54 protein-coding genes and 5 pseudogenes are annotated in these 45,958 nt (G+C 43.0%); 16 read left to right on the top strand and 43 right to left on the bottom strand.

Annotated elements, in window-relative coordinates:
- Positions 1-191: 191 nt before the first annotated feature.
- The 12 genes from LKD36_RS14865 to LKD36_RS14810 all read right to left on the bottom strand — a co-directional run bounded on the left by LKD36_RS14865 (position 192) and on the right by LKD36_RS14810 (position 11,474).
- Positions 192-1,238, bottom strand: coding sequence for an FUSC family protein (locus LKD36_RS14865; RefSeq protein WP_308460077.1), 1,047 nt, complete (start codon positions 1,236-1,238; stop codon positions 192-194).
- A 31-nt stretch (positions 1,239-1,269) separates the two neighbouring features.
- Positions 1,270-2,313 carry a HAMP domain-containing sensor histidine kinase gene (locus tag LKD36_RS14860; protein WP_117499876.1) on the bottom strand — a complete coding sequence of 348 codons (1,044 nt, stop codon included), beginning with the start codon at positions 2,311-2,313 and terminating at the stop codon, positions 1,270-1,272.
- Complete coding sequence (locus LKD36_RS14855; RefSeq protein ID WP_044905051.1) at positions 2,313-3,023, bottom strand: response regulator transcription factor; 711 nt, start codon at positions 3,021-3,023, stop codon at positions 2,313-2,315. Before LKD36_RS14855 ends, LKD36_RS14860 begins: the two co-directional genes overlap by 1 nt.
- Positions 3,002-4,435: a phospholipase D family protein gene (locus tag LKD36_RS14850; RefSeq protein ID WP_055053946.1), complete on the bottom strand. Its 1,434-nt coding sequence runs from the start codon at positions 4,433-4,435 to the stop codon at positions 3,002-3,004. Before LKD36_RS14850 ends, LKD36_RS14855 begins: the two co-directional genes overlap by 22 nt.
- A 290-nt stretch (positions 4,436-4,725) precedes the next feature.
- Entirely contained in the window at positions 4,726-6,285 is a 1,560-nt protein-coding gene (gene cls, locus LKD36_RS14845; RefSeq protein ID WP_118771654.1) for a cardiolipin synthase, read from the bottom strand.
- 35 nt (positions 6,286-6,320) lie between these two features.
- Positions 6,321-7,001 carry a GTP pyrophosphokinase gene (locus tag LKD36_RS14840; protein WP_118771655.1) on the bottom strand — a complete coding sequence of 227 codons (681 nt, stop codon included), beginning with the start codon at positions 6,999-7,001 and terminating at the stop codon, positions 6,321-6,323.
- A gap of 38 nt (positions 7,002-7,039) precedes the next feature.
- A complete protein-coding gene (gene bsh / locus LKD36_RS14835; protein ID WP_118771656.1) occupies positions 7,040-8,017 on the bottom strand; it encodes a choloylglycine hydrolase in 978 nt (325 codons plus the stop codon).
- Positions 8,018-8,161: 144 nt separating this feature from the next.
- Positions 8,162-8,524: a tyrosine-type recombinase/integrase gene (locus tag LKD36_RS14830; RefSeq protein WP_308460076.1), complete on the bottom strand. Its 363-nt coding sequence runs from the start codon at positions 8,522-8,524 to the stop codon at positions 8,162-8,164.
- A 121-nt stretch (positions 8,525-8,645) separates the two neighbouring features.
- Positions 8,646-8,813, bottom strand: coding sequence for a hypothetical protein (locus LKD36_RS14825; protein ID WP_287084646.1), 168 nt, complete (start codon positions 8,811-8,813; stop codon positions 8,646-8,648).
- Between the two features lie 111 nt (positions 8,814-8,924).
- Positions 8,925-9,572: an ATP-binding cassette domain-containing protein gene (locus LKD36_RS14820; RefSeq protein ID WP_118771658.1), complete on the bottom strand. Its 648-nt coding sequence runs from the start codon at positions 9,570-9,572 to the stop codon at positions 8,925-8,927.
- A complete protein-coding gene (locus LKD36_RS14815) occupies positions 9,569-10,255 on the bottom strand; it encodes an ABC transporter permease (protein WP_118771659.1) in 687 nt (228 codons plus the stop codon). The genes LKD36_RS14820 and LKD36_RS14815 overlap by 4 nt, the downstream gene beginning before the upstream one ends.
- Before the next feature lie 139 nt (positions 10,256-10,394).
- On the bottom strand, positions 10,395-11,474 hold the full coding sequence (locus tag LKD36_RS14810; RefSeq protein WP_308460075.1) for a substrate-binding domain-containing protein: 1,080 nt from the start codon (positions 11,472-11,474) through the stop codon (positions 10,395-10,397).
- A 312-nt stretch (positions 11,475-11,786) separates the two neighbouring features.
- Between LKD36_RS14810 and LKD36_RS14805 the strand changes: the two genes are divergently transcribed.
- Both LKD36_RS14805 and LKD36_RS14800 read left to right on the top strand, forming a co-directional pair.
- Complete coding sequence (locus tag LKD36_RS14805; RefSeq protein ID WP_308460074.1) at positions 11,787-12,038, top strand: hypothetical protein; 252 nt, start codon at positions 11,787-11,789, stop codon at positions 12,036-12,038.
- 18 nt (positions 12,039-12,056) lie between these two features.
- Positions 12,057-12,452, top strand: coding sequence for a molybdenum cofactor biosynthesis protein MoaE (locus LKD36_RS14800; protein WP_118771662.1), 396 nt, complete (start codon positions 12,057-12,059; stop codon positions 12,450-12,452).
- Between the two features lie 90 nt (positions 12,453-12,542).
- On the opposite strand, the gene LKD36_RS14795 is transcribed toward LKD36_RS14800, so the two are convergent.
- The 8 genes from LKD36_RS14795 to LKD36_RS14760 are packed head-to-tail and all read right to left on the bottom strand — an operon-like array spanning position 12,543 to position 20,707.
- The gene (locus LKD36_RS14795; protein ID WP_118771663.1) at positions 12,543-13,037 is read right to left on the bottom strand and encodes a MogA/MoaB family molybdenum cofactor biosynthesis protein; all 495 of its coding nucleotides are present in this window, start codon (positions 13,035-13,037) and stop codon (positions 12,543-12,545) included.
- Positions 13,016-13,519, bottom strand: coding sequence for a cyclic pyranopterin monophosphate synthase MoaC (gene moaC / locus LKD36_RS14790; RefSeq protein ID WP_118771664.1), 504 nt, complete (start codon positions 13,517-13,519; stop codon positions 13,016-13,018). The genes LKD36_RS14795 and moaC overlap by 22 nt, the downstream gene beginning before the upstream one ends.
- 2 nt (positions 13,520-13,521) lie before the next feature.
- Positions 13,522-14,475, bottom strand: coding sequence for a GTP 3',8-cyclase MoaA (gene moaA, locus LKD36_RS14785; RefSeq protein ID WP_308460073.1), 954 nt, complete (start codon positions 14,473-14,475; stop codon positions 13,522-13,524).
- Positions 14,472-15,326 (bottom strand): NAD(P)/FAD-dependent oxidoreductase, encoded by an 855-nt coding sequence (locus tag LKD36_RS14780; RefSeq protein WP_308460072.1) that lies wholly within the window; start codon positions 15,324-15,326, stop codon positions 14,472-14,474. Before LKD36_RS14780 ends, moaA begins: the two co-directional genes overlap by 4 nt.
- A complete protein-coding gene (locus LKD36_RS14775) occupies positions 15,313-16,641 on the bottom strand; it encodes an NAD(P)/FAD-dependent oxidoreductase (protein WP_308460071.1) in 1,329 nt (442 codons plus the stop codon). The genes LKD36_RS14780 and LKD36_RS14775 overlap by 14 nt, the downstream gene beginning before the upstream one ends.
- Positions 16,638-18,545 (bottom strand): molybdopterin biosynthesis protein, encoded by a 1,908-nt coding sequence (locus LKD36_RS14770; RefSeq protein ID WP_308460070.1) that lies wholly within the window; start codon positions 18,543-18,545, stop codon positions 16,638-16,640. Before LKD36_RS14770 ends, LKD36_RS14775 begins: the two co-directional genes overlap by 4 nt.
- A 4-nt stretch (positions 18,546-18,549) precedes the next feature.
- Complete coding sequence (locus tag LKD36_RS14765) at positions 18,550-19,770, bottom strand: molybdopterin molybdotransferase MoeA (RefSeq protein WP_308460069.1); 1,221 nt, start codon at positions 19,768-19,770, stop codon at positions 18,550-18,552.
- A 1-nt stretch (position 19,771) separates the two neighbouring features.
- On the bottom strand, positions 19,772-20,707 hold the full coding sequence (locus LKD36_RS14760) for a helix-turn-helix transcriptional regulator (protein ID WP_308460068.1): 936 nt from the start codon (positions 20,705-20,707) through the stop codon (positions 19,772-19,774).
- 274 nt (positions 20,708-20,981) lie between these two features.
- Between LKD36_RS14760 and LKD36_RS14755 the strand changes: the two genes are divergently transcribed.
- The 3 genes from LKD36_RS14755 (at position 20,982) to LKD36_RS14745 (ending at position 23,761) form a co-directional block, all read left to right on the top strand.
- Entirely contained in the window at positions 20,982-22,799 is a 1,818-nt protein-coding gene (locus tag LKD36_RS14755) for an aldehyde ferredoxin oxidoreductase family protein (RefSeq protein WP_308460067.1), read from the top strand.
- A gap of 65 nt (positions 22,800-22,864) precedes the next feature.
- Positions 22,865-23,086: a MoaD/ThiS family protein gene (locus LKD36_RS14750; RefSeq protein ID WP_118586105.1), complete on the top strand. Its 222-nt coding sequence runs from the start codon at positions 22,865-22,867 to the stop codon at positions 23,084-23,086.
- A gap of 3 nt (positions 23,087-23,089) precedes the next feature.
- Positions 23,090-23,761, top strand: a complete 672-nt coding sequence (locus LKD36_RS14745; protein WP_118771672.1) for a HesA/MoeB/ThiF family protein — start codon at positions 23,090-23,092, stop codon at positions 23,759-23,761.
- A 287-nt stretch (positions 23,762-24,048) separates the two neighbouring features.
- Here LKD36_RS14745 and LKD36_RS14740 read toward each other — a convergent pair whose 3' ends face one another.
- The 4 genes and pseudogenes from LKD36_RS14740 to LKD36_RS14725 all read right to left on the bottom strand — a co-directional run.
- Positions 24,049-24,522 (bottom strand): IS5 family transposase, encoded by a 474-nt coding sequence (locus LKD36_RS14740; protein WP_308460066.1) that lies wholly within the window; start codon positions 24,520-24,522, stop codon positions 24,049-24,051.
- A gap of 260 nt (positions 24,523-24,782) precedes the next feature.
- Complete coding sequence (locus LKD36_RS14735) at positions 24,783-26,027, bottom strand: ATP-binding protein (protein ID WP_308460065.1); 1,245 nt, start codon at positions 26,025-26,027, stop codon at positions 24,783-24,785.
- Positions 26,000-26,212: a hypothetical protein gene (locus LKD36_RS14730; protein ID WP_308460064.1), complete on the bottom strand. Its 213-nt coding sequence runs from the start codon at positions 26,210-26,212 to the stop codon at positions 26,000-26,002. The genes LKD36_RS14735 and LKD36_RS14730 overlap by 28 nt, the downstream gene beginning before the upstream one ends.
- A 254-nt stretch (positions 26,213-26,466) precedes the next feature.
- Positions 26,467-26,841: pseudogene (locus tag LKD36_RS14725) on the bottom strand (toprim domain-containing protein); the annotation flags it as partial.
- A 109-nt stretch (positions 26,842-26,950) separates the two neighbouring features.
- On the opposite strand from LKD36_RS14725, the gene LKD36_RS14720 reads away from it, so the two are divergent.
- Together LKD36_RS14720 and LKD36_RS14715 are read left to right on the top strand one after the other, a co-directional pair.
- Positions 26,951-27,223: a type II toxin-antitoxin system RelE/ParE family toxin gene (locus tag LKD36_RS14720; RefSeq protein ID WP_331465251.1), complete on the top strand. Its 273-nt coding sequence runs from the start codon at positions 26,951-26,953 to the stop codon at positions 27,221-27,223.
- Between the two features lie 95 nt (positions 27,224-27,318).
- Complete coding sequence (locus LKD36_RS14715) at positions 27,319-27,606, top strand: helix-turn-helix domain-containing protein (protein ID WP_308460063.1); 288 nt, start codon at positions 27,319-27,321, stop codon at positions 27,604-27,606.
- 51 nt (positions 27,607-27,657) lie between these two features.
- On the opposite strand, the gene LKD36_RS14710 is transcribed toward LKD36_RS14715, so the two are convergent.
- The 8 genes and pseudogenes from LKD36_RS14710 to LKD36_RS14675 form a co-directional block, all read right to left on the bottom strand.
- Entirely contained in the window at positions 27,658-28,062 is a 405-nt protein-coding gene (locus LKD36_RS14710; RefSeq protein WP_308460062.1) for a dUTP diphosphatase, read from the bottom strand.
- On the bottom strand, positions 28,059-28,769 hold the full coding sequence (locus LKD36_RS14705; RefSeq protein ID WP_308460078.1) for an FAD-dependent thymidylate synthase: 711 nt from the start codon (positions 28,767-28,769) through the stop codon (positions 28,059-28,061). The genes LKD36_RS14710 and LKD36_RS14705 overlap by 4 nt, the downstream gene beginning before the upstream one ends.
- 48 nt (positions 28,770-28,817) lie before the next feature.
- Positions 28,818-29,086 (bottom strand): annotated as a pseudogene (locus tag LKD36_RS17600) (ParB/RepB/Spo0J family partition protein); the annotation flags it as partial.
- Positions 29,087-29,443: 357 nt separating this feature from the next.
- On the bottom strand, positions 29,444-30,238 hold the full coding sequence (locus tag LKD36_RS14695) for a hypothetical protein (RefSeq protein WP_308460061.1): 795 nt from the start codon (positions 30,236-30,238) through the stop codon (positions 29,444-29,446).
- A complete protein-coding gene (locus tag LKD36_RS14690) occupies positions 30,228-31,298 on the bottom strand; it encodes an ABC transporter permease subunit (protein ID WP_308460060.1) in 1,071 nt (356 codons plus the stop codon). Before LKD36_RS14690 ends, LKD36_RS14695 begins: the two co-directional genes overlap by 11 nt.
- 4 nt (positions 31,299-31,302) lie before the next feature.
- Positions 31,303-32,169 carry an ABC transporter ATP-binding protein gene (locus LKD36_RS14685; protein WP_005334760.1) on the bottom strand — a complete coding sequence of 289 codons (867 nt, stop codon included), beginning with the start codon at positions 32,167-32,169 and terminating at the stop codon, positions 31,303-31,305.
- On the bottom strand, positions 32,160-32,915 hold the full coding sequence (locus LKD36_RS14680) for a hypothetical protein (protein WP_005334761.1): 756 nt from the start codon (positions 32,913-32,915) through the stop codon (positions 32,160-32,162). Before LKD36_RS14680 ends, LKD36_RS14685 begins: the two co-directional genes overlap by 10 nt.
- Entirely contained in the window at positions 32,905-33,459 is a 555-nt protein-coding gene (locus LKD36_RS14675; RefSeq protein ID WP_005334762.1) for an RNA polymerase sigma factor, read from the bottom strand. Before LKD36_RS14675 ends, LKD36_RS14680 begins: the two co-directional genes overlap by 11 nt.
- A 389-nt stretch (positions 33,460-33,848) precedes the next feature.
- On the opposite strand from LKD36_RS14675, the gene LKD36_RS14670 reads away from it, so the two are divergent.
- The 4 genes and pseudogenes from LKD36_RS14670 (at position 33,849) to LKD36_RS14655 (ending at position 35,633) form a co-directional block, all read left to right on the top strand.
- On the top strand, positions 33,849-34,157 hold the full coding sequence (locus tag LKD36_RS14670; protein WP_029471590.1) for a type II toxin-antitoxin system RelB/DinJ family antitoxin: 309 nt from the start codon (positions 33,849-33,851) through the stop codon (positions 34,155-34,157).
- Positions 34,154-34,483, top strand: coding sequence for a type II toxin-antitoxin system RelE/ParE family toxin (locus LKD36_RS14665; RefSeq protein WP_005334765.1), 330 nt, complete (start codon positions 34,154-34,156; stop codon positions 34,481-34,483). Before LKD36_RS14670 ends, LKD36_RS14665 begins: the two co-directional genes overlap by 4 nt.
- A gap of 132 nt (positions 34,484-34,615) precedes the next feature.
- Positions 34,616-34,945, top strand: a pseudogene (locus LKD36_RS14660) (MobA/MobL family protein); the annotation flags it as partial.
- A complete protein-coding gene (locus tag LKD36_RS14655; protein ID WP_008369915.1) occupies positions 34,923-35,633 on the top strand; it encodes a DUF6040 family protein in 711 nt (236 codons plus the stop codon). The pseudogene LKD36_RS14660 and the gene LKD36_RS14655, both read left to right, overlap by 23 nt.
- Positions 35,634-35,852: 219 nt before the next feature.
- Here the strand turns inward: LKD36_RS14655 and LKD36_RS14650 are convergent, their stop codons facing one another.
- Positions 35,853-36,584, bottom strand: a complete 732-nt coding sequence (locus LKD36_RS14650; RefSeq protein ID WP_005334769.1) for a hypothetical protein — start codon at positions 36,582-36,584, stop codon at positions 35,853-35,855.
- On the opposite strand from LKD36_RS14650, the gene LKD36_RS14645 reads away from it, so the two are divergent.
- The 5 genes from LKD36_RS14645 to LKD36_RS14625 are packed head-to-tail and all read left to right on the top strand — an operon-like array spanning position 36,573 to position 38,728.
- A complete protein-coding gene (locus LKD36_RS14645) occupies positions 36,573-36,920 on the top strand; it encodes a hypothetical protein (protein ID WP_308460059.1) in 348 nt (115 codons plus the stop codon). The two genes, LKD36_RS14650 and LKD36_RS14645, sit on opposite strands and share 12 nt — an antisense overlap.
- Positions 36,921-36,949: 29 nt before the next feature.
- Positions 36,950-37,276 carry a hypothetical protein gene (locus tag LKD36_RS14640; protein ID WP_029471619.1) on the top strand — a complete coding sequence of 109 codons (327 nt, stop codon included), beginning with the start codon at positions 36,950-36,952 and terminating at the stop codon, positions 37,274-37,276.
- A complete protein-coding gene (locus LKD36_RS14635; protein WP_308460058.1) occupies positions 37,263-38,042 on the top strand; it encodes an FAD-dependent thymidylate synthase in 780 nt (259 codons plus the stop codon). The genes LKD36_RS14640 and LKD36_RS14635 overlap by 14 nt, the downstream gene beginning before the upstream one ends.
- Positions 38,032-38,445: a dUTP diphosphatase gene (locus LKD36_RS14630; RefSeq protein ID WP_118001296.1), complete on the top strand. Its 414-nt coding sequence runs from the start codon at positions 38,032-38,034 to the stop codon at positions 38,443-38,445. Before LKD36_RS14635 ends, LKD36_RS14630 begins: the two co-directional genes overlap by 11 nt.
- A 4-nt stretch (positions 38,446-38,449) precedes the next feature.
- The gene (locus LKD36_RS14625) at positions 38,450-38,728 is read left to right on the top strand and encodes a helix-turn-helix domain-containing protein (RefSeq protein WP_308460057.1); all 279 of its coding nucleotides are present in this window, start codon (positions 38,450-38,452) and stop codon (positions 38,726-38,728) included.
- 130 nt (positions 38,729-38,858) lie between these two features.
- On the opposite strand, the gene LKD36_RS14620 is transcribed toward LKD36_RS14625, so the two are convergent.
- From LKD36_RS14620 to LKD36_RS14575, 10 genes and pseudogenes are all read right to left on the bottom strand, one after another.
- Positions 38,859-39,287: a hypothetical protein gene (locus LKD36_RS14620; RefSeq protein ID WP_003864549.1), complete on the bottom strand. Its 429-nt coding sequence runs from the start codon at positions 39,285-39,287 to the stop codon at positions 38,859-38,861.
- A gap of 115 nt (positions 39,288-39,402) precedes the next feature.
- Positions 39,403-39,717: a helix-turn-helix domain-containing protein gene (locus tag LKD36_RS14615; RefSeq protein WP_005334796.1), complete on the bottom strand. Its 315-nt coding sequence runs from the start codon at positions 39,715-39,717 to the stop codon at positions 39,403-39,405.
- A gap of 224 nt (positions 39,718-39,941) precedes the next feature.
- Positions 39,942-40,232, bottom strand: a complete 291-nt coding sequence (locus tag LKD36_RS14610; protein WP_005334797.1) for a hypothetical protein — start codon at positions 40,230-40,232, stop codon at positions 39,942-39,944.
- Between the two features lie 3 nt (positions 40,233-40,235).
- Positions 40,236-41,120, bottom strand: a complete 885-nt coding sequence (locus tag LKD36_RS14605; RefSeq protein WP_005334798.1) for a YodL domain-containing protein — start codon at positions 41,118-41,120, stop codon at positions 40,236-40,238.
- Positions 41,110-41,370, bottom strand: a complete 261-nt coding sequence (locus tag LKD36_RS14600) for a transposon-transfer assisting family protein (RefSeq protein ID WP_003864553.1) — start codon at positions 41,368-41,370, stop codon at positions 41,110-41,112. Before LKD36_RS14600 ends, LKD36_RS14605 begins: the two co-directional genes overlap by 11 nt.
- Positions 41,367-43,439, bottom strand: a complete 2,073-nt coding sequence (gene topB, locus LKD36_RS14595; protein WP_308460056.1) for a DNA topoisomerase III — start codon at positions 43,437-43,439, stop codon at positions 41,367-41,369. The genes LKD36_RS14600 and topB overlap by 4 nt, the downstream gene beginning before the upstream one ends.
- 72 nt (positions 43,440-43,511) lie before the next feature.
- Positions 43,512-44,246, bottom strand: coding sequence for a CD1107 family mobile element protein (locus LKD36_RS14590; protein WP_005334804.1), 735 nt, complete (start codon positions 44,244-44,246; stop codon positions 43,512-43,514).
- Complete coding sequence (locus LKD36_RS14585) at positions 44,221-44,529, bottom strand: DUF4315 family protein (protein WP_005334805.1); 309 nt, start codon at positions 44,527-44,529, stop codon at positions 44,221-44,223. The genes LKD36_RS14590 and LKD36_RS14585 overlap by 26 nt, the downstream gene beginning before the upstream one ends.
- A gap of 26 nt (positions 44,530-44,555) precedes the next feature.
- Positions 44,556-45,557 (bottom strand): annotated as a pseudogene (locus LKD36_RS17595) (C40 family peptidase); the annotation flags it as partial.
- A pseudogene (locus tag LKD36_RS14575) lies at positions 45,554-45,883 on the bottom strand (VirB4-like conjugal transfer ATPase, CD1110 family); the annotation flags it as partial. The pseudogenes LKD36_RS14575 and LKD36_RS17595, both read right to left, overlap by 4 nt.
- Between the last annotated feature and the right edge of the window lie 75 nt (positions 45,884-45,958).

Genomic DNA, 45,958 nt, shown 5'->3' with positions numbered 1-45,958 from the left:
CCATAATAAAAGGCCCTCCTAATGATAATTATTTTATCATAGAAGGACCTTGCCTAGATTATTTTACAGAAAAAGTTTCACAGACTCCATTTTCCCTTACATCTTTATACTCTTTGCCAGACTCGTCAGCAAAGCTGCCATCTCCGGATTAACCTTTTTTCTTTCTAACCCACGTTATTTTGCAGCCACGGTTACCACTGTTTCCTTTTTTTCGACATAAGCCAATAAAACATAGAACAAAATATTAATGCAAATACAACGCCAAAAACATTCTGAATCACTCTAAGACCAACTGCTCCTTTTAGTCCATAACTCTCTGTAGCAATGGCCAAAGCACCAAATGTGTTAAATACTGCCTGCCAGCCATATTTTGCAGAAAGTCCTACACCAATTCCGCCAAGGATTCCTATGTATGTATAGATGGATGACGGAAGCAGAAAATATAGTACTGTAAAGCATATTACACCTGCAATATTTCCGACAATCCTTTTGCGGACTCTGTATTGCATGTCCTCCATAAATGGTAAGATTGCTGACATTGCCGCAATTCCAGCCCACATTGCCCGTGGCATATTGCAGAGTTCCGCAATGCAGAGTACTGCCGGTACGCATATGATCTGACATAACTGCCACTTTGTTCTGGAAGAAGATATATCAAATTCCTGTACTAAATCATTCAAATTTCTTTTATACGTTCTGTTTTTATGATTTCGATAAAATACGAAGCAGGTAAGTGCTGCACCTAATGCCATCCCGGTTAATCGCATCTGATAACTTTTTCCTGTTACATCATATCCATACAATAACAGATAACCAAGAACCAATGTGGATTGGTTAAACATGAATGGGTTATGACATCCGAACAGAATCAGCACTGCCAGTGCAGCAATGTTTAACAGCATTCCAAGTACCGGTGAAAGCTGGTTTGCTAAATGCGGACATACAGTCATAATTACAAAGAACAAAGCCAAAAGCATCGTAGATTGTCCGGTGTGGATCCCCAGATCCGCATTCCGAAATACCATAAGGCATAATAAAACTACTACACCCACAATACTATTCTCATTTCCAAATAAGATACTGAAAATAGTAACAAATAAAAAACAAAATGCCATTGTAACAGCTATCTTTACCAAATATACCAGTATATGATATGATTTTTCTTTCACTGTTTCACTCTTTTTCAACAGATTTTTAGAACCTGCCTGATTTAACTGCAATTCCTGATAAAATGTCATGTAATTCCTCCTCTATCTGTTTTTCTTAAACTTATATGGCCTCATCTTTCTGTATTGGAAGCTCTACAACAAATCTGCATCCACCATATTCCCGGTTTTCTGCCTTGATTGTCCCGCCAGCACTATCTACGATCCGTTTCACAAGTGCAAGGCCGAGACCATTTCCTTCTGCTTTGTGAGAACCGTCTGCCTGATAAAATTTATCAAATATTCTGGTTTTCACATCATCCTCTATTCCCGGTCCTTCATCTTCCAGAATAAACATTACAGAATCCTTTTCCTGCTTCAGAAACATCATAATTGTCCCCTTTGCAGGACTGAACTTAATCGCATTATCTAAAAGATTCATCCATATGTGCATAAAAAGTCCTTCATTCCCAGTATATTTAACTTCCTCCAGCTCTACCTGGAAACCAATTTCTTTTTCTGTCCATTTTGTCTCCAGGGAAAGAAATGCCTGACGGATCTGTTCATCCAAGCGATATTCTGTTTTTTTCATTGGTATGTTCTGATTCTCTAACTTGGATAACAGCAAAATATTTCCAACCAATCCGGAAAGCCTTTGGGTATTAAACAGGATTTTTTCTACATATTCCTCTTGCTCCTGAGACAGTTCTTCTCCCTGAAGAAGCATTGTATACCCTTCAATGGCATTGATCGGGGTCTTAAACTCATGAGAAACATTAGAGACAAAATCCATCTGCAGTACTTCTGTTGCACGAAGCTCTTTTGTCATCACATTAAAACTCTGGTAAGATTCTCCAACTTCTGCGATACGGCTATTCGTTTCCAAGTGCTGTTCAAAATCCCCCTGCGAAACTTCCTTCATTGCTTTACTGAGTCTGGTAATTGGTTCCAGCAACCTTGCATTGATAAAGGAAGTAATCAGCCCTGCAATCAATGTATTAAAAATCAAAAGCCAGCCAAGCGCAGGTATGCTACCAGGCAGATTAAAAAAATGATTCAAAAAAGCAAATAATAACGCAGATATGACTGTTGAAAATACAAGTGCCAGCCAGATTGCACCAGTCAGACAGGATCGGATCCGCAATCCTTTTTCTTTCTTTTGTTCCATTATTTTTTCACCACCTTGTATCCAATTCCACGCATTGTTACGATTTCAAAATCAGGGTTATCTTTCAAACGCTCCCTGATTCTTCCTATATGTACCTCTATCGTATGTGGGTCTGCCTCCGTCTCGTATCCCCATACTTCATCCATCAACTGTTGTTTTGTAAATATTCTGCCTGGCGAAGCTGCAAGCTTATATAAAAGTAGGAATTCTTTTTTAGGCAAAACAAGACTTTCCTTATCAGTTGTAACCGTCATTGCATCATAATCAAACTCTGTTGAACCGATCACAATTTTGTGTTCATTCAGTATCTGTGCACGGCGAAGCAGTGCTCCGACTCTTAAAACCATTTCATTCACATTTACCGGTTTTACCATATAATCGTCACTTCCCGAAAGAAATCCCTGGCGCATATCATCAAAGGAACCTTTCGCAGTGATCATAAGTACCGGTATCTGATATCCTGCTGAACGGAGTTCCGACACCAGTTCATAACCATCCATAACCGGCATCATAATATCGGAAATGATCAGATCAATATACTCTTTATCCAATATTTCTAATGCCAGTGCTCCATCCGATGCACTTTTGACCTGATATCCATTCTTCTCAAGCACTTTTTGGAATAGCTGGCTTAATTCTTTATCATCTTCTACAATTAATATTTGAAACACGTTTTCCTTCCTCCTTATTAAAACAGATACCTTGCCCATCCAAGCAGATGCTGTACCAAAAATATTTTTCTCTGACGTTTCTTTGTTAATTCGATTGGCTCTACATGATATGGATCATTATAAGTTCCGCCTTCTAATATCTGGCGGGACACTTTTTCATATTCCATCATGCCCTCTTCCAACTGTTTATTAATATCTTTACTGCGAATTACAAGCATCAGTTCCGTATCCAGATATGCACTTCTCATGTCCATATTAAAGGAACCGATTACAGACAGATCATCGTCAATCAGAATACTTTTTCCGTGGTATGAATAACCACCTTCATATTCCCAGATATTAATTCCTGTACTTAAGATTCTATTTCTGTTTTTCGCATAATCGGCAGCCCCAAATGGATTCCCATTATTCGCAACTGAATTTGTCATGATAGAAAAATCTGAAACGTTCTCTGCAATCTCCTCCCATGTATTATACATCATATCATTACAGATAATATATGGCGTGTGGATCTTCACACGATTTTTTGCATTTTTCATCAATTCTCCCAACTGATACCACACTACTGGTTCTTTGGAACCTGTGTGAATAGGATTTGACACTAATGTAATCTTTTCTGTCTCAAAAGTTTCGTCCGTATAATCGGTCTCGCAGATTCTTTCCTTATTCTCTTCAAAATATTTCTGATAGCTGTTCTGCAGCTCTAAAACTGCGTTCTTTACAGATTTTCTATTTGCCAGTTTTTTATTGTTATGAAAATAACCACTGTCTTCCTGATTCCATATGGTTTCAAAATACTCTGACAACTGGTTAACTGAATTTTCTTTCTCAGGTTCATCGCAAACCACTAACACGTCTCTGTCATAGTTCTTATGTCCCGGAAAATCACCCAGGAAATAATTGTATGTATTTCTTCCCCCAAGAATATATCTCTTTCCATCTGCAATCAAATATTTATCATGCATTCTACCCATCATTTTCCACGGTTTCAACGGATTGGCCTTATTATACAGTTTAATTTCAACATTCTCATGGGATGATAATCCATAGAAATACGGATTTCCTTCCATATCAATCCAGCTCTCCATTCCATCTACTAACAGACGAATATGTACACCTCTGTCTGCCGCATCATGCAGTGCTCCTAAAATCAATTTTCCACTTTCATCGGATTGAAATGCAAAAGTAGAAAGAATAATTTCCTTTTTTGCATTCTTGATCAGACGCACTCTTTGTAAAAGCGCTTCTGGATTCTTTTCTATGATTACTGCCCGTTCTGTATTTTCACTGCATTCGTTCCATGACCCATTTTTTGTTTCTTTTTTGGTTGTATTGGACACTTCCGGCTGTTTTTTATATGCAACGCAGATTCCGAGCAATTCATAAAAAGCCACACATAAAAAAATTGCCAGTATAACAAGAAGGATTTTACATATTTTATGCTTTTTCATTGTACATCACCTGATTCCTTTTTATTTCATACTTATACAATACAAAGTCAATCTCAATTTAACCTCAACAAAATTTATTTTTCATAAAAAAATATGACCGGCTTCTTTTTAAAGAAACAGTCATATTTTTATTCTAATATATGAAGGAGCTTTTCTTACTCCGTTGTATTAATCACTATCCATGCAAAATCTTCTTTGTACAACAGACTGTTAGATATAGCAAAAACGGCCTTTCAAAAACAGTTAACTTCTAAATCAACTGTTTTTTGAAAGGTCGTTTCATCAGATTCTTATAGCAATCCAGCAAATAATCTCATAAATAATTGTCCCAGTCGCAAATATGCACTTCGTCCGGTTTGATATTGGTCTGTCACATCACGACATTCTCCCATCGTTCTTATCAGATCATTTTTTATTTCCACAACTGCCTGACAATCTGCCATAAAACAGCCGTTTTCAAAATGGTGATATAAACTTCGATAATCCAGATTAATTGTTCCACAAGTTGCCATACAGTCATCTGCCACACTCATTTTTGCATGACAGAAACCAGGAGTCCACTCATAAACACGAACACCATGTTTAACTAATCCATGATAAAAAGAACGAGTTATATTATAAATGAATTTTTTATCAGGGATACCAGGTGTGATAATTCTTACGTCTACCCCTCTCTTAGCAGCCAGACATAACGCATGCGTCATTTCATCTGTTATGATTAGATATGGAGTCATAAACCAACAATATTTTTCAGCTTTATTTATCATACTGATATAAACTTCTTCTCCTACTTGTTCATTATCCATAGGGCTGTCTGCATAAGGTTGAACAAACCCAGTTTGCTGTGCCGCATAATCATAGTGGAAAAGGTATTTACTAAAATCAGAATCATTAGCAGCCTTATCACTTACTGCATTCCACATTTCCAAAAATGTCACCGTAAGCGACTGAACAGCATCTCCTTCTAAACGAATACCTGTATCTTTCCACTGTCCATACGGGTGTGTGTAATTAAAATATTCGTTTGCTAGATTATATCCACCTGTAAATCCGACTTTTCCATCAATAACTGTTATTTTTCTATGATCACGATTGTTCAAAAACAGATTTAAACCTGGCATAAACGGATTGAATACACGGCAATGAATTCCTATTGCCTCCATCTTTTTCACAAAATCTGTGTTAATAAAGCCTATAGAACCCATATCATCGTAGAATACTCTAACTTCCACACCTGCTTTTACTCGCTCTTCCAGAACATCTTGAATCTTATGCCATGCTTCAGCGTCTTCTATCGCATGATATTCCATAAAGATAAACTTCTGTGCTTTCGCCAAATCCTTAAGCTGTGCCTCTAATCCTTTCACTGCTTCATCAAAATACACAATATCCGTATTCTGATAGATTGGATACTGCGAATTTCTTTTTATGTAACTTGCTATATTTCCTGCTTTCGGAATTGTTTCTTTTATTTTGCTCAAACACTCCTGACTGTCCGGAAGCATTGGTAACAATTTGCTATCAATTTCTGCATATCGCTCACGCATTTTATGCGTGCCACCATTCAAGCCAATCAATAAATACAGGCCTACACCCATAATTGGGAAAATCAGAATTAAAATGACCCAAGGCATTTTCATAGAAGATGTCTTATCTGACGCATACAATCTCAAAACTAAGATTCCACTTAAAATTCTGGTAAATAAATTTATGATTTCTGCATATTCATTCAAGCGTGTTACGATAGTAATAATAAAAATCACTTCCAGAAGAATGCAGATTATGGAAAAACACAGCCGTTTTACCCCATTTTTTGTTTTTGCTTTGCCCTCTAAAGTATCTTGTTTCATATATATTCCACCTTCCTACTTGCTCAGTTTTCTCCCTAAATTTCGTGGAACATACCAATTTTGTCTTTTATTCTCTGCATTTCATTATCTGCTTCAATGATAGCTCTTGCAGAATGAAGTAATTCTTCACTTATCTCATTATAGCCAGGCATTTCCTCAATTCCTTTTTTATAGCGAAGTTGATGTTCCAATGTTGCCCAGAAATCCATACCATTGGTTCGAATCTGTAATTCTACACGCATAGGTGTTTTACCCTTAGCAAAAAATACTGGTATTTCAACAATCATATGATAGCTTCGATAACCATTCGATTTTGGATTTTTTATATAATCTTTTATTTCAATAACTTTAATATCATCCTGTTGGGTAATCAAATCTGATATCATATAAATATCGTCAATAAACGCACAAACTATTCGAACGCCTGCTACATCATTGAGATATGTCTGTATATTTTCTGTTGTAAATTCATATCCCATCTTCTGCAGTTTATCGTAAATACTATTGGGCTTCTTAATTCTCGTTTTTATAAAAGAAATAGGATTTCGATTGTTCTCAGCTGAAAATTCATCATCCAAAACCTCAAGTTTAGTTTGTATCTCCCGAATAGCACAACGATACATCATCATTAAATTATAAAATTTTGTAGCATTATTTAAAAACTGTAGTGATTCCGGACTGTCCATCCTGAGTTTTTTTACTTCATCTTTTGTCATGGAACTTTCCTTTCTACCTCATCCCTGATTTCAAAACATTATTTATTTTGATAGTTGATTCGTTCTCCTTGAATTACTGGATAACAAATCATTTTATCACTATCCAGATTTTCTACATACATATCTACTGCACTGATCTGATGGTTTTCATAAGTATTGTAATAATAAATACCTTTTGTAACATTACAACACGACGTATACAATGTGATTTCATATTTTCCATCCGCTACTTCGCAACATCCTCGTTGCTGATCCACAGATCCGAGAATGTGGAAGAATTGGCTAACGCTTTCTTCCTCTGATTCACCTGAAATTGCATTTACCTTTGTAAAAGCTACACGTACAAAGCGTGAGGAAGATGAGAGATCTCCCGGAAGACCTAATCCTCCCATACCTCTACTATATGCATCAAGAGCCAAATTCTCGCAGAAAGTATTTCTGGGCTGTTTAGGAGATAAATACATATAATTATTTAGTTGAAACATCTGCTGTGGAAATGGCGGATTATTCGTAAGCACTCCTACTGGATTGTCATAAATATGTAAACCATCTGACATAGATTCTACCGTAATTGACTCATTCTCATCAGAAATGATCCAGTGTAATTGTGCTAATGGGAATTGCTCGCTGAAAGGAGTATTAACAATATTAATTCGTTCAAGAAGCTCGCGAACTTCAACTAAAGAAGAACACTGACTTAAAATCCACGGAATAAATTCAAACTGTGCAATATTTTCCACATCTGGCTTAATCGCGGCATAAACAGCATTTCCGACAAAATTCAGTCCTGCCATTGCCACTCCTTTTTCATTCATAGCATCATAATACAAAGGATAATCCTCTGCAACATGAGCCATTCCAATAATTGCATAATGATTTTTCATATCGCCAACATGGCGAAAATTAAACGCATAATTACGTGGTGTAATTACTATCTGATCACCATAAGAGAATTCATAATCGAGGGTTCGTCCAAAGTAAAAATCTTTTGTTTTATAAGTTGCTGCTGTACACATGATCGTTTATCCTCCTAAATAGATTGAAATATGTCAATGAGTTTTTTTCTTGAACAATAGTATAGCACAATCTTTATTTTGTTCCAACTTCATACATGATCATAACATGTAAACTTTAAACTATTTTCCTAGATTATTTCTCCATCAGTTTTTCAAACCAAGTATCCATAATGGATATTTTGTGGAACTCATAGATCCTCTGGTGTATTCTTTCATACATCCATTACAAGGATTTTTTCTAATTATGTCATTATCTACAGCCATTTGAAATGCGGGAAATAATATATTTTGATATAATTGTATTGTTCCTCTGCAAAAATTTCTTTTAGTAAATAAATAGGCGTAAAAAGCTTGAATATCCATTTTTTTTATGTCTTTTACTTTAGATTTACCCAATTTGGTATCCTTAATATTTTTTTCGTATATATGGGTATAATTTTCTTTTGTTGATACAGCTAAATTGGTTTTTAAATCTAAATACTGTTCTATTAATTTATTAACAGTCATATCATCGGATTTTATCATGTAGTGATAACAGGTGTTTGACGGGGCTGCCTTAGCATCGGCCTGAAGGCTAATTGGTTATAAATAAACTCAATATTTCACCCGTATTTAGGTGCCTATATGGTTAGATATCGTCCAAGACTTCCAGACTGCACAGCAGATAGTAGGAACTGTCATCCGAGAACGCCAGCCGGTTTCCTTTGGAGTTGATCAGTCCATACTTTGCAGAGAAGGAATCATACAGTTTATCCAGCTCTGCCTGTTTTGCGGTGATTTCATGGTCGGGTGTCATGGCTTTTGCGTGAGCCTGTCCAAGTTAACACTGCTTGCGGCTACTATTATAAAGAACAAAACAGCCATCTTCAGCACAAAAGCAACGAAGACAGCTGTTTTCGAAGTGTCATCAGTTTCCGTAGAACTCCAGGAATCTCTTCAATTCCACACGTGTGGGGGAATACAGCAGACTTTCTGCAGGACCATACTCCAGTACTTCCCCTTTTTGAAAAAACATCGCTTCATCAGCGATTCGCCTTGCCTGCTGCAGGGAGTGGGTGACCAAAATCAAAATACAATTGGTCTGGCGCACATAGGACTGAATCAAAGTTTCCGCGGCAGCGGTGGTTTCCATATCCATGGCTGCCGTTGGTTCATCGAGAATCACCACATCGTATGTTCCCATCATCAATCTTGCCATCGCCATGCGTGCCGTCTCACCGCCGGAGAGACGATCCGCCCGTTTATGTTCCAGTTCTGTCAGAGACAATGCTTTCGCGAGGGACTCCGCTTTCTGGATATCCCTGCCGCCCAGCAGGATGTTTTTTCTGACAGACATACGAAAGGCATAGGGCTTCTGAGGAAGATAGCCAATGCTTGGTTCCAAGCGGATTTTCCGGTCTGCCGGAAGGACATCTGCCAGAATCTTTGAAAATGTGGATTTTCCGCTTCCGTTTGCTCCGAGAATCGCATATATGTTTCCAGGCTGCAATTCCATTCCCGGAAAATCCAGCACTTTTTTCTGCCCATAGGTTTTGGAAAAGGCGGGAATTATCATTGACTGAGCCTCCTTTGCAGCAGAGATATCACAACATTCACCAGCAGGGAAACCGCCAGCAGAATCATGCCCAAGGCAATGCCCAGAGAGAAATTTCCCTGATTGGTGTACTGCATAATGGCTGTGGTCATCACATTCGTTTTCCAGGCAATGGCACCGCCCACCATGGACACTGCCCCGACCTCTGCAATAGATCTGGAAAACGCCAGCAGATAGGAAGAGATGATACAGTACTGGCACTCATTGCACAGCAGCAAAAACGTCCTTCCTCTTCCCAGCCCCAAGCCCCTGGCTGTTTCCCGAATCGCCGGAGACACTCCCGCCACATAAGTCTCCATAGCCCCCACAACAATGGGAGTGATCAGCGCCACCTGGGCAAGAATCATGATTTTAACCGTGAACAGCAGCTTCATGTGTCGCAGAGGGCCGACCCCGGAGAAAAGGATGTAAAACAGTAGGCCGCATACCACAGGGGGCATCCCCATAAGCGTTCGGTTGAGGATAATCAGAAGCCCTCTCCCGGGGAATTTGCTATTGCCCAGACAGATTCCCAGCGGAACACCCAGCAGCAGTGCAAGCAAAGAGCTTTTGAGGCTCATTTGCGCTGTGACTTTCAAAATGTTCAGAAGTTCTGCATCGGAAGACAGGATAAGAGAAATCGCCTTTTGAAGGGCCGTTCCCACGGTGCAGCCTCCTTTCTTTTTGTAAAATCCCGTGGGGAAATTCCCCACGGGATACAGTTTACGCAGATTTTTTCAAAAAAGCAAGTTTTTGAAAACTGTACATATAGCGTCAGCCGCAGAAAATGAACCCAGAGTTTCCTTAGTTTATGATGCCATCGTTGGCAACGAAAGTCAAGAAGGTTGCCTTATCGGTCAGGATGTAAGCATGCATCTGCTCTGCCATCACCAGACATGCGCCCATACCGGCGTTTGCAGAGGTGTACCACTGCGTGTAGGGAGCGAAGGACTCTGCCTCCTTCGTGATACCCAGAGTCTCAGGCCACAGGGACAGCTCCTTGGTGTGGGTGCCGGAACCGTCGCCACGGGAGATGAAGGGATACTCGCCCTCCGCAATGGCTGCAAACGCATCCAGAACGGAAGCTGCCTCCTTAACACCGGCAGGGTCCGCAGAAGGTCCGCACAGGACGAAATAGTTATACAGGAAGGAAATGCGCTCTGCTTCGAAGCCATCTACAGTGCGGGCGAAGCCCTCTTCAACAAAGGCTTCTTCCTGGCTCTTGGCATGGACCAGAATCAGGTCGGCATTGCCGAACTTGGCGGCAGAGATTGCCTTGCCGGTACCGGCAGACTGGACTTCCACAGTGTAGCCATAAGTGCTCTCGAAGATGGGCAGCAGATAGCCCAGCAAACCAGAGTCTTTCACAGAAGTGGTGGTGGAAAGGCGGATGACCTTTGTCTCTTCGGTAGCGGGCGCAATCTCACCTGTATAAACAGGGGCACCGTCCTTGACGTAGAACAGAGACTCACCGTACTCTTTAAAGCCATAGTTTGCGGCCAGGTCCAACGTTTCCTGGGTCAGGAACCACTGGATGAGGGCATCCGCACCGGCGGTATTCACCGCAACGTCAGCGACAGAGTTGCCGTCAGCATCCACAAAAGGCGCCTCGGGATTTACGGCGATAACGGTGTAGGTGTTGAGCATCTTGTCGTCGGCTTCCTTCAGAATGCAGGTATCCACCACAAGACCGGCCTGGGTGGGAACCTCAGCGGCGGCTTCCGTCGGGACAGCCGTTGTGGCGGGAGCCTCAGTGGGAGCCTCAGTGGAAGCCTCAGTGGAAGCCTCAGTGGAAGCCTGCGTCTCAGCAGGCTTGCTTGCGCCGCAAGCAAGAAGACCAAACATCATGGCAAAAACCAGCAGCATGGACAGAATCTTTTTCATTGTCTTACCTCCTAAATATAAAGAAATATAAAAAAGACCAGCCAGTTTCCGCAACACCAAAAGCACAGCCGAAAGCTGCACCCGATCATGGCGTCTGGAAAGAGGCTCGTCCACCGCTTTGCAAACTTTGGAAATCAGTCAATTTCACGAAAACTGACCAATCAATTTATGATATTATATCACATTTGGACAAATAATACAAGCCACCCTTTTCAGAGACTGTGCGAAATGATACGAAATTATATGAAATGATTCAAAACAGTTCTTTCACTATTCTCCATAGTATGATAAGATCAAACAGGAGGGGATCGCATGTTCAAAGAAGAAGTGTGGGCTTTGGAACCAGAGCGTATAGAAACCTTTTTCCTTCATCATAGGGAGGTTCATGCCACTGCGGATGGTTACCGGTTCCGTGATTGCCGGATTACCGTGACCGTCCTTCCCCCCCGCAGGATCGCCGGTTTGGCACTGCCTCAGACCAGAGTCATCTTTGAAGGTTCCGATGATTCCGCGCTTCTGATTTACAGGCAGTTTCAATTACGATTTCTATCCGCAGGCGGATAAGAATTGGAGGTTTATAATATGAGCAAGAAAACAAGTCCTTCCATGGATTCCTGGCTGAAAGAGGCCAAGGCCCACGAAAGCGCCCCTAAGATTGGCATGTATCTGACCCATAACGGCATTGTCCGGGAAAGTGCCAAGGCAAAAGTACGCCAGGGTGCCGCCGATACCAGGCCCGTTGTGGGGATGCAGTTTTCCTACAATCAGGAGGCTGTGGATGCCATCATCGCAGAAACCTATAAGTTGGACGGTATTTTCTACATCAAGGTCTGGCTGAACGAAGGGGAACTGAGCGTTGGTGACGACATCATGTATGTGCTCATCGGTGGCGATATCCGCCCCCATGTGGTGGATGCTCTGCAATATCTGGTGGGTCGCATCAAAAACGAGTGTGTCACGGAAATAGAGCTTTACTGATACGAGAAATCCGGAAAAATGTGCGGAATTTCATGTAACCTTTTCGATGTATAAAAAATCCCATTTCCTGCTCGGAAATGGGATTTCCTTTTATTTTGCACAGTCCGCACTGCCCTCGCTGTAGAGCATATCCAGGCCATGGGCCACCGGGTCGATGACCGCCAGAATATTCTCTGCCGATGCCTTTTGGCTGCCTGGCAGGGTAATGATCAGGGTGCGTGCCCGAATGCCCGCAACACTGCGGCTCAGGCAGCCTTTGGGTGTGATCTTCATGGATTCTGCCCGCATAGCCTCCGGGATACCGGGAGTCAGACGCTGGATTACCTCCATAGCGGCTTCCGGGGTAATATCCCGGGGTGAGAAGCCGGTGCCGCCGGTGGTGAGCACCAGGGCAATCTTCTTTTCATCTGCACACTTCAAAAGCTCCGATTGGATCATCTCCGCCTCATCGGGAACGATGGCGGTATAGGTCACGTCGAACCCCTTCTCCGTCAGAATCTTCACCAGGTTGGGGCCGCTGGTGTCCTCCCGCTCGCCCCGATATCCCTTATCGCTGATGGTAATCACTGCTGCTGTATACGCCATGATTCGTCCTCCCGTTTGTAATCGCCGTGGATTCCGCCGGTTTTGGAAAGCAGGCGGATGTCCGTGATCGTCATATCCTTTTGCACCGCTTTGCACATATCGTACACTGTCAGAGCGGCGGTGCTGACAGCGGTAAGTGCCTCCATTTCCACGCCGGTTCTTCCGTCACAGGAAACGGTGGCCTTGATTTCTACGCTGGATCTGTGTTCATCCAGAGAAAGCTCCAGGTTGATGCCATCCATCAAAATGGGGTGACACATAGGAATGATATCCGGTGTGCGCTTGGCACCCATGACCCCCGCAATCTGGGCAACGGTCAGCACATCTCCTTTTTTCATGCCGCCGCTTTGAATGAGCGCGAATGTGTGTTCATTCACCAACACCCGGCCTGCCGCAACGGCCACGCGCTGAGAAATGGGCTTTCCCCCCACATCTACCATTTTGGCCCGTCCCTGGTCATTAAAATGGGTAAAATCTGCCATACTCAACCTCCGATTTGATTCATATTCCGACCGGCGCCCGATTTGTGCGCAACATCCAGATCCCCATGCCATTGGGGTTTTCCAAAAATCGCTGCTTCCAGCTGTGCTTTCATGCCATCGAAATCCAGCCCTTTCAGGGGATACTCCGCATTGGAATGCAGACAGGGCTTCACTTTTCCGTCTGCAGTCAGTCGGATGCGGTTGCACTCCCCGCAAAAATGGGCGCTCACCGGGCTGATAAGGCCAATATTGCCCAGTGCGCCAGGCAGGTGGAAGAGTTTGGCAACACCGCCATCTTTGGCAGCCGGTACCGCTTCCGGCAGAGCCTCCAAAACCCTTGTAAATGGAATATACGCTTCCGGGCCAAAGCCGGAGCTGTCGCACATGGGCATCATTTCAATAAAACGCACATCCACAGGATACTTCCGGGTAAGCTCCGCCAGCGGAAGGATCTCATCATCGTTAAATCCGCCAATGAGCACGGCATTGAGTTTGATCTTCTGAAAGTCAGCATCCAAGGCCGCATGAAACCCCTTCCAGAAGTCATCCAGACTGCCTCTGCGGGTAATGTGGGCATACTTCTGAGGATCCAGGGTATCCAGGCTCAGGTTTAACCGGCTGACCCCCGCCTCCTTGAGGGGCCTTGCCAACTCCGGGAGCAGGATGCCATTTGTTGTCAGGCAAACCTCCCGAATTTCAGGAACTCTGGATGCTCTGCGGCAGATAGACACGATATTCTTTTTAACAAGTGGTTCTCCACCTGTAATGCGCAACTTGGTAATGCCCAGAGCCGCGGCTGCTTCCACGGCCTGAATAAGCTCATCTTCCGTGAGCATGTCGGCATGCTCTTTCTTGCAGACACCATCCTCCGGCATACAGTACCGGCAGCGAAGATTGCACAATTCCGTCACAGAAACACGCAAATAGGTGATGCTGCGTCCAAATGTATCAATCATAGTTTACCTCGTATCTTTTGAAATGCGGCAATGCCCGCTTTTCTTCCGTCGGCTGTCACGCCCTCTGCCATGGGGTACACCGTGTTGCAGTTGCCGCACATCTGAAGCCAGGACGGCATTCCCAATTCCGCCAGCAGCCCACGCTCCGGGACAAGTCCCGCGGCAATCAGAAGCGTTCTGCAGGCTATCTTCTCTCCGCCGGACAGGCAGCAGCCTGTGAGTGCGGGAGAGCCCTCAACGGCGTCAATGGTCTGGCTGCAAATAAGGCGGATAGAATTATCTTTTAGGCAGCGCCGGTTTCTCGCCAAGCCGCCGCAGTTTTCCTTCTGCTCCACCAGAGTAACAGAAATCCCCATTGCCGCAATCTGGGATGCCATGATAAGGCCAATGTCACCACTGCCCAAAATGACCACCGGACCTTGGGGAACAAAGCCATGGAGGTTCATCATCTCCTGCATCTGACCGGCTGTATAGACACCCTTTGGACGGGTTCCCGCAATCGGCAGCGCCCCCAGTGGAATCTCCCGGCTGCCCGTTGCCAGAATCAGCTGAGAAAACGAGATCTGCCGGTCACCGGACAGATGCGCCGTTTTATTGGGTTCTACCGAAAGTACCGTTGTCCCAAAAAACAGAGTAACCGTTTCCGGGAAATCCTGCACAAGCGCAGCGGTGTATTCCCCTCCGGTAAGTCCGGCGCCAAAACCGGGATGGCTGCATTGCAGGAGAATGCCGCCCAGCTTTTGTTTTCTCTCCACCAGCGCAATGCTTTTGCATCCGGCATCCGCAGCGGCTCTGGCTGCAGCAATTCCCGCTGCACCACCGCCGATAATCAGGATATCAAAGTGCCCCATGCCTGACCTCCCGGAGTATCTGCTCGATGGCAAAGCTGCATCGGCTGCCCTGGCAGACGCCCATACCGCTTCCCACTCTCCGCTTGACCCCATCCACCGTGGAAGCTCCCCTTCGGATTGCTTCCAGAATCTCTCCGCGGCTGATGCCTTCGCACAGGCAAATGATTTCGGGGTCATTTGTTTTGGCAATGGCCTGCCTATGGGGCGTGAAGCGTGGATTCGGGTGTGCATCCAGAAACGCCGCCGTTTTCTCCGCAAGGTACCTGCCCAGTTCGTTGGCACAGGTCAGCCCCGGGGTTTTGATTCCGATCAGACTGAAAAATCCAGGAGCCGGGTACTCAATGGAGAAATCGTGAATGCTCTCGCCGTCATCCCGCTGAGGATTTGGCCGTGCGGCGGCGAATGAGCGGATTACCTGCTGCATATTCAGATTCGGAAACAGCGATACCGCACTTGTCTTCAACTCCGATATTCCCTCTTTTGTTGTGGCAAAGGGTTCTCCAACGGGCTTGCGTACCCCGCTGAGCAGCAGATTCCCTTCCACACACGGGATAGCAGTGATGCCTTTTCCGCAGGACTGTGCCTGCTGAAAGATGACCCGCTTCGGCTTCCGCGCCTGTTTGTCCAGGACCAGGTATTCTGCTCCATCTATCAGAAGATGCGTGTCGGAGGGAAAGCACAGCTCCTGTATCCGATCTGCGGAAAGTCCTGCACAGTTGATGACAGCCCTGCAGCGCAGTTCGCTGCGATCTGTTTCCACCAGATAGCCAAACTTGGTTTTCCGGATTCCCACCACAGTGGTTCCCAGCATGGGTTCCATCTCATTGGCAGCAGCGTTTTCAAAGGCGGCAATGCCCAATTGCCAGGGGTTCACCGTTCCGGTGGTCGGGGCATAGAGCGCGCCTGCCACACCCGGTGCCAGCATAGGCTCCATTGCCTCTGCCTCTCCCCCGGTCAGAAGCTCCAGACCCGGCACGCCATTGCGGATACCCTGCTCCCATTTTCTCCGGAGCTGGGCCAGGCTCTCCTTGTCATAGGTCACCAGCAAGGAGCCGCAGCGGGAAAAGGGAACTTCCAGTTCACGGCACAAATCATCAAAAGAGGCATTTCCACGAACCGTCAATTCCGCCTTCCGGGAACCGGTTTTGTTGTCATATCCCGCATAGACGATGGCAGAGTTTGCCCGGGTAATGCCTGTACAGATATCCAATTCCTTTTCAATCAGCACGACAGACAAATTCCAGCGCATCAGATTCCGGGCCGCAAAGCAGCCCAGAATTCCTCCCCCAATAACCGCAACATCTACGCTTTTCATAGGGGGATAATCTGTCCGGGGTTATCCACGGTATAGCCGCCGAGGGACAGGATTTTTTCCCGGAACGCATCGCTCTTCAGGATGTGCAAAAGCGCCTGAACCATAGGGGTATCCCAAGCATGGTCAGGGACAATGAGGTCATACTCCTCAATACAGATGGGGATAAAGTCCAGATCATAGAGCTTTGCCGCGGAGTAGATGCCCATACCGACATCAGCACTGCCGCTGGCGATCTGGGCAGCAACAGAAGTGTGGGTCAGTTCTTCCCGATCGTAGCCGTAGACAGAAGCAGTATCCACATTCTCCCGCATACACAAATAGTCCGCAAGGATCCGGGTGCCGGATCCCTTCTGGCGATTTACATAACGCACGCCATCCTTTGCAATATCTGCGAATTTCCGGATCTGGAGGGGATTGCCCTTTGCCACCATCAATCCCTGCTGACGACCGACACAGGAAACCAGCTTCACACCGCCTTTGGGGAAATACTTGCGAATAAATGCCTTGTTATAGCTGCCGTCAGCCGTATCCAGCAGGTGGCAGCCAGCCATGTGCGCCTCACCACGGCGGATTGCCATTATACCGCCCATGGAACCCACATGGGAGGAGCTGATATACAAGGCAGAGTCCTCCAAATGGAGCATATCTGCCAGCTCGTCCAGCAGCGGATCATGGCTGCCGATAATCACCAGCGTATTGTGCAGCTTTTCTAAGGGGCTCAGCAGGCGGACACTCACTTCCTCCCCCGCCTCGTAGCCCTCCAGTCCCTGGGGTACTTCCAGAATGCCATCGGCCTTCATAAAAGAAGAAACCACGCCGCTGCCCCGGCTCAGGGGGCTGGCCATCAGCCTGCCGCCTACGCAGCCCATGCGAACACGGACAAACTCCTGATATTTCAGACCGCTGACAACAGGCCGGGTAAGGGTTGCGTTCACATATGTGTCAGTGGCTGCCGGTGCTTTCAGCCAGTGGTCAATCAGGGGCTTCAGCAGCTGCTCAATGACGATGATGCCAGACACCGGATAACCGGGCACTCCAAGAATGACCTTCTCTCCCCGGCAGCCCAGAATGGCAGGCTTGCCGGGCTTGATGGCGATGCCATGGTACAGCACCTCACCCAGTTCCCGGATGACCCGAGCCGAGAAATCCTCCCGTCCGGCAGAAGAACCGGCATTGAGAATTACCATATCGCACTCGTCTGCCGCTTTGGCAACCATTTCTTTGATCTGGTCAAATTTATCCGGTACAATGGGATAGACCACCGCCTCTGCGCCCCATGAACGCACCATTGCGGAAAAAATGGAGCCATTGAATTCCAGAATATCCCCGGGCTTCGGGTCTGTACAGGGCGGGATAATCTCGTCCCCTGTGGGGATGATGCCCACCACAGGTTTGCGAATCACTTCAATTTCCAGCACACCGCCGGCAATCATCGCACCAATGGCAGCTGGGGAAACGGTCATATGGCTGGGCAAAATCATTTCCCCGGCGCATACATCCTCGCCGATCTGGCGGATATGCTGCCACGGGGCTGCGGCTGCGTGAATGGTGATGGAACCATCTCCATTCTTCACAATGTCCTCCACCATGATGACTGCATCTTTGTCCTCCGGAATCGGGTCGCCGGTGTCCAGCACAAGAAACTGGTCCGGCTTTAGAGTAACAGGGGTCGTTTCCGTCGCGCTGAAGGTTTCTTTTGCGGAAACCGCCACACCATCCATGGCACTGGCGGCATAGTGCGGGGCGCAGATGTGGGCATAGACTGCCTTTGCCGTCACCCTACCGCAGCTTTCAAAGACAGGAATGGTTTCTGTCTTTGAGCCAAAACCGCCGCTTACCAGCCGCTCCAGATATTCCTTCCGTGCCTGCGCAAGCGGCACATTGGTCAAATATTCAAATCCCATAAAATTACACTCCTGAAGTAATCGTTACCTGAATTTCCGCTCCCTGGGGTAAGCCTTCACAATCCCGACTGATGCAGAAATAACCGTCGGTCCCTGCCAGAGTGGTGATAAGGCCGGATTTTCCCCGAATGGGTTGGGCATAAAGCTCGCCGCCTGTTCCTGTCAGCCGGCAGCAGTGATACTGGGCTCTGCCATGATTGGCACTGATGCTCTCTGTAACCCTGGCAGTAACGGTATAGACAGTCATGTCCCGATCCATCAGCCGTCCCAGCAGGGGCTGTACAAAAAGTTTTGTGATAAAGTAGGCAGCCACCGGATGCCCGGGCAGACCCACAATGGGCTTTTTCCCGGCTTTTCCCAGAATGGTTGGTTTTCCGGGCTTAATGGCAATGCCGTGAAGCAGAAGCTGGCCTGCGGATTCAATGATGCGGCAGGCGGCATCCTTCACTCCGACACTGCTGCCTCCGGACAGCAGCACGGCGTCACATTCCGCAATGGCCTGATTGACCTTTTGAGAAAGCAGCGCCTCATCATCCACCACAATCCCATAGTTGACAACATGGCACCCAAATGTGGAGAGCATTGCCTCCAGCATGGGACTGTTCACGTCCCGCACCTGTCCGGGGCCGGGCTGCGCCTCCGGAGGAACCAGCTCGTCACCGGTAGAAATGACGCCCACGGTCACTTTTTTCACCACCGGCACCTGCACCCGGCCAATGGCAGCCAGCGCACCAATGTCGGCAGAAGACAGGGAGCGGCCTTTGTGCAGAATCACCTTTCCGGGATACACATCATCCCCCCGGAAAATCAGATTCATGCCCGGCGCCGCAGGTTTGGCAACACCGATGGTGCCGTCGCCGTAGTCCTCCGTGTATTCCACCATCACCACACCGTCAGTACCCCTGGGCACTGCGCCGCCGGTGGGAACGGCTACACATTTCCCCTCATTCAGCAGATAGTCGGCACCTTCGCCCATCAGCACCGTGGCCTGCAGGGGCAGGATCGCCGGGATGGCATCGCTGCAGCCGAAGGTGTCACTGGCGCGAACCGCAAAGCCATCCACTGTGGAGCGGTCAAAATCCGGCACATATTCCCGCGCCGCAATATCCTCTGCCAGAACTCTGCCCACAGCCTCAGACAGAGCTACAAATTCTGCCTGTTCAAGCGGGGAAAACTCCGATTCTATCAGCGCAAGAACTTCTTCTGGCGTTTTTACATACAGCATACTAGACCTCCATAATGATCTTACCCAGGTCCCGGTAGTCATTGCCGGAGAAGTGGGTCACCTCCCTGCGGAACACAGGTGAGGACAGGATTGCAAGCATTTTGACTACAGCCGGATTTTCCAGCGATTCCTTCTGCAAAACAAGATCGAATCGTTCCTCCAGCAGTGGGATGAAGTCAAGCCCCTCCAGCTGATGCGTTATCCGCTCCGTGCCAATGGCAAGATCCGCATCTCCTGCGGCAACGGCAGATGCCATCGTAAGGTGAGAACTCATAATTTTGTCGTAGCCCTTTAGCTGTCCGGAGGGGATTTCCAGTTTTTTTAGCTGGGTATCCAGCAGGATCCTGGATGAGGAACCAACCCGGCGGTTGAGGATGGAGATATCAGCCCGGCGCAGATCCTCCCACCCAGTTATGTGCTTGGGATTGCTTTTGCGAACATAAAAGCCCTGGGTGCGGTAGGACAGGTTCACCAGCACTGCGGACACCCCGGGCATCAGGCTTCGCACAAAGGAGGCATTGCACTCTTTTCCATCATACAGATGGCAGGCCGCAGCGTCCACCTTTCCCTGATACAGTGCCAGCAGACCTTCAAAGCTAGATAGATATGTACGACCGGCGTTGATATCCTCCTGATGAAGATAATTTGCCAAAATGTCCAGCACAACATCCTGCCCGGAGATGATCATCTCCGGCGCCTTTTCCTCAGCAGGTGTCAGCAACGTGGAGTGGGTATCGATACGCTGCACCGGGGCAGTGGAATGCTCATGCCGGGAGCGGGCAATATAGGCATCCACGTCCTCCTGCGTAAAACGAACCTTTCGCCCGATTTTATAGGAATGGATTTCTCCCTTGCGAATCAGGTCGTAAATGGTGGACTTGCTGACATGGAGAATGTCTGCAACCTCCTGGGTAGACAGGGACTGATTCTGCGCCATACTGCCTCCTCCTTGCAATCGTTTTCTATTGATTATACTTCATCTTTCCAAATTGCACAATCGCTTGGCGCAATATTTCAAGTATTTTGTGCGATTTCACGTCATTTTGTACGTCATCTCGTCGAAATACTAAAATCTCTTCGCATAAAATGATACAGTTTCATGCGGTTTCACACAAAAATGCACATCCGCTCTTGATACCCCTGTTATTTCCACTATAATAAATATATACAAATTGTAAGCTCAATTTCAAATTTTTATGGAGGTATTGCATATGGCTGACGCATACTACGAAAAAATTGCCCGCATCAATCTGACCACCGGCAAGATCAAAGTGGAACCTCTGGATCTGGAACTTGCCCACAAGTTCATTGGCGGCCGTGGTCTTGGCACCAAGATGCTCTATGACGAGGGCATTGCCACAGTCGATCCCCTGTCCCCGGAAAACAAGCTGATCTACATCACCGGTCCTATGACCGGCGCTGCCGCCCCTTCCACAGGCCGCTACATGGTCTGCACAAAGTCCCCCCTTACCGGCATGATTGCCTGCTCCAACTCCGGCGGTATCTGGGGTGCCAAGCTGAAGTACGCCGGTTGGGATGCCATCATTGTGGAAGGTGAAGCTCCCGACTGGACCTACATCAACATTGACGACGATAAGATTGAGCTGCTGGATGCCCGGGAATATGTAGGTGTCATGAGCGAAGCCATTGACGAGCAGCTCAAGGCAAAGCACGGTGCTGACGTTTCCGTTCTGAACATCGGCCCCGCCGGTGAGAAGAAGGTTCTGCTTGCCGCCATTATGAACGATAAGGACCGTGCCGCCGGTCGTTCCGGTGTCGGTGCTGTCATGGGCAGCAAGAAGCTGAAAGCCATCGTGGTCAAGGCAACCCGCAAAAAACTGGACAACATTGCAGACCTGGATGCCCTGAAGGTGGCAGCCAAAAACGCTATGGATGTTCTGAAGGCCAACCCCGTTACCGGTTCCGGCCTGCGGCAACTGGGTACCGCTGTTCTCGTGAACATTGTCAACAACATCGGTGCTTTCCCCACCAAGAACTGGCAGGAAAGCTATTACGACAAGGGTGACGATATCTCCGGCGAAACTCTGGCTGAGAAATACCTGGTCAAGCCCGGTGCCTGCCATCGCTGCCCCATCGCCTGCGGCCGCGTGGTCAATGTCAATGGCAAGGTCGTCGGCGGTCCTGAATACGAGCCCCTGTGGGCCTATGGCGGCAACTGCGGCAACAATGATCTGAACGTCATCGATGAGTGCAATATGCTCTGCAACGAGTATGGTCTGGATGCTATTTCCGTCCCCTGCACCATCGCCGCTGCCATGGAGCTGTACCAGAGAGGCTACATCAAGGAGGAAGAGTGCGCCGGTGTACCTCTGGAATGGGGTTCCACCAGGGCATTGGTGGAGTGGACCAAGCGTATGGGCAATCCTGAAACCGAGCTTGACTGGCTGATGAGCTCCGGCTCCGCCCGCCTGTGTGAGCACTATGGCCATCCCGAATACTCCATGAGCGTTAAGAAGCAGGAAATGCCCGCTTACGACGCCCGTGCCATTCAGGGCATCGGCATTACCTACGCCACCTCTAACCGTGGCGGCTGCCATGTCCGTGGCTACATGATCTCTCCCGAAGTTCTGGGTCTGCCCCAGCAGCTGGATCGTACCGTTACCAACGAAAAGGCAGCTTGGGTCAAGACCTTCCAGGATCTGACAGCTGTCATCGACTCCATGGGTCACTGTCTGTTTACCTCCTTCGCCATGGGCGCCAAGGAGTACACCGACCTGCTGAATGCCGCCACCGGCACCAACTGGACCATCGAACAGGTTCTGGAGATTGGCGACCGTATCTACAACATCGAGAGAATGTTCAATAAGGCTGCCGGTATGAAGCCTGAGGACGATCGTCTGCCCAAGCGGCTGCTGGAAGAGCCCGTTGTAAACGGCCCATCCACCGGTATGACCTCCAAGCTGCCTCTGACTCTGCCCGAATACTACGAAGCTCGTGGCTGGGTCAACGCATTCCCCACCGATGAAACCCTGAAGAAACTGGGTCTGGACGAGTGTGTTGGCAAATGATACAATATAATTAATGGGGAGGGGGCAAGTCCCCTCCCCGATTTCTTTTGCAAAGGAGAATTTTCATGATTGAAGTTCGCGTTTTTGCAACTTTGCGCCAAGGCAGGGATAAAGTCACGCTGCTATCGCCGGAGGGTATCGCCTGTGCTGGAGATATCCTTGACCGGATGAACATTCCCCAAGAAGAAGTGTCTATTCTGCTCATCAACGGTTTTCATCACAAGCCGGAATCGGAAGTGAAGGACGGGGACATCGTGGCTCTGTTTCCCCCGGTGGGAGGTGGCTGAACGATGGATCCCAGATATGCGCGCAATGTCCCCGCCCTGAGCGAAGCGGAATGCGAGCTGCTTCAGCGCAAACGTGTTCTGGTGGTTGGCTGCGGCGGTCTGGGCGGGCATCTCATCGATATGCTTGCCCGCATTGGCATAGGCTCTCTGCGGGTGGTGGACGGTGATGCATTTGAGCCCTCCAATCTGAACCGTCAGCTGTTATCCGAAGTTTCCTTGCTGGGCGTTGGGAAAGCACAGACCGCCGCGGAAAGAGTCCGGCGTGTGAATCCCAATGTTGCGGTTCATGCCGTGGGGGAATTTCTTACGGAAGAAAACGCAGCCGCCCTTCTTACAGACTGTGATGCGGTTCTGGACGGTCTGGACAATATCCAGTCACGGCAAATCCTCGCGAATGCCTGTGAACATGCTGGAATTCCCCTGATCTACGGTGCCGTCAACGGCTGGGTCGCCCAGGCCGCAATCTCCTGCCCCGGCGATCATTTGATAGACTTACTGTACCCCGACGGGGCTGCACTCAAAAATAAGAGCGTTCTGAGCTTCACTCCCGCCCTGTGCGCCTCTATGCAGGTTTCCCTGTGCGTAAAGTTTCTCACCGACCGCCCCGTCAGAACCGGAACACTGTATTTTTTTGACTTACTGAATCAGGAATTTGAGGTCATCCCCATGACATAAGCGCCAGACAGAACACTGCTTCCAGGATTCTATGGTTGGTTGCAGCGTTCATCTAACACTTCTGCATACGGATATCTCTGTAACGTACTGATTGGAAAATAGAACGACAGAGTGTTATGAAACCCACCTCTCCCTTTTCTCCTTCGCTGCGGCTATGGAAACCGTCGCATTTTGCTGCTTAGCGTGAAAATGTACTGTTCCACAAAATCCTACGCACAGAAGCATACCGCGTACACTCTATCGTGCTTTGCTTTCTAGCGCCTATCTGAAAACAAAGTATTCTTGTACTATTTCAACAAAATCCAAATGGAAGCAAGATGGACAAAAACAAGAAAGGACACAGCAAGCTTATCATAGCGTGTAGCGACCCTACGGAAAACTTTAAGTTTCTTGAAGAAACACTCAATCAGGTGGCGTTCCTTATAGGTGTAGAAATCGCAGAACCAAGGCTCTATCACATTACTTTTGGGTGGGATCGTATACGATGCTCTCTGCTCTGTGATGTAAATGCGAATGGAATTTGTTCCGTATGCTTTATCACCCAGAATGTTGCTTCCGGAAATTTTCACTTCCGAAAGCAGATCGACGGCGACACTGGCATCAAAGATGTTTCCGCCGGTAAGCAGAAAGTGGGCGGGATTTCCCAATGCATCCACAACAGCATGGATTTTTGTAGTCTTTCCACCATGACTTACACCGATAGCAGCAAGCATATATCCTTGCATGGTTGCTGGCAAAGTAACAGAATCTACTATGTCCACTCGATAGAAGCATTCTGATAATATATTATCTAAAATTGATAAAGTTGTACGATCTAACCATATTTACATTCATTGACACCCCAATCCTTATCCCACGCTGTAGTTATCTCCGTTCGGTGCCAGGATTGAATTATTGCATTGGTGCCCGTTAAGAAATTTCGGTGCTCAATATCTGCTTTTTCTTGCTTTTACAGTACATCCATTATTCTTAATTCAATTCTAACTCGTTTTTAACTCGTTTCTTTTTGAGTTAAAACGAGTTAAGAATTAACAACTTTGTACTTAGAATATTTTCCCCCACATAACAATTTCAAACGACCTTCTCCTTGAAGTTTTTTTATAACTGTATATGCCTGTGAAGGAGATACTTTCAACAATTCAATTACATCTTGCTTTGTGATAATTCCGTTCTGAGTATTTGCCAGCTTCATTACTAATTCAGGATATCTAATACTGTCTATGTCTGTTTGTCTAACATACTGTATTGCTTTCTTATTCTCACGATAAATCTTTTTTCCCAGAATGCAAGTGCGATTTTTTCCTTTTCCGGATGCTTCCACCAATCCAGATTCAATCATAAACTCGATTGCCGATCTGATCTTATTTTCTCCCAGATTTGTCAACTCAACAATCCGTTCAACAGTACATCTTCTTTCGTTATTAAGAACCGACAAAATCATTAACACATATATTGATAACGGTTTCCCCTGTCTGTTTTGCTCATCCGCAACAAATTTTGCAAACGGTAAATCTGCTTTTGCTCTTTGAATAAATAATTTAACAGATCTACTGGTGGACTCAGAATAGTCTGGCCATGGTCTTCCAAAAATGATAGATCCTTCATAAATTCTATCAATTCCTCTTCCCGTTTTCTCAGCTAAGCCAATTCGTTTCATTGCATCTGCAAGTGCCGGATTACGTCCATGTGGTTCTACTGTAAGAAGATTTTTTAAATTAACCCCATCTATAAATCCGCCAGGATTACTAATAGTCATTCCTTCATCATCTATCAAAACCCTTACTGAGCCAAGCATAGTATAATCCCTATGGCAAAATGCATTTACCAAACCTTCTCGAAAAGCAGCCCAGTCAAACTCCGGGATTGGAATTCTAAATAAGCCATACTCGGTCTCTCTTTCCGGATTCCATGCTTTGACATATGTCTCATAGTTCTCGAACAATTCAAGAAGAGGTTTATTACTATCCTCATTTACACGGACAGCTGTTCCCTCTAAAACCTGAAATGCAGCTTTCGCTGTTGGTAGCAACTCTGCAATGCGTTCCTCCTTACCAATTAATAGCATACCTGTAACTGTTGGAACATAGTTACCAGCAACATTTGTAACAAGACGCAATGCAATATCCAATTCCTCATCCGGTAAAGAAAGTAAAGTTTTTTCGCCTCCAGATCTATTCTGGATGATTCGCCGAAGTCTTACTCTCTGATTTGGGTCCAAGTCATCTAAAGTAGCTCCTGCTAAAGGCTGAGCGGAATAATCAAGCATCCCAACGGATCTTTTGAAGTATCAATTCTCATTCCATCCTTCAACCAATCCGCTTTACTATAGCCAGTTCCTGTCAATTCAAATATTTCGCCTTTATAGCCTACAGCTTTAACCCATCCCCATTCTATAAGTCGGTCTAATGCTTCTACCCATCTTACTGATTCTCTTTTTGAGTCATCTGCCATGACCTGTTTACCAGACACAATAATCTGAGTAGAGCGGTTGCTAACGGTATGCTTTATACCCAAAGAAAATTATACGAGGAGTGAATTATTAAAAGTCAATGAAAAATAACAATAAAAAAACACTAAAGAAATTGGCAATCCTTGTAATAGGTTCTATAATTGCGGCTTATGGAATTACGAGTGTATGTTCCTTATGAAATGTTAGCTAAGGAACTTATTAAACGTATGAATGAATTTCAAATGATGGAAATAATGTATGGCTTTTTGCATTTTGCCTGATGATATACAAGACGAAAGATCAGTTCTCCTTCACGTCCCGCATCGGTGGCTTCCACTAATCCTGTGACATCCTCTCTTTCCATCAGTTTTTTCAAGATACCGAACTGGTTTCTGGTTGTATTTGAAATTTGATACTTCCACTCCGACGGCAGAATCGGCAGATCTGAATATCTCCATTTTTCATACTTCTCATCATAAGCCTCTGGCGGTGCAAGTTCTACCAGATGGCCCACGCACCAGCTGACCAGATACCCATTTCCTTCCAGGTATCCGTCCTCTCTTTTATCTGCTCCAATCACCTTTGCAATAGACTGTGCTACAGAAGGCTTCTCAGCGATCACTAACTTCATTTTCTTTTCCAAAATTTATTTCCTTCCTTCAATTTTTTATTTGCTTTTTGATAGCATCAATGCTATCATATATGTAGAATAAATATTTCTATTCGGAGAACATATACTAATGTACAACATTGAATTTTACGAAGATTCCAATGGCAAATCAGAACTTTGGGAATTTCTTGAATCCCTTCGAATTAAAGCTGCCACAAACAAAGATGCGCGAATCCAATACAAACAAATAAGTTTGTATATCCAGCTTCTCGAAGATAATGGTACACGGCTTAACGAAAATATCACAAAACACCTTGATGATGATATCTGGGAGTTACGACCAGGCAACAACCGTGTTTTATACTTCTATTTCAAAGATGATACGTTTGTGCTTTTACATTAATTTCGCAAAAAAACTCAAAAAACTCCAAAACGCGAGCTTGATAGAGCAAAGGCTGAACGCGACGATTATCTTGCCCGAAAGGAGGCTAAATAATTATGAAAACCTGGAATGACTATAAGCAACATGTAAGAACCGTTGATCCTGAAATGATAAAAGAAATGGATGAGGTTGAAAATATCTCAGCCATTGTGAGTGCCATGGTTGAACAGCGCACTTCTCTAGGACTCAGTCAAAGAGATCTTGCTGCTATGTGTGGTATTCCACAATCATCTGTAGCACGCATTGAGTCCTGTAAAACAACTCCAAATCTTGGAACTTTGCTTAATATTTTTCAGCATCTTGGTCTGCAACTTACTGTAAGTCCAATAAAGCCTACCATATAAAGTCAAGGAGAATCTCCACAAAGAGGTTCTCCTTTTTATGTATCCCCACCTTTATCTTCCTGTCGAACCGAAAGCTCCCGTTCCACGTTCTTTCCAGTTTTCAAAAGTAAAGTCTGGTATCAGAACTGGCATGATCACAAGCTGTCCCACCTTATCACCCATCTTGATTTTATATTCCTTGTTTCCGATATTGGAGATGATTGCATGAATCTCTCCTGTATAACCGGAATCGATGGGAGGCAATTCACACACAATTCCCTGAGCGCTTAATCCGCTTTTAGGAAATACAAAACCCGCATATCCATCAGGAACCAAAAGTCCAAATTCCAAAGGTATCTTGCAAATTTCTCCCGGTCGGATCACTGCATCCCTGGGACTGAATACATCAGCCCCTGCATCATTCGCATGTGCCCTTTCCGGGCACCTGCCACCATAATCAAGCAACCGTATCTTCATCTAACACTCCTTCCCCCCAATCCCACATCACATACTTTTGGAAAGTCCGTCCGAATAATATCTGTCGGTAACATCATGTTCGGAATATTTTTACCACAGGTCATCTTTCCTTCCTCACAGCCACCATTCATACAGAATGGACCACAATCAGAAAACAGCTCTCCGTTCTGCTTCAAAAGTTCTTCCCAGATTTTCATCATCACATATCTGGTTTCCCTGGTGTTTCTCCTGCATGTTCTCTGTCGAATCATGTGCTTCCACTGATACGGTGTTGCACTGATCAGAAGAATATTTCTCATTCCCTGCGGTGCGCAGTATCCGGCTGAATCATTATCAACTCCGGCAGCAATCATCTTCTGGTAATTTTTCATTGCCATACTGCACTGTTTTAAATATTCTTTTTCCGAACCTGTCCCCATCAGATCATAGGGAATGACAAAATCCTCTACCCCTGAATAGTCGCTATATTGCAGGCTTGCCGACATATACTTCACTTCATTCTGGTGTCTGGTGATCTGTGCCAGGAATCGCCTGGATGCTCCAACGATCACCACATTACTGATTCCAAATTTCTGAATGGTCGGATAAGGCAGCTTTACGAGATTTGCTACAGTAGATCTCTGGTAGGTCTTTTCATAAAGATCCATAAAATCACTCAGACAGGAAATCTGATGTCCTCTCTGTGTCAGCCTTGCTGCGCAGACCATCATCTTTTCTGCCTGATCAATAGATTCCGGATTTAAGATTTTTATCGTAAATCCCATTGTTCCATCATCCACTTTTTCAAGCAGCTCTGGAATCAGTTTGGTAAGTTTCAAATATCTCTGTACCTGCTTTGGACTGTCCCCACATTCTTCGCTTATGACTTCCACGCTTTTTTACCAGTTAAATAGTCAACCTGGCTACATTTCCTTCTTCCTGCCTTTCGCTTGAGTACATCATATTTCATCTTATAAGCAAATGCTTTTTCGCTCGGTGAAATCCGCTCCCTCTGTAAATTAGCATCTATCATTGAAATAATATTCTTTTGATATTCCTGGTCTTTATCGTTATCGTTCGACATATTACTCCTTCCATTTCATCCATAATAGAATACTATTTTCTTCTATAAATCAGAACCGAGTAATATGTGGAAGATTTTGGACATATTAGCGTGATTTTTTCCAGATAAAACCAGACACCCAACACATATCAATATTTTTTATTATTTGTACCAAGGACAGATTATGGGGATATTTTCCTATATTCTGTACCTTTTCTGTATGTTATTACTACGGACACAACAGCCGCAAGATATCCTGCGACTACTATATTGATGACCGGATGCTGCTGCCGGAAAATGCAAAGGCATAGAACCTAATGGGTGCTCTATGCCTTTTATTTATTCATTTTCTGGAAAATTAAGTTTTCCTTTTAACCCACTGTCTTCAATAATGATACTCTCCTTTATATCTTCAGGTAACTTACTTGCATTTATTATATTTTCAACATCTTTACGCAAATTTCCCTCATCCCATGGGCTTAATATTATAGTTAATCCTCTAAATATTTCTGGTTTCAATCGTAAATCTATATACTCCCATCCTGGATTCTGATTTCCTGAAAGTGCACAAAGAATCCTTGTTTCCTTTTCATACTCCCACGGATTAGACTTTTTCTTCCCTAGTACCGTTGGATCACATCCTTTTATACTTATGGGTGGAATGCTGGCATTCACAATTTTTCCAAAATCAACATTTGTATTTCCAACATATGAAGAAGTAAAAGTATCATCTTTGCATGGCACATATTCTATATCAAACATAAGCAATACATCAATAAACCCTCTCAAATCATAATCACTACTATTTGAACTATGACTGGAATTTATTATATTGTCTAACTCATCTGAGATAAAAGCACATTTTTTGTTACCCTCTACTAACGCATAATCAGTATATATACAATTTTCAAAATTAGATGCAAAATTATTAAACCGCATCATAATCTTATTTTTTCTAATTTTTTTCCCATAGTACATCCAAAAAGGAACTAACTCATGATCCGATTGACAAAAACATGTAATAAACCTGCTCTTGGCAAATTCGGTGATACCAATTCTTTCCTTTTCTACAGGATCATTCAAATTTGCATTTGAAAGGCTGCTACTTCTTAGCGTCATATTTTCAAATATCAATTTGAATGTCTCTATTTCTGTTGTATATACCTAATATATTTTGTACATTCAAATTATTTATTGGAAACAAATACAAAATTTTGTTACCTACCCCTGTTTTTATCATTTGCACCAGCAATAATGGTAATATATATACCCCTAATGAAACAGCTAATACTGACATAGATGAATGCATAAGAGCTGATATTAACAATGTTACACTCTCAACAAATCCAATACCAACTAATTGCATGACAAGAATTAAAAAGTATATTTGAATATGGTTATATTGCAAAGGGAAGTCAAATAATCCCAACGACAAATTTGTTTGTATGTCTGAATTCCATCCGCTCATATCATACATTGTAGAGAAAACACCTATGTTGACCAATTGAAAAATAATAAATAAACTCACTGTAATAATACTTGTCGCAATCAATTTAGCAAATATCATTTTGTTTCTTCCATATTTTGTAACTAACAGAATCTGATTGATATTTTTAGAATTATCATCTGAAAACACTATGGAAGATACCAATATTGTAATTATGGACAAAAGAGCATATATATATCCAAGTACTCGATATAAGTCTGTCCATGGAACATAATTTCCTAATGTCAAAGGAGTATCAAATTTTTTAAATCCAACCTCGTCCAATGAATATAAATCCACGTCTTCTATTGTTAATCTTTGGCCTTTATTAACCTGTTCAATCATTTCTGAATAAACATTTTCGGCATCTTTTGAAAAAAAAGTATCTCCCATTTCCCAATAAAATGGATAAAAAGGCTTATTAACAACTTTTTGCTCTTCATTCTCTTGGAAATTATTCATAGAATCAGACAGAATCATTTTAACTTTTTCATCTGTAAACTCTCCAGAATATTTTTCATCTATTATTACATCGAGGCTCTTTTCAAACCCCTTTTTCTTATTACTCGCTTCACTCATTGATAGCTGTGAATAGTGATACCCAACAAAAAAAATCCCCAGAAGGACTAAGCATCCTACAACAATCCCACCAAATACAGTTCGGTTTCTCAATATTTTCCCAAGTTCAAACTTAATTAGCGATGTCATACTCTCATTCCCCCTCTCTAAAATAAAACAAATACAAATCTTCTAAAACCGGATCAACTTGTTTCGCATTTGCAAAAGGTTTTTCCCTTGAAATAAGTCGAAGAACAACTCCGTCTTCTCCATATTTACGATTACTTACTGTATATACTTGCTCAATTCGATTTACTTCTTTTTCTGGAACCAGGCATTCCCATACACACTTGTTAATATCTTTCAACAAATATCTTATTGTGCCTGTATTTTCAATTCTACCTTTTTTTAGAATAATGATTTCATCTGCTATATATTCTATATCTGATACAATATGTGTAGACAATAATACTATTTTTTCTGATGCAAACGAACTTATCAGTTTTCTAAATTTAACTCGCTCTTTGGGATCGAGCCCTACCGTAGGTTCATCTAATATTAAAATTTCCGGATTATTAATCATTGCTTGAGCGATACCTAGTCTCTGTTTCATTCCGCCAGAATACTTTCTGATTTTTTTATTTTTCACATCATCTAAGCCAACCTGAATCAATAAATCTAAACATCTCTTTTTTGCTATTTTCCCATTTAAGCCTTTCAATGAAGCGATATACATCATAAAATTTAATCCTGTAAAATCAGGATAGTATCGAAAATCTTGTGGTAAGAATCCAAGAATCGAGCGATAATATTCTGCTTGCAGAGCAATATCTTTATGGTCATATTGTATATTTCCACAATTTGCTCTCATCAGTCCACAAATAATACGAAATAAAGTTGTTTTACCCGCCCCATTAGCACCTAATATTCCGTAAATTCCAGGAGTAAATCGATACGACACATCATCAAGCACAGTTACATTCCCATATTGTTTTGTTATATTATTAATAGTTAATTCCATACTGAAGCTACCTCCCATTTGATTATTTTAGTTTGAGAATATAAGATAATCCCTAATATTGTCGTTGTAATGAAATATGCTATTCCCCAATAAAGCATTCGGATTTCATATATTTTAAAGATATTTGCAATTAAAATAACTGCGACACAAATACTTCCCGATATACACCATAGGAAATAATTATGTAATTGCTTTCTCCATATAGTTATAAGCGAAAATAAAATAATGCAAACAATATTGTATGGAACAAGTACATAGACTAATATCTGATACAAAGGCAAAGATACTATAGATTTAGTCATAAGAGAAAGCAAAATAACAATTACCATATCAATAATGCCAAAAATCAATAATTTCATCATAATATGTTGTCGCAAATCATATTTGAATGTCTGTTCCAATTCCCACATTCCTGTAGTAAAACTTTTGAATAATTCATCTAAAAAAAATAAAGCCGAAATGAATATTACACCTGTAATGCATAACATTATTTCACTTATCGGCTGTAAATTTTTAAAATTTAATGCCATAGTTATCCCTGATAGAAAGATGAATAATTGAATTATCCAAGTATGAACATGTATGAAGCGAAAAGTTGACAGGAATAGCTCAAAGTAAGAATGTCGACTCATTTCAAGTCTAATCATTATTTCATATCCTAATTCGATGGTTTTTTCACGTCCTTCTATATCACCTTCTAATTTATAACCAGCCAATTTCGATATAATATCTTTTTTATCCATCATAAAATTCCTCTCTTTCTAAAACTTTTTCTAATTTTCTAAGGCCTTGATAAATACGTGACTGTACAGTAGATACCCCCACGCCAGTAATTGTCGCAATATCTTTTACCTTTAAATCGTGATAATACCGTAGTATCACAACCTCTCGTTGTATTTCAGGAAGTAAATCAAGTGCTTTTTGAACCGTTTCTTTTCTCTCATCATGTAATATTTCATCAATCAATGAAGTGTCTAAATCAGTTGTAAAATTATCTGTGAGTTCTATTTGCTCAATATGTCTTTTTTTCAAATAATTATTGCAAGTATTGACAGCCATAGTGTATAGATAATTTTGAAATTTTCCTATGAATCGGTATCTAGGTAAACTTTCTACCAATTTTAAAAAAATATCCTGTGTTAAATCAGAAGCTATATCGCAGTCTCCATAACATCTGCGAACACAATAAAAATACACACTATCATAATATTTATGTACTAAAATATCCCATGCATCAGGATCTCCCATCTTAATTTTGTTTATTATCATCCAGTCTTGTATCATATCCATCACTTTTCTCTTAATTATTCTTCTCTATATATAAACAACTAACCTTAACAAATCATTTAAAAACACAAAAACTTTTTATATTTTTTTATATTTTTTTACAATATGATAAACTATTCTTCCCCTCATGAGCAAGGGATTAGGAGTTCCCTGTGGCGGTTAGTATGCAGTAGTTCGATTATCCTGTAAGCGTGAGTTTTCCAAACTTATCGGATTCTTGGTAGTTGCCTTAGTAGCCGTTGGTCTTGTATTCAATGCGTCCGGCGTAAAAGATGTATTGTTACAGTTATTCAATAAGATTATTGGAGCATAAAATTAGTATTGCTATTGTGCGGACATTTGCATATAATAAAGATAGATGGAAATACTACTCACGAAAGGAGATGTTTTATATGGCTACAAAATCAGCAAATTTATATGCAAGGATTGAACCAGATGTCAAAGAAAAAGCAGAAAGTATCCTGTCTACACTTGGTATCCCTGCTTCCAGTGCTATCAATATGTTTTATAAACAGATTATCTTACAGAGAGGACTTCCGTTTGAAGTAAAAATACCATCTGACAGACCTGTTGATATCAGCACATTATCAGAAGCAGAGTTCAATGAAGAATTGGAGAAAGGATATGCGGATATGCAGGCTGGACGGACAAAAAATGCGAAGAAAGCATTTGCTGACATTCGCAAGGATTATGGCTTATGATATATGAAGTAGAATTATCCGAACAGGCTGACAGTGATTTGAGAGGGATTTTTGAATATATTTCTTTTGAATTACAATCGCCGGAAAATGCAAGCGGACAGCTTGACCGTCTGGAAGAACAGATATTAAGTCTGGATACGATGCCGGAGCGTTATCGAAAATATGAAAAAGAACCGTGGAAAAGTCGTGGACTTCGTGTATTACCAGTAGACAATTATGTGGTACTTTATATTCCAGACAGCGATAAAAAAGTTGTAACAATACTTAGAGTAATGTATGCCGGACGGGACATAGACAATCAGTTAAATCTCCACACAAAGCAATAAAGGATATGATTTAAAGCAGCCTTTCATTTATGATCGACTGCTTTTTTCATATTCAAAATTAAAAAGAAAGGGCTGAATTACGATGGAAGAATGTAGCGTATTGATTGAAACGACCAAATCAGCAGAGGATAACACCGAATTGCTGAACTGGAACAGCAGATAGAGAAAGGACGTGATATAGATGAACGAATCCAGAGAATTAAAGAACGCCGAACAGTTGGAAGAGCTTCTGCTCCTGACCGAGGAGATACAAGAAGAACTGGAACAGAAAGACCAGCTTATCGTGGAACTGAAGACGCAGCTCAACGAATCTCTGATCTTGAACGAGAAATTAAACAAAGAGAACAGAGCCGGGAATATTCAAGCATTAAAGAACGACTTGAAGCTGGCAGACAGAGCATTGCGGAACGAGAAAGAGAAGCTGCGAAGCGCAAACGTCATGATCGGGGAATATCAAAATAAAATACGCTGTTTAACACAACAACGGGATTATGCCCGGACACATCAGAAAATCGTAGAGATACCGGTAGAAAAGCCGGTACTCTATGAAAAATGTGAATCCTGTGACCGGACAGCCTATCAGAATGAAAAAGCGAAATACGGAACACAAAAAGAGCGACTTGCCGGACAGTATAAAGCAAAAACGGTAATGTTCCAAACAACCTTGTTCCTTCTTGCATGGTATTCGCTGACAACCACTCTTTTTCAGGCAGTACAGTCCGATGTGTTCCTTTCCGATTGTAAATCATTCTTCCATGATGCAGCGTCATTCCTACAAACTTTTATCGGTTGGACAATTGATGCCGGGCAATCTGTGGCACAGATTAGCACAAAAATTCCAAATCCTTTTATAGCCGGAATGGTATATTGGTTATTTCTGATATTGGTTGTCGGAATATGTGTGGCAGGGACAGGGATACTGGCGATACTGATAGAAATAAAGGTTATAGAATTATATAAGAAAAACTGTTGGGATGTTATTACTCTACTGATGATACTGACAAGTACTGCTGTCATCATTTATTTTGGAGAAGCAATTAAAAAAGCACTTTCCGTAAATCTTCTATTGCTTTTCGTACTTTCTCAGGGAGTATATCTTGGAATCAGATGTTATTTGAAAAATCGGTTAGGTACCAAGCAATATTGGTGAAAACATGCTAAAAAACGTATAATAGCAGGGGATAAAACATCGTCCCCTACTATTATATAAACAGCGAAGTTTTACCCATCTCTCTCTTTTGAAAGATTCGCTACTTGTGGAACCGAGATATAAGGTTTCGCCTGTGTTCTTTGGTGTATCACTACCACATTTCTCTGTACCGATGTAATCTTTCTGCATACGGAAGCAAGAGATACAATATTCCTTATTTTAAAACATAATTACAATTCCTGTTTGACAAGAACGATCATCATAGAAGGATTGTATTTGTCCCCACTCATAATAATATTCGACGCCTGTCATACTCTTTTTACTGGGAGTACCTAAGCATTTCCTTAAAAACCTATTATTTTCTTCTTGCAACTTTTCTAAGACTGTACCATTCATTGTCTCATATTTCGTAGAATACTTTTTGTCTGCTCGAACCAATTCAATCTTTTTTACTTTTCCATGTCTTCCATAGATTGTAACATAAAACTTCTTATAAAGCCATTTTAAAGGTTTCTTAGAAATCAATATTGTATAAGAATACTCTGTTTGAGCAATCTTAAAATCAATTTCTTTAAATAGGGAAATACTTCCTTTGGGAGTAATTTTATATCCCCCTATTTTTAACATATCTTCCTTTAGCTCATCCTTTATTTGGATAATCTCCATACTTACTATAAAAACAACATAGCCTTCACACACTACAACGGTAACTATTTTTGCCCATAGCACATCTGGAACAAACATGTTCCAAGCTATAACAGGAAGCAAAGCTACTCCTACCGCAGTCACCAGTAGAAGCACCCTCCAAATATAATTTTTCTTTCTTTTTCCTTCATTAGTTAAATTTTCATCATAATAAAGATGACCTGGGGCTTCGAATGAGTTTAATAGAAATTCCTTTAAAAATGACACCAGAACCGCTCCCCAAGAAGATTTCTTTTGTTCCTTCATATTACCCAATCTCCTCTGCTATATGATTATTTTTCATTCTATTTTTTACTTAACTTATACATTAGCAAGATTTTTAGTTATTCTTCTAACAATATTTTTATCCCCGCTTTTTCTGCTTTATGCGAAAAGTCAACAGCAAATCCCCATCCCATCTCTGCAAATTGCCATTTACAAAAAGAAAAACTGCAACAGCAGATAGCTTCCGAAGAAGAAGCAATAAGCAGCTTGAAAGAAAAATTAAAAGATCTGGATACTGCCGATCAGAATGTTGATGCCATCCTTCAGATGCAGATTCCGGAACCAGTAAGATCAAAAACCAAGGATCTCGAACGATAACTATTACAAAACAAAGGAGGAACTATCACATGACACAAGAAGAATTTAATGTTGTATTTGAACTTCAGATGAGAAAGTGTGCCGATATTCTGGCACATAAAAAGAAAGAATATACCGGTGATAATATTGACCGTCTCAGTGCATTCAAGATTGCTGCCGCTTTACAGAACTGCGATCCAAAAGCAGCACTGGCCGGTATGATGTCGAAACATGTCGTATCCCTTTACGATATGTGTTATTCCACTCTGTTACATTTTGACATGGAACAGTGGGATGAAAAAATCACAGACTGCATCAATTATCTGATCCTTTTAAAAGCTCTGGTAAAGGAGGAACAGGCCTATGGATCACATTGAAACAGCTATCTTAAACTGCTATGGAATCCGGGAAGCAGAACAAAATATGGTCTTTGCTGCCAGACTCACACAACACGGTCATACGATCCAGAACATGGCAGATCTGATGGATCTTTACCGTCAATCCTACAGTCAGAAGACTGTAGAAAACATTGCAGGGCTTCCGCATCCAACCGTGCAGAAATTCATGGTCATTACCGTAGCTGTTGTTGGTGCAAGCAGACGCTTCCTGGCACAGATCACAAGACATCAGAACGAAGTAAAGTACATGAGTGCATCTCTGCAGTACAGCAATTATTCCGGTCATGCTGCATTTGCTATTCCATATGGAATCATGAAAGCAGATAAAGAAATCCAAGATATTTACAAGAAAAGCTGTCAGTCAGATCTGGATCATTATGCAGAGCTTTGTGCCTCAGGCATTGATCATGATTCAGCCGGATATGCCACACCTCAGGGACTTCGAAACGTACTGATCATCAGCGCGACACCTTACCAGTGGAAGCATATGATTGGCCAAAGAACCTGCCGAAGAAATACGGATGAAACAAGGATTGTGATGCTACAGATCTGGCAAAGATTGTACAAATTGAGCCCAATCCTTTTTGCACCGGATCTTACCGGTCCATTCTGTCAGAGAGGAAGCTGCATAGAAAAACAGATGTCCTGCCAGAATCCTATTTCAAAGTTTTGGATACCGTCAGATATCTTAAAAGCAGATTATCCATTGCTCATCAGGAAGGAGGTGAGCAGCCATAAAGATTAAACTGATTGACTTTGGTCTGAAAGCAGATCATCATCCCTTCCGGCCACATGAAAATGATGCCGGTGCGGATGTATTCATGCCTTATGATTGCGTATTAAAGCCAGGCGAAGTTGCGAGAATTCCGCTTGGATTTGGTCTCATCATCCCGGATGGATTTGCCGGATATGTCTTTCCACGAAGCAGCATGGCTGCAAAAGGACTGGTATGCGAACTTCCACCGATTGACTCCGGTTACCGTGGTGAGATCCATGCCATTATCAGCAACGTGAGCACATCTTCTCAGATCATTCATAAAGACACACGCGTCGGTCAGCTGGTGATCACACCGGTTGTGATTGCAGACTTTGTCCTGGATCTCGGTGAAGAACGAGGAACTGGGGCTTTTGGAAGCACAGGAGAATAATACTATGATTACATTTGGAAGAAAATTAAAACACTTAAGACAGAAAAATCATTTCACCCAGAAAGAACTTGGCATGGCTGTTGGATTTCCCGACAGCTGTGCTGATGTCCGGATTGCTCAGTATGAAAGCGATGTCCGAACACCAAAAGAGGATCTTATGAAAATCTTTGCATCAACACTCGGTGTTCCGGTTGAACTCTTTACTGTACCGGTACTCTCAGAACCTAGGGAATATGAGGCGGCGGAGTATTGGAGGTATGAGTTAGGGGCGGAACTAGATTAATTGTCATAATACTGATATGAGGCAACGGATTTTCCGCTGCCTCGCTTTTATCATTTTGAGGGTAATTGAAAATATCCTCCTGTGTTGAGCAATCCTCTTTTTCTGCGCTTTATCTGCATATCTATATATTTCATTTTATTTCTGTTCCATCGATAAAAAGCACATATTTATCCGGATTATGAACAATATCATAATCTTTTCCATATTCAATCGGTCTAAATTCTATCTGCATAATGGATTTTCCATTTTCGATATCTTCTTTCCAAGAATATACGGTCATATCAAGGCTGGTTGCATATCCATGATCTGTAGAAAATTTTATTGAATGAAATGAATTCTCTTTGTACATTTTTAAAAGCAGTCTTGTAAATGCTTCTTTATCAGAAATATTTTTTCTGTTAGCAACTACTGTAAGATTCTCATCTCTATTCATAGAAAAACTGCCAACTACATCTGGCTCACCTTCTTTATGCTTTAATAAGCTTTTCCCAATTATCATTCCAACAATAATCGAAAAAACGATAGCAACAAATACAAGTGTTATATTTTTTTTCTTCATTTTATCAAGTTCCTTAGAATTATATATAAGTCTTTAGAACTACTATATCATATTTTCACGTTAAACCAAATAAAAAAGAAGAGCAATAAGCCCTTCCATCTTCTTATTCACGTATTTATTCCACCAATGCTCTCACTGCATTGATAATTCTCTGTTGCTTTTCTTTCGGTAGTTTCTCTATCATTTCAGATAATTCATTCGTAACGCCGCTAACCGAATGTGTCACAACATCAATCAATAGTGTATCTGCTGAAACATCTAATGCATTTGCAATCGCAATAAAAGTATCAAGTTTTGTTACTTTCAGTCCTCTCTCTATAACACTTACATGAGTTGGACTCAAGTTTACCAGTCCTGCCAATTCTTCTTGTGTAAGATTCTTAGCTTCCCTTGCAGCTTTTATTCTCTGACCAACCGCCTTTAAATCCATTGTGACACCTCCTTTAGAACGATAATTCGGTCTAAAATTAGTATAACGATTGATCTTTAAAACATACAGAATCTACAGATTGTTAACTTGTTCTTTAGAACTATTTTAAATTAAAAAGGCCCAAAAGGGCACTTTCCCTTTTGAGCCTATACACTTTATCAGCTAACGTATTTTGCTTTCATTTTTTCTCATGGTCATGAGGCTTTTTTCTCTTAAATCGCATTCTATGAATCCTTCGATTGCTCTTTCTGTTCTTCAATAATTCGTTCGGTTGCTTTATGAATTCTATCCTTGGAATAGGGTGGTCTTAAATTCAATGATAACCGCCCTTTTTTAATCATATACGTTTCACTACCATCCTCCGAAGATCCTTTCAACCAGCAATCATCCGGATACTTCTCCGCAAAAGACCTCAACCGTTTCTGCAAGCTCTGATTGAAGGTATACACATCATAGAATCCATCATCTTCATTAGTCAGAATAATCGTTTCTTTTTCACACTTTAACCTTCGCATATTCTATCCCCGCTTTCTTTCCATTTCCTGATCCAGGTACTTTGGTATCGGCTTTCCGGACCGGCGAGCAATGGCAATCTGTTTTTGATGCAGTCGTTTGATTACGGACCTTCGTTTCTTAGGTTTATTATTTTGTTGATTTCGGGACGTCTGTTTGTTGTTGCGTGCATCAGAAATTTTTTCCAGGTTCTTCTTCTGATTATTCACCAGACCGTCCACCATATCATAGTTAGCTTCTGTACCAGATTCTCTGCTTCGTTCATAAGTGCCGTTCTGGTAGAATTTCTGGTAATGTTCCAGACGGATTTTACCATCTTGTTTTAGCTGTTCGACCGGATTTAGCGGTACCTGCTGTTGGATGTAATCATGAATCTTTTGTTTTGTCTTTTCATCGAATTTCTTACATTCTTCGACAACCATTTTTCCATAAGCATCCAGGATAACACCCTGGGCCTGATCTCGGTATACCTGATGTTCCATCAAATAAAACTGTTTTCCATCAATAATGACGGTGTCTGTTGCAATCCAGTTCCCCTTTTTCCCATCAATCTGATAATTCTCAGTTTCCATAGTGATCAGTGCACCGGATGTGTTGATACGAATAAATCCGGCCAGATACTGTGGATAGTTCTCATCTACATAGTAGCAGCTGATTTCTCCATTCTTGTTCAATACGAGCACGTCACTGACTTCGCATTGATTTTTCGTCCGTTTCCAGATGTCAGCGACTTTTTCATTTTCCTGCATTTCATGAATCGAGATTAATCGGTAATTTTCGACAGTAATCGACACATTCTGCTGTCTTGCCTCTTGATATGGCAGATGCCACAGTGCTTTTCCTGCTGTCTGCTGATCTACTCGGTAGACTGCAAATTGATTAAGCTTCATAGGCATCATCCTCCAAGTTATTCAGATAATAATTCAGATCCAGAGAATAGTAGTATTTGTCTTCGATCTGCTGTAATTTTCCAACTGTAGAATTGATGATCTCAATTATTTCATCATTCTCAGGATCACTTTCTTCCTGTTCCAAAACTTCCAAAGCTTCTTTCAGTGTTTGGATTGTTTCTTCCTTTGTGTGCTGCTGGAAGATAGCAGTAATAGTCAGTTCGTTTTCTTCCAGGTTTACATTTCTCATAGGCTCATTTCCCCCCTTTTCTTTTTCGGTATTGGTTTCATCTGTATATTCAGCTCCTTCTCGTTTTTTTCTTCGCTTATATTTTTTTCGTTATCCACTTTCTTATTGGATTCCAGAGGATTTTCCACATTTGGATGTCTTTCTTCCAAGTATTTTTCCACACGACTGATTGCATTTTGCACATAAGAATTTTCTCTAAATCCAGGAATCGAATTCAAAAATTCTTTCTGTATTTTTCCTTCAATCATCAGACTCTGCATTCCTTCATAATCACTTCCGTCTTTCAGATCAAAGCCAACACATTTCAGTCCATGCATACGTTCTGATGGGATTTTCTCATAAGCTTCCAAGGCTTCTAGTAATGTCAGGTCATAATGTACTTCACCCATTACAGGAAATTCAGCACATTCAGCCGCATAAAAGCTGATACATGTAAGATCATTTTCATAATCCACATTTTCTATTTCCGGGACAATATCCTCTGTTGGAATAATCTGTTTTCCTTTTCGGGTAGCATATTGGGAATAGACCAGTTTCTCGATGATACCGGCTCTTGTTGCCGGAGTTCCTAATCCTTTCTTTTCTGTGTCTTCATCGAATTCCTTATTTCCAGCAGTTTCCATTGCCGCAAGGAGAGTATCTTCGCTGTATGGTTTCGGTGGAGATGTAAAATGCTCTGTCTTTTCTGCATCCACAGCATAGAAAGTCTGTCCCTGGGTTACTTTCGGCATCCTCTCTTTCATTTCCTGATCCGGATCTACGATTGCCATGCGATCCTTATTTTTGAAGCAGTTTTCAAAGAGTTTCCATCCATCCTGCAGGACAATCTTTCCTTTTGCTTTGAAGATTTCTTCCTGGCATTCCACTTCAATCTCTGTCTCCTGGTAAATGTGATCCTTACTCATTGCCATGACCGTATGGACTGCAATCAGGAAAAGAATCTTTTCTTCCCAGGATTTCAATTCATCCAGATGGCAGGATGCAAGTTCCATCGTTGGAATGATTGCATGGTGATCTGTCACCTTGCTGTTATTCATGACTTTCTTCACATCTGGCTGCTCCGGCTGATCAAACGGACCTGTCAGTTGATATTTCTCATAAATCTGACGAACCACATTTCTTGCGGTCTGCTCCATATCTTCGGTCAGATACTGGCTGTCCGTTCTTGGATAAGTGATCAGTTTCTTTTCATACAGGCTCTGAGCGGTATCCAGTGTCTGTTTGGCTGTCATTCCGTAGATACGGTTTGCTTCTCTCTGCAGTGTGGTCAGATCATAAAGCTTTGGTGCTTTTACTTTCTTTTCCGTTTCTTTTACTGCTGTGACAATAGCTTCACTTCCCTGGCATCTACTTCTTAACTGTTCCGCCTCATCCGGATCAAAGATTTTTGGCTTTACAGCCGGAATTCCATCACAATCGAGTTCCACATTGAAATACTTTTCTTTCTGGAAATTGCTGATCTGTCCGGCACGTTCCACCAACATGGCAAGTGTCGGTGTCTGAACCCTTCCAACGGTCAGCTTTTTGAAGTACTTTGTGGTGTAAGCTCTGGTTGCATTCATTCCTACCAGCCAGTCAGCCTGAGAACGGCATACAGCAGCTTCGGCCAGATGTCGGTATTCCTCTGCGGATCTCAGATGCTGCATTCCATCAAGGATTGCTGAATCTTCCAGAGAACTGATCCATAATCGTTTCACCGGCTTTTTACTTCCGGATAAGTCATAGACATGTTTGAAGATTAATTCTCCTTCACGTCCGGCATCACAGGCATTTACGACGTATTCAATTTCCGGACTGTTGAGCAGTCTTTTTAAGATATAGAACTGATCTTTCTTATCTTCTGAGACTGTAACTTTCCAGTCTTTCGGGATGATCGGGAGATCTTCATATCTCCACTGGTTAAATTTCTCATCGTAAGCATCCGGTGAAACATATTCGGCCAGATGTCCGAAGCACCAGCTGACCATACAGTCGGTTCCTTGTAAATATCCGTCTTCTCGTTCCTGTGCTCCAATCACTTCTGCGATTGCTCTTGATACACTTGGTTTTTCTGCAATTACTAAATACATGATGTATTACCTCCTTCATATAACGAAACGGAGAGAGCATGTTTTACAGCCCCCTCCACTAAAAAAGTTTATTTATTTTTCATTTTCTTCAAAATCTTCGTCTTCAGACTCTTCCTCATCCGGAACTTCTTCCAGTCCACCTGTTTCCAAACCTTCCGGCTGATCATCCTCATCTTCCTCTTTTTTAGGTTTATAGATCTTGAAGTAGTAGTAAGCTGCCACACCGCCGAGAGCCAAAATCAGGATTGTTGCCATTGCACCCATATTGGTTTTTGCAGATGCTGTTTTCTCCGGATCAATGGTAGCTTCCTTGTCTACATCCTCATTATTTGTTTCATCCAGCACTACCTTTGATTTATCTGGCTGTGGTGTTACGACAGTAGCAGTGCTGTCTTTATCCAGAAATTCGGACAGATCATTCTCATCAATCTGGGATAACATATAGACATTCTGTGATGTGGCACTACGGTCGATCACGATATAGAAAGTGTTGTTATTCTTCGTTGTAACCGTAAGAAATTCCTTTGTGGAATCATCGGTAATGTCATCCTTGACTTCACCATTGCCAGGTGTCGTAAATGCAGTTCCCTTGTCTGTTCCATCTTCCGGCAGCACCTCGTTTGTGTTTGTCGCCTCGTCCTTTTTCTCTTCTTTGTCTGTTGACTGTTCCGTCTGAGTTGTCTCTACTTTGGATGCCTCTGCCGATTCATCCACATAGGCAAATGCTGTGGTTGATGCTGTAAAAAGCATCATGACTCCCAACAGCAGTCCTGCCATTTTCTTATTCATTTTCTTCCATTTCACCATTCTGATATTCCTCCTTATTTTCTTCTGTGAATACAAAGGAGCCTGAACCTTCATCGTCAGACTCCCTGCTTACCTGAAATTTAACTTTTCCACTCTGGATACCATCCAAAAGATCATATAACTGATCATTATCCATCTTCATACCACGGATGCACCTGATCATCTCATTGTCCTCTTCCTGCTTTAATGCAGCCTGGACACCCCTAAGATATTGCTGCAGATCCGCGATCTTTTTCTCTGTCTTGGCAATCTCATCCAGATATTTTTTAATCTTTTTATTCAAACTTTCACCTCCCTTCGTTCACCCCTTTATGGCAGTCTTCCAAAGCACATGAAATGTTGCTGCCAGTAGGATGTGCTGATATTTGAGTAATGGATCGGATCCCCGCAATGGATCATCATATTGTTACCGACATAGATACCCACATGGCTTGCACCGGATGTGTTATACGTTCCCTGGAAGAAGATCAGATCTCCTGGTTTTGCTTCTTGCGGTGATACATAAGTACATACGCCTCTTAATCCATCTGCGGTCAATCGTCCATAGTTCCAGCCATTACCACAGTGGTTAATGACATAAGATACGAATCCTGAGCAGTCAAATCCGGACGGAGAGTAACCACCCCATACATAAGGTACTCCCAGATATTTTTCCGCTTCTCGGATCATCCGGGCAAATTCTTCATCCTGCAGTGCTTCCGGTGGAATCTCATAGCTCATTCCATTACCGCCTGATCCACTGGTCACATTGTTTACATCCCACAGATAATTTCTGTTTCCATAGGTCGTATTTAACGCATTGTAAATAATCAGCTGTTCTGCATTCAGATTGGCTCTTGCCACAGCATCAAAACTTCCATTTGTCAGTGTCACATACAGAATCTTCTTGGTGCTTGTACTGGTAACGGTTACTTCCTGACTGCCATTGTCATCTGCGATATAAGCTTCCCAGGTCTGGTGTCCATGAGCAGAGGCTGCAGCATGGTTATCATAGTAAACGTCAAACTGGACACCATATCGTGCAAAGGCTCCGGTATCCTCAACTGTGTATTCCACACCATTCATTACTACCTTAGTGCCAATCGGCACAAATGGATTGGAAGCATCTACAGCAATGGTATGGTTTGCAGTTGGATATGCACCACTGGCAGTTGGACCTCCGGACCATACACCACAACAGATTCGACAGTTACAATATCCGCTGGTCACTACCTGTCCTAATGATTCTCCGACTCGAACATTTCTGGTTTCTGTCACCGTTTCTGTTCGACCTTCTGTATTCAGATGATATTGTGCTTCAAAAAGAGTTCTCCTGTCATAAAAAGCTCCTGTGTCGTAAACGGAACAAAGATTGCTGTACTGGTAGTCGTAAGAGCCCGCCTGATTGGGATATGATTTACTCCCAACGGAACACTGCTCATCAATCCTTCTTCCTGCTGATAATCCAGACGTTTCAGCACACAGTTATATTTCTGTGCAATACCGGCCGTCTGGAAGATGGCATTATCCAGTGCCTGTTTTGTCTTTGCAGTATTTAAAAAGAGCGCTGTTACAAGGAACATACGCTCATTTCGTGACTGCAGGTCTTCTAACAGACGCTTAGCTTCTCCGCCATACGTGTTCAGATCCGATGGAAATAGCGATAGGTAAGCCTTTGAAGTTATCTCCAGCTTTTCCCCCGCTTCACACCGGACATGCGACTTTCACCGCAT

The organism is Hominiventricola filiformis (assembly GCF_020686965.1).
Lineage (GTDB): Bacteria > Bacillota > Clostridia > Lachnospirales > Lachnospiraceae > Hominiventricola > Hominiventricola filiformis.
The sequence above is the reverse complement of the archived record's forward strand: the minus strand, read 5'-3'. Positions and strand labels throughout refer to the sequence as shown.

What these genes read in the sequence shown, in the direction of transcription:
- LKD36_RS14665 (WP_005334765.1), top strand. Translation starts at nt 34,154, where the DNA reads ATGATATATGAAGTAGAATTATCCGAACAGGCTGACAGTGATTTGAGA.
- LKD36_RS14805 (WP_308460074.1), top strand. Translation starts at nt 11,787, where the DNA reads ATGTTCAAAGAAGAAGTGTGGGCTTTGGAACCAGAGCGTATAGAAACC.
- LKD36_RS14850 (WP_055053946.1), bottom strand. Translation starts at nt 4,435, where the DNA reads ATGAAAAAGCATAAAATATGTAAAATCCTTCTTGTTATACTGGCAATT.
- LKD36_RS14825 (WP_287084646.1), bottom strand. Translation starts at nt 8,813, where the DNA reads ATGACACCCGACCATGAAATCACCGCAAAACAGGCAGAGCTGGATAAA.
- LKD36_RS14765 (WP_308460069.1), bottom strand. Translation starts at nt 19,770, where the DNA reads ATGCTGTATGTAAAAACGCCAGAAGAAGTTCTTGCGCTGATAGAATCG.
- LKD36_RS14610 (WP_005334797.1), bottom strand. Translation starts at nt 40,232, where the DNA reads ATGCGAAGGTTAAAGTGTGAAAAAGAAACGATTATTCTGACTAATGAA.
- LKD36_RS14690 (WP_308460060.1), bottom strand. Translation starts at nt 31,298, where the DNA reads ATGACATCGCTAATTAAGTTTGAACTTGGGAAAATATTGAGAAACCGA.
- LKD36_RS14680 (WP_005334761.1), bottom strand. Translation starts at nt 32,915, where the DNA reads ATGATGGATAAAAAAGATATTATATCGAAATTGGCTGGTTATAAATTA.
- LKD36_RS14795 (WP_118771663.1), bottom strand. Translation starts at nt 13,037, where the DNA reads ATGGCGTATACAGCAGCAGTGATTACCATCAGCGATAAGGGATATCGG.
- LKD36_RS14640 (WP_029471619.1), top strand. Translation starts at nt 36,950, where the DNA reads ATGACACAAGAAGAATTTAATGTTGTATTTGAACTTCAGATGAGAAAG.
- moaC (WP_118771664.1), bottom strand. Translation starts at nt 13,519, where the DNA reads ATGGCAGATTTTACCCATTTTAATGACCAGGGACGGGCCAAAATGGTA.
- LKD36_RS14840 (WP_118771655.1), bottom strand. Translation starts at nt 7,001, where the DNA reads ATGACAAAAGATGAAGTAAAAAAACTCAGGATGGACAGTCCGGAATCA.
- LKD36_RS14635 (WP_308460058.1), top strand. Translation starts at nt 37,263, where the DNA reads ATGGATCACATTGAAACAGCTATCTTAAACTGCTATGGAATCCGGGAA.
- LKD36_RS14755 (WP_308460067.1), top strand. Translation starts at nt 20,982, where the DNA reads ATGGCTGACGCATACTACGAAAAAATTGCCCGCATCAATCTGACCACC.
- LKD36_RS14770 (WP_308460070.1), bottom strand. Translation starts at nt 18,545, where the DNA reads ATGGGATTTGAATATTTGACCAATGTGCCGCTTGCGCAGGCACGGAAG.
- LKD36_RS14625 (WP_308460057.1), top strand. Translation starts at nt 38,450, where the DNA reads ATGATTACATTTGGAAGAAAATTAAAACACTTAAGACAGAAAAATCAT.
- LKD36_RS14600 (WP_003864553.1), bottom strand. Translation starts at nt 41,370, where the DNA reads ATGAGAAATGTAAACCTGGAAGAAAACGAACTGACTATTACTGCTATC.
- LKD36_RS14685 (WP_005334760.1), bottom strand. Translation starts at nt 32,169, where the DNA reads ATGGAATTAACTATTAATAATATAACAAAACAATATGGGAATGTAACT.
- LKD36_RS14800 (WP_118771662.1), top strand. Translation starts at nt 12,057, where the DNA reads ATGAGCAAGAAAACAAGTCCTTCCATGGATTCCTGGCTGAAAGAGGCC.
- cls (WP_118771654.1), bottom strand. Translation starts at nt 6,285, where the DNA reads ATGAAACAAGATACTTTAGAGGGCAAAGCAAAAACAAAAAATGGGGTA.
- LKD36_RS14615 (WP_005334796.1), bottom strand. Translation starts at nt 39,717, where the DNA reads ATGGATTTAAAGGCGGTTGGTCAGAGAATAAAAGCTGCAAGGGAAGCT.
- bsh (WP_118771656.1), bottom strand. Translation starts at nt 8,017, where the DNA reads ATGTGTACAGCAGCAACTTATAAAACAAAAGATTTTTACTTTGGACGA.
- moaA (WP_308460073.1), bottom strand. Translation starts at nt 14,475, where the DNA reads ATGATTGATACATTTGGACGCAGCATCACCTATTTGCGTGTTTCTGTG.
- LKD36_RS14760 (WP_308460068.1), bottom strand. Translation starts at nt 20,707, where the DNA reads ATGGCGCAGAATCAGTCCCTGTCTACCCAGGAGGTTGCAGACATTCTC.
- LKD36_RS14655 (WP_008369915.1), top strand. Translation starts at nt 34,923, where the DNA reads ATGATCGGGGAATATCAAAATAAAATACGCTGTTTAACACAACAACGG.
- LKD36_RS14855 (WP_044905051.1), bottom strand. Translation starts at nt 3,023, where the DNA reads ATGGGCAAGGTATCTGTTTTAATAAGGAGGAAGGAAAACGTGTTTCAA.
- LKD36_RS14705 (WP_308460078.1), bottom strand. Translation starts at nt 28,769, where the DNA reads ATGGTCTGCGCAGCAAGGCTGACACAGAGAGGACATCAGATTTCCTGT.
- LKD36_RS14865 (WP_308460077.1), bottom strand. Translation starts at nt 1,238, where the DNA reads ATGACATTTTATCAGGAATTGCAGTTAAATCAGGCAGGTTCTAAAAAT.
- LKD36_RS14860 (WP_117499876.1), bottom strand. Translation starts at nt 2,313, where the DNA reads ATGGAACAAAAGAAAGAAAAAGGATTGCGGATCCGATCCTGTCTGACT.
- LKD36_RS14780 (WP_308460072.1), bottom strand. Translation starts at nt 15,326, where the DNA reads ATGGGGCACTTTGATATCCTGATTATCGGCGGTGGTGCAGCGGGAATT.
- LKD36_RS14750 (WP_118586105.1), top strand. Translation starts at nt 22,865, where the DNA reads ATGATTGAAGTTCGCGTTTTTGCAACTTTGCGCCAAGGCAGGGATAAA.
- LKD36_RS14590 (WP_005334804.1), bottom strand. Translation starts at nt 44,246, where the DNA reads ATGGTGAAATGGAAGAAAATGAATAAGAAAATGGCAGGACTGCTGTTG.
- LKD36_RS14620 (WP_003864549.1), bottom strand. Translation starts at nt 39,287, where the DNA reads ATGAAGAAAAAAAATATAACACTTGTATTTGTTGCTATCGTTTTTTCG.
- LKD36_RS14745 (WP_118771672.1), top strand. Translation starts at nt 23,090, where the DNA reads ATGGATCCCAGATATGCGCGCAATGTCCCCGCCCTGAGCGAAGCGGAA.
- LKD36_RS14650 (WP_005334769.1), bottom strand. Translation starts at nt 36,584, where the DNA reads ATGAAGGAACAAAAGAAATCTTCTTGGGGAGCGGTTCTGGTGTCATTT.
- LKD36_RS14605 (WP_005334798.1), bottom strand. Translation starts at nt 41,120, where the DNA reads ATGAAGCTTAATCAATTTGCAGTCTACCGAGTAGATCAGCAGACAGCA.
- LKD36_RS14670 (WP_029471590.1), top strand. Translation starts at nt 33,849, where the DNA reads ATGGCTACAAAATCAGCAAATTTATATGCAAGGATTGAACCAGATGTC.
- LKD36_RS14675 (WP_005334762.1), bottom strand. Translation starts at nt 33,459, where the DNA reads ATGGATATGATACAAGACTGGATGATAATAAACAAAATTAAGATGGGA.
- LKD36_RS14775 (WP_308460071.1), bottom strand. Translation starts at nt 16,641, where the DNA reads ATGAAAAGCGTAGATGTTGCGGTTATTGGGGGAGGAATTCTGGGCTGC.
- LKD36_RS14820 (WP_118771658.1), bottom strand. Translation starts at nt 9,572, where the DNA reads ATGATAATTCCCGCCTTTTCCAAAACCTATGGGCAGAAAAAAGTGCTG.
- LKD36_RS14720 (WP_331465251.1), top strand. Translation starts at nt 26,951, where the DNA reads ATGTACAACATTGAATTTTACGAAGATTCCAATGGCAAATCAGAACTT.
- LKD36_RS14810 (WP_308460075.1), bottom strand. Translation starts at nt 11,474, where the DNA reads ATGAAAAAGATTCTGTCCATGCTGCTGGTTTTTGCCATGATGTTTGGT.
- LKD36_RS14715 (WP_308460063.1), top strand. Translation starts at nt 27,319, where the DNA reads ATGAAAACCTGGAATGACTATAAGCAACATGTAAGAACCGTTGATCCT.
- topB (WP_308460056.1), bottom strand. Translation starts at nt 43,439, where the DNA reads ATGTATTTAGTAATTGCAGAAAAACCAAGTGTATCAAGAGCAATCGCA.
- LKD36_RS14710 (WP_308460062.1), bottom strand. Translation starts at nt 28,062, where the DNA reads ATGAAGATACGGTTGCTTGATTATGGTGGCAGGTGCCCGGAAAGGGCA.
- LKD36_RS14830 (WP_308460076.1), bottom strand. Translation starts at nt 8,524, where the DNA reads ATGACTGTTAATAAATTAATAGAACAGTATTTAGATTTAAAAACCAAT.
- LKD36_RS14730 (WP_308460064.1), bottom strand. Translation starts at nt 26,212, where the DNA reads ATGGCAGATGACTCAAAAAGAGAATCAGTAAGATGGGTAGAAGCATTA.
- LKD36_RS14735 (WP_308460065.1), bottom strand. Translation starts at nt 26,027, where the DNA reads ATGCTTGATTATTCCGCTCAGCCTTTAGCAGGAGCTACTTTAGATGAC.